This is a genomic window from Streptomyces sp. NPDC059787 (assembly GCF_042732315.1).
GTDB lineage: Bacteria > Actinomycetota > Actinomycetes > Streptomycetales > Streptomycetaceae > Streptomyces > Streptomyces atrovirens.
Genome location: NZ_JBHWHX010000003.1, coordinates 1 through 56,410, shown reverse-complemented (window position 1 = coordinate 56,410; position 56,410 = coordinate 1). Strand labels below are relative to the sequence as shown.

Annotated in this window: 47 protein-coding genes and 6 pseudogenes (1 of these 53 cut by a window edge); 23 read left to right on the top strand and 30 right to left on the bottom strand. The window is 73.3% G+C overall.

All coding sequences use genetic code 11. The features are described 5' to 3' along the window. From ACFV5H_RS03990 to ACFV5H_RS03970, 5 genes and pseudogenes are all read left to right on the top strand, one after another. Nucleotides 1–44 carry the 3' end of a glycosyl hydrolase gene (locus ACFV5H_RS03990; protein ID WP_385192655.1) on the top strand. Its footprint begins 2,932 nt before the window's first position, so the window shows 44 of its 2,976 coding nt (coding positions 2,933–2,976); its start codon lies beyond the left edge, outside the window; its stop codon occupies nt 42–44. 285 nt (nt 45–329) lie between these two features. Then, nucleotides 330–2,920 (top strand): annotated as a pseudogene (locus tag ACFV5H_RS03985) (beta-L-arabinofuranosidase domain-containing protein). A gap of 62 nt (nt 2,921–2,982) precedes the next feature. Continuing rightward, a complete protein-coding gene (locus ACFV5H_RS03980) occupies nt 2,983–6,420 on the top strand; it encodes a glycosylhydrolase-like jelly roll fold domain-containing protein (protein ID WP_385192653.1) in 3,438 nt (1,145 codons plus the stop codon). Nucleotides 6,421–6,657: 237 nt separating this feature from the next. Beyond that, on the top strand, nt 6,658–9,906 hold the full coding sequence (locus ACFV5H_RS03975) for a family 78 glycoside hydrolase catalytic domain (RefSeq protein WP_385192651.1): 3,249 nt from the start codon (nt 6,658–6,660) through the stop codon (nt 9,904–9,906). A 177-nt stretch (nt 9,907–10,083) separates the two neighbouring features. Then, nucleotides 10,084–10,524: a DoxX family protein gene (locus ACFV5H_RS03970; protein ID WP_385192648.1), complete on the top strand. Its 441-nt coding sequence runs from the start codon at nt 10,084–10,086 to the stop codon at nt 10,522–10,524. A gap of 30 nt (nt 10,525–10,554) precedes the next feature. Here the strand turns inward: ACFV5H_RS03970 and ACFV5H_RS03965 are convergent. Continuing rightward, nucleotides 10,555–11,883: pseudogene (locus ACFV5H_RS03965) on the bottom strand (erythromycin esterase family protein); the annotation flags it as partial. A 164-nt stretch (nt 11,884–12,047) separates the two neighbouring features. Here ACFV5H_RS03965 and ACFV5H_RS03960 point away from each other — a divergent pair. Continuing rightward, on the top strand, nt 12,048–12,425 hold the full coding sequence (locus tag ACFV5H_RS03960) for a transglycosylase family protein (RefSeq protein WP_385049828.1): 378 nt from the start codon (nt 12,048–12,050) through the stop codon (nt 12,423–12,425). Between the two features lie 63 nt (nt 12,426–12,488). Then, nucleotides 12,489–13,589, top strand: a complete 1,101-nt coding sequence (locus ACFV5H_RS03955) for a P1 family peptidase (protein ID WP_385049831.1) — start codon at nt 12,489–12,491, stop codon at nt 13,587–13,589. Here the strand turns inward: ACFV5H_RS03955 and ACFV5H_RS03950 are convergent. Then, nucleotides 13,578–14,453: an NmrA family NAD(P)-binding protein gene (locus ACFV5H_RS03950; RefSeq protein ID WP_385049834.1), complete on the bottom strand. Its 876-nt coding sequence runs from the start codon at nt 14,451–14,453 to the stop codon at nt 13,578–13,580. The two genes, ACFV5H_RS03955 and ACFV5H_RS03950, sit on opposite strands and share 12 nt — an antisense overlap. Nucleotides 14,454–14,647: 194 nt before the next feature. Between ACFV5H_RS03950 and ACFV5H_RS03945 the strand changes: the two genes are divergently transcribed. Next, the gene (locus ACFV5H_RS03945; protein WP_385049837.1) at nt 14,648–15,334 is read left to right on the top strand and encodes a TetR/AcrR family transcriptional regulator; all 687 of its coding nucleotides are present in this window, start codon (nt 14,648–14,650) and stop codon (nt 15,332–15,334) included. Between the two features lie 220 nt (nt 15,335–15,554). On the opposite strand, the gene ACFV5H_RS03940 is transcribed toward ACFV5H_RS03945, so the two are convergent. The 5 genes from ACFV5H_RS03940 to ACFV5H_RS03920 all read right to left on the bottom strand — a co-directional run bounded on the left by ACFV5H_RS03940 (nt 15,555) and on the right by ACFV5H_RS03920 (nt 20,749). After that, nucleotides 15,555–16,316: a ZIP family metal transporter gene (locus tag ACFV5H_RS03940; protein ID WP_385049839.1), complete on the bottom strand. Its 762-nt coding sequence runs from the start codon at nt 16,314–16,316 to the stop codon at nt 15,555–15,557. A gap of 42 nt (nt 16,317–16,358) precedes the next feature. Continuing rightward, nucleotides 16,359–18,422: a SpoIIE family protein phosphatase gene (locus ACFV5H_RS03935; RefSeq protein WP_385049842.1), complete on the bottom strand. Its 2,064-nt coding sequence runs from the start codon at nt 18,420–18,422 to the stop codon at nt 16,359–16,361. Between the two features lie 234 nt (nt 18,423–18,656). Next, complete coding sequence (locus tag ACFV5H_RS03930) at nt 18,657–19,418, bottom strand: polysaccharide deacetylase family protein (RefSeq protein WP_385049845.1); 762 nt, start codon at nt 19,416–19,418, stop codon at nt 18,657–18,659. Between the two features lie 49 nt (nt 19,419–19,467). After that, nucleotides 19,468–20,370, bottom strand: coding sequence for a DMT family transporter (locus ACFV5H_RS03925; RefSeq protein WP_385192646.1), 903 nt, complete (start codon nt 20,368–20,370; stop codon nt 19,468–19,470). 13 nt (nt 20,371–20,383) lie between these two features. After that, complete coding sequence (locus ACFV5H_RS03920) at nt 20,384–20,749, bottom strand: hypothetical protein (protein ID WP_385192643.1); 366 nt, start codon at nt 20,747–20,749, stop codon at nt 20,384–20,386. A gap of 236 nt (nt 20,750–20,985) precedes the next feature. Between ACFV5H_RS03920 and ACFV5H_RS03915 the strand changes: the two genes are divergently transcribed. Then, on the top strand, nt 20,986–22,050 hold the full coding sequence (locus tag ACFV5H_RS03915) for a galactosyldiacylglycerol synthase (protein ID WP_385049875.1): 1,065 nt from the start codon (nt 20,986–20,988) through the stop codon (nt 22,048–22,050). 8 nt (nt 22,051–22,058) lie between these two features. On the opposite strand, the gene ACFV5H_RS03910 is transcribed toward ACFV5H_RS03915, so the two are convergent. After that, on the bottom strand, nt 22,059–22,826 hold the full coding sequence (locus ACFV5H_RS03910; RefSeq protein WP_385049878.1) for a ribonuclease BN: 768 nt from the start codon (nt 22,824–22,826) through the stop codon (nt 22,059–22,061). Continuing rightward, complete coding sequence (locus ACFV5H_RS03905) at nt 22,810–24,099, bottom strand: sigma-70 family RNA polymerase sigma factor (protein ID WP_385049853.1); 1,290 nt, start codon at nt 24,097–24,099, stop codon at nt 22,810–22,812. The genes ACFV5H_RS03910 and ACFV5H_RS03905 overlap by 17 nt, the downstream gene beginning before the upstream one ends. A 445-nt stretch (nt 24,100–24,544) precedes the next feature. Here ACFV5H_RS03905 and ACFV5H_RS03900 point away from each other — a divergent pair. After that, a pseudogene (locus tag ACFV5H_RS03900) lies at nt 24,545–25,374 on the top strand (pyridine nucleotide-disulfide oxidoreductase); the annotation flags it as partial. A 54-nt stretch (nt 25,375–25,428) separates the two neighbouring features. Here ACFV5H_RS03900 and ACFV5H_RS03895 read toward each other — a convergent pair. Beyond that, entirely contained in the window at nt 25,429–26,016 is a 588-nt protein-coding gene (locus tag ACFV5H_RS03895; RefSeq protein WP_385049856.1) for a TetR/AcrR family transcriptional regulator, read from the bottom strand. A gap of 187 nt (nt 26,017–26,203) precedes the next feature. On the opposite strand from ACFV5H_RS03895, the gene ACFV5H_RS03890 reads away from it, so the two are divergent. Then, nucleotides 26,204–26,764 (top strand): hypothetical protein, encoded by a 561-nt coding sequence (locus ACFV5H_RS03890; protein WP_385049859.1) that lies wholly within the window; start codon nt 26,204–26,206, stop codon nt 26,762–26,764. A gap of 20 nt (nt 26,765–26,784) precedes the next feature. Here the strand turns inward: ACFV5H_RS03890 and ACFV5H_RS03885 are convergent, their stop codons facing one another. Next, nucleotides 26,785–29,610 carry a SpoIIE family protein phosphatase gene (locus ACFV5H_RS03885; protein WP_385192641.1) on the bottom strand — a complete coding sequence of 942 codons (2,826 nt, stop codon included), beginning with the start codon at nt 29,608–29,610 and terminating at the stop codon, nt 26,785–26,787. A 103-nt stretch (nt 29,611–29,713) separates the two neighbouring features. Then, on the bottom strand, nt 29,714–31,837 hold the full coding sequence (locus tag ACFV5H_RS03880; RefSeq protein ID WP_385192638.1) for a SpoIIE family protein phosphatase: 2,124 nt from the start codon (nt 31,835–31,837) through the stop codon (nt 29,714–29,716). A gap of 329 nt (nt 31,838–32,166) precedes the next feature. On the opposite strand from ACFV5H_RS03880, the gene ACFV5H_RS03875 reads away from it, so the two are divergent. Further along, nucleotides 32,167–32,424, top strand: coding sequence for a hypothetical protein (locus ACFV5H_RS03875; RefSeq protein ID WP_385049867.1), 258 nt, complete (start codon nt 32,167–32,169; stop codon nt 32,422–32,424). A 139-nt stretch (nt 32,425–32,563) separates the two neighbouring features. Here the strand turns inward: ACFV5H_RS03875 and ACFV5H_RS03870 are convergent. Further along, nucleotides 32,564–32,749, bottom strand: a pseudogene (locus ACFV5H_RS03870) (hypothetical protein); the annotation flags it as partial. On the opposite strand from ACFV5H_RS03870, the gene ACFV5H_RS03865 reads away from it, so the two are divergent. Continuing rightward, the gene (locus tag ACFV5H_RS03865) at nt 32,748–33,488 is read left to right on the top strand and encodes a Type 1 glutamine amidotransferase-like domain-containing protein (RefSeq protein ID WP_385049870.1); all 741 of its coding nucleotides are present in this window, start codon (nt 32,748–32,750) and stop codon (nt 33,486–33,488) included. The pseudogene ACFV5H_RS03870 and the gene ACFV5H_RS03865 overlap by 2 nt on opposite strands. A gap of 197 nt (nt 33,489–33,685) precedes the next feature. On the opposite strand, the gene ACFV5H_RS03860 is transcribed toward ACFV5H_RS03865, so the two are convergent. Next, the gene (locus ACFV5H_RS03860) at nt 33,686–33,910 is read right to left on the bottom strand and encodes a helix-turn-helix domain-containing protein (RefSeq protein WP_385059722.1); all 225 of its coding nucleotides are present in this window, start codon (nt 33,908–33,910) and stop codon (nt 33,686–33,688) included. Between the two features lie 248 nt (nt 33,911–34,158). On the opposite strand from ACFV5H_RS03860, the gene rpmG reads away from it, so the two are divergent. From rpmG to ykgO, 3 genes are read left to right on the top strand one after another with little or no spacing between them, the layout of a single operon-like run. Continuing rightward, nucleotides 34,159–34,323 carry a 50S ribosomal protein L33 gene (gene rpmG, locus ACFV5H_RS03855; protein WP_073935506.1) on the top strand — a complete coding sequence of 55 codons (165 nt, stop codon included), beginning with the start codon at nt 34,159–34,161 and terminating at the stop codon, nt 34,321–34,323. 50 nt (nt 34,324–34,373) lie between these two features. Next, nucleotides 34,374–34,631, top strand: coding sequence for a type B 50S ribosomal protein L31 (locus tag ACFV5H_RS03850; protein ID WP_385059719.1), 258 nt, complete (start codon nt 34,374–34,376; stop codon nt 34,629–34,631). A gap of 38 nt (nt 34,632–34,669) precedes the next feature. Continuing rightward, nucleotides 34,670–34,792 (top strand): type B 50S ribosomal protein L36, encoded by a 123-nt coding sequence (ykgO, locus tag ACFV5H_RS03845; protein WP_345583838.1) that lies wholly within the window; start codon nt 34,670–34,672, stop codon nt 34,790–34,792. A gap of 103 nt (nt 34,793–34,895) precedes the next feature. Here the strand turns inward: ykgO and ACFV5H_RS03840 are convergent, their stop codons facing one another. The 4 genes from ACFV5H_RS03840 to ACFV5H_RS03825 form a co-directional block, all read right to left on the bottom strand. Then, nucleotides 34,896–35,519 carry a hypothetical protein gene (locus ACFV5H_RS03840; protein WP_385192635.1) on the bottom strand — a complete coding sequence of 208 codons (624 nt, stop codon included), beginning with the start codon at nt 35,517–35,519 and terminating at the stop codon, nt 34,896–34,898. 196 nt (nt 35,520–35,715) lie between these two features. Next, nucleotides 35,716–36,495, bottom strand: coding sequence for a hypothetical protein (locus ACFV5H_RS03835; RefSeq protein WP_385057957.1), 780 nt, complete (start codon nt 36,493–36,495; stop codon nt 35,716–35,718). Then, nucleotides 36,492–37,106, bottom strand: a complete 615-nt coding sequence (locus ACFV5H_RS03830; RefSeq protein ID WP_385192892.1) for an ATP-binding cassette domain-containing protein — start codon at nt 37,104–37,106, stop codon at nt 36,492–36,494. Before ACFV5H_RS03830 ends, ACFV5H_RS03835 begins: the two co-directional genes overlap by 4 nt. 799 nt (nt 37,107–37,905) lie before the next feature. Next, the gene (locus tag ACFV5H_RS03825) at nt 37,906–38,811 is read right to left on the bottom strand and encodes an oxidoreductase (RefSeq protein WP_385057959.1); all 906 of its coding nucleotides are present in this window, start codon (nt 38,809–38,811) and stop codon (nt 37,906–37,908) included. 131 nt (nt 38,812–38,942) lie between these two features. Between ACFV5H_RS03825 and ACFV5H_RS03820 the strand changes: the two genes are divergently transcribed. Next, a complete protein-coding gene (locus ACFV5H_RS03820) occupies nt 38,943–39,815 on the top strand; it encodes a helix-turn-helix transcriptional regulator (protein ID WP_385057961.1) in 873 nt (290 codons plus the stop codon). Nucleotides 39,816–39,966: 151 nt separating this feature from the next. Here the strand turns inward: ACFV5H_RS03820 and ACFV5H_RS03815 are convergent, their stop codons facing one another. Beyond that, nucleotides 39,967–40,308, bottom strand: coding sequence for a hypothetical protein (locus ACFV5H_RS03815; protein ID WP_385057963.1), 342 nt, complete (start codon nt 40,306–40,308; stop codon nt 39,967–39,969). Nucleotides 40,309–40,502: 194 nt separating this feature from the next. On the opposite strand from ACFV5H_RS03815, the gene ACFV5H_RS03810 reads away from it, so the two are divergent. The 3 genes from ACFV5H_RS03810 to ACFV5H_RS03800 all read left to right on the top strand — a co-directional run bounded on the left by ACFV5H_RS03810 (nt 40,503) and on the right by ACFV5H_RS03800 (nt 42,605). Then, entirely contained in the window at nt 40,503–41,177 is a 675-nt protein-coding gene (locus tag ACFV5H_RS03810; RefSeq protein ID WP_385057964.1) for a HEAT repeat domain-containing protein, read from the top strand. Between the two features lie 3 nt (nt 41,178–41,180). Beyond that, nucleotides 41,181–42,185, top strand: a complete 1,005-nt coding sequence (locus tag ACFV5H_RS03805) for a HEAT repeat domain-containing protein (protein ID WP_385192632.1) — start codon at nt 41,181–41,183, stop codon at nt 42,183–42,185. Between the two features lie 174 nt (nt 42,186–42,359). Then, a complete protein-coding gene (locus ACFV5H_RS03800; RefSeq protein ID WP_385057968.1) occupies nt 42,360–42,605 on the top strand; it encodes a DUF5133 domain-containing protein in 246 nt (81 codons plus the stop codon). Nucleotides 42,606–42,633: 28 nt separating this feature from the next. On the opposite strand, the gene ACFV5H_RS03795 is transcribed toward ACFV5H_RS03800, so the two are convergent. The 7 genes from ACFV5H_RS03795 to ACFV5H_RS03765 form a co-directional block, all read right to left on the bottom strand. Further along, complete coding sequence (locus ACFV5H_RS03795) at nt 42,634–43,518, bottom strand: GNAT family N-acetyltransferase (protein ID WP_385192629.1); 885 nt, start codon at nt 43,516–43,518, stop codon at nt 42,634–42,636. A 372-nt stretch (nt 43,519–43,890) separates the two neighbouring features. Next, nucleotides 43,891–45,291, bottom strand: coding sequence for a phosphatase PAP2 family protein (locus ACFV5H_RS03790; RefSeq protein WP_385192890.1), 1,401 nt, complete (start codon nt 45,289–45,291; stop codon nt 43,891–43,893). A 1,093-nt stretch (nt 45,292–46,384) separates the two neighbouring features. Beyond that, the gene (locus ACFV5H_RS03785) at nt 46,385–46,972 is read right to left on the bottom strand and encodes a hypothetical protein (RefSeq protein WP_385192626.1); all 588 of its coding nucleotides are present in this window, start codon (nt 46,970–46,972) and stop codon (nt 46,385–46,387) included. A gap of 11 nt (nt 46,973–46,983) precedes the next feature. Then, on the bottom strand, nt 46,984–48,546 hold the full coding sequence (locus ACFV5H_RS03780) for an ATP-binding protein (RefSeq protein ID WP_385057974.1): 1,563 nt from the start codon (nt 48,544–48,546) through the stop codon (nt 46,984–46,986). Next, nucleotides 48,543–49,226, bottom strand: a complete 684-nt coding sequence (locus tag ACFV5H_RS03775) for a response regulator (RefSeq protein WP_385057976.1) — start codon at nt 49,224–49,226, stop codon at nt 48,543–48,545. The genes ACFV5H_RS03780 and ACFV5H_RS03775 overlap by 4 nt, the downstream gene beginning before the upstream one ends. 23 nt (nt 49,227–49,249) lie before the next feature. Beyond that, entirely contained in the window at nt 49,250–50,992 is a 1,743-nt protein-coding gene (murJ, locus tag ACFV5H_RS03770; RefSeq protein WP_385192624.1) for a murein biosynthesis integral membrane protein MurJ, read from the bottom strand. After that, on the bottom strand, nt 50,917–52,113 hold the full coding sequence (locus ACFV5H_RS03765) for a lipid II:glycine glycyltransferase FemX (protein ID WP_385057980.1): 1,197 nt from the start codon (nt 52,111–52,113) through the stop codon (nt 50,917–50,919). Before ACFV5H_RS03765 ends, murJ begins: the two co-directional genes overlap by 76 nt. 215 nt (nt 52,114–52,328) lie before the next feature. On the opposite strand from ACFV5H_RS03765, the gene ACFV5H_RS03760 reads away from it, so the two are divergent. Then, nucleotides 52,329–53,531: an Ig-like domain-containing protein gene (locus tag ACFV5H_RS03760; protein WP_385192622.1), complete on the top strand. Its 1,203-nt coding sequence runs from the start codon at nt 52,329–52,331 to the stop codon at nt 53,529–53,531. Nucleotides 53,532–53,595: 64 nt separating this feature from the next. On the opposite strand, the gene ACFV5H_RS03755 is transcribed toward ACFV5H_RS03760, so the two are convergent. Both ACFV5H_RS03755 and ACFV5H_RS03750 read right to left on the bottom strand, forming a co-directional pair. Beyond that, nucleotides 53,596–53,949: a hypothetical protein gene (locus tag ACFV5H_RS03755; RefSeq protein WP_385192619.1), complete on the bottom strand. Its 354-nt coding sequence runs from the start codon at nt 53,947–53,949 to the stop codon at nt 53,596–53,598. A 78-nt stretch (nt 53,950–54,027) separates the two neighbouring features. Beyond that, nucleotides 54,028–54,165 (bottom strand): hypothetical protein, encoded by a 138-nt coding sequence (locus ACFV5H_RS03750; protein ID WP_385192617.1) that lies wholly within the window; start codon nt 54,163–54,165, stop codon nt 54,028–54,030. A gap of 552 nt (nt 54,166–54,717) precedes the next feature. Between ACFV5H_RS03750 and ACFV5H_RS03745 the strand changes: the two genes are divergently transcribed. Beyond that, nucleotides 54,718–55,038, top strand: a complete 321-nt coding sequence (locus tag ACFV5H_RS03745) for a hypothetical protein (protein ID WP_385057986.1) — start codon at nt 54,718–54,720, stop codon at nt 55,036–55,038. 90 nt (nt 55,039–55,128) lie between these two features. On the opposite strand, the gene ACFV5H_RS03740 is transcribed toward ACFV5H_RS03745, so the two are convergent. Then, the gene (locus ACFV5H_RS03740) at nt 55,129–55,401 is read right to left on the bottom strand and encodes a DUF2892 domain-containing protein (RefSeq protein ID WP_385057988.1); all 273 of its coding nucleotides are present in this window, start codon (nt 55,399–55,401) and stop codon (nt 55,129–55,131) included. Then, nucleotides 55,352–55,738 (bottom strand): annotated as a pseudogene (locus tag ACFV5H_RS03735) (TSUP family transporter); the annotation flags it as partial. The gene ACFV5H_RS03740 and the pseudogene ACFV5H_RS03735, both read right to left, overlap by 50 nt. Between ACFV5H_RS03735 and ACFV5H_RS03730 the strand changes: the two are divergent. Further along, nucleotides 55,697–55,975 (top strand): annotated as a pseudogene (locus ACFV5H_RS03730) (ATP-binding cassette domain-containing protein); the annotation flags it as partial. The pseudogenes ACFV5H_RS03735 and ACFV5H_RS03730 sit on opposite strands and share 42 nt — an antisense overlap. Between the last annotated feature and the right edge of the window lie 435 nt (nt 55,976–56,410).

The window sequence follows — 56,410 nt, the reverse complement described above, 5'->3', positions numbered from 1 at the left end:
TGGGCCCGGTCCGCCTCGTGCCGTACGCCCAGACCACCCTCTGATTGAACGTTTCAACCCCTCTGATTCCCGCCGGGGTTTCCCGGCCGTGAGACAGCCGCTGTGCGGACGGTGCCCGTGCCCGTCCGCACAGCGGCATGCCCGCGTGTGCCCGACTCGCGCACGTCACAACGGTAGTTGCCGTCCCATGCGCATCCTGTGAGAACCCTTGACGCTCGCTGCGACGGCACTTAGCGTCTGCGCCGAGTCGAGTAAAACGATTCAATTCCCTTTGGTCTCCCCGTTCCTGACCCACCCGCAGCCATTGCCAGTGAAGGGAGCCCCGTGCCATGCACGTATCTTCCGGCAGGTCCGCCCCGTCCAGACGCCGGATCCTGTTCACCGCATCCGCCGCGGCCGCCGCGGCGGTGACGACACCCTCGTCCCCGGCCGCCGCGGCACCCGCACCCGCACCGGCATCCGCACCCGCCGGACAGGCCGGCGCGACCGGCCCGGAGCCGGCGCTGGACGAGTTCGCGCTCTCCGAAGTCCGGCTGCTCGACAGCCCGTTCCTCGCCAACATGCGCCGCACCTGCGCCTATCTGCTCTTCGTCGACACCGACCGGCTGCTGCACACCTTCCGCCTGAACGTCGGCCTGCCGTCGTCGGCGGAACCCTGCGGCGGCTGGGAGGCCCCACCGTCCAGCTGCGCGGCCACACCACCGGGCACCTGCTCAGCGCCCTGGCCCAGGCCCACGCCGGCACCGGCGACCGCGCCTACGCGGACAAGGCCCGCGCGCTCGTCTCGGCGCTGGCCGAGTGCCAGCGGGCGGCACCGTCGGCCGGCTTCCACCGGGGCTACCTCTCCGCTTTCCCGGAGACGGTCTTCGACCAACTGGAGGCCGGCGGGAAGCCGTGGGCGCCCTACTACACGCTGCACAAGATCATGGCCGGCCTGCTGGACCAGTACCGGCTGGCCGGTGACGCACAGGCCCTGGACGTCCTGCTGGAGATGGCCGCCTGGGCCGAGGCCCGCACCGCGCCGCTGTCCCGCGAACGGATGCAGAGCGTGCTGAAGGTCGAGTTCGGCGGCATGAACGACGTCCTCACCCGGCTGTACCTGGTGACCGGCGACCCGGTGCACCTGCGCACCGCCCGACGCTTCGACCACGACGAGCTGTACGCGCCGCTGGCCGCCGGCCGCGACGAACTCGCCGGCCGCCACGCCAACACGGAGATCGCCAAGGTGGTCGGCGCCGTGCCGGGCTACGAGGCCACCGGCGAGCGGCGGTACCTGGACATCGCCGACACCTTCTGGACCACCGTCGTACGCGACCACTCGTACGCCATCGGAGGCAACTCCGACAAGGAACTCTTCGGCCCTCCCGGCGAGATCGTCAGCCGGCTCTCGACGGTCACCTGCGAGAACTGCAACAGCTACAACATGCTCAAGCTCGGCCGCCACCTCTTCCGCCACCGCCCCGAGCGCGCCGACTACCTGGACCACTACGAGTGGACCCTCTACAACCAGATGCTCGCCGAGCAGGACCCCGACTCGGAGCACGGCTTCGTCACCTACTACACGGGACTGTGGGCGGGCTCGCGGCGGGAGCCCAAGGGCGGACTGGGCGCCGCCCCCGGCAGTTACAGCGGGGACTACGACAACTTCTCCTGCGACCACGGCACCGGCCTGGAGACGCACACCAAGTTCGCCGACACCATCTACTTCCGCTCCCGCGGCCCCCGCCGGCCCGAGCTGTACGTCAACCTGTTCATCCCCTCCGAAGTGCGCTGGGAACAGACGGGAGTGACGCTGTGTCAGGAGACGGAGTACCCCGCGGGCGACCGCACCCGCCTCACCGTCACCGCCGGACAGGCGCGTTTCACCCTGCGGATCCGCGTCCCCGCGTGGGTCGCCGACGGCGACGGGCGGCGGGCCGTGCTGAAGGTCAACGGCCGGACCGCCGGGGCGCCGCCCGCAGCGGGCGGCTACGCCGCCGTCACCCGTCACTGGCGCACCGGGGACACCGTGGAACTCGTCCTGCCGCGCGTCCCCGTCTGGCGCCCGGCGCCCGACAACCCGCAGGTGGCATCGTTGTCATACGGTCCGCTGGTGCTGGCCGGCGCATACGGCGGCACCGGCCTCGCGACCCTTCCCGTCATCCGCCCCGACACCCTGCGCCGCACCCCCGGCGGGCAGACCGCGTTCACCGCGGTCGCGGACGGCGGCCGCGTCGCCCTGCGCCCCTTCCACGAGGTCCACCACCAGCACTACAACGTGTACTGGGCCGTCACACCGCGCCGCACACCCGCACGGGACGTCGCCCACTACCCCCTCGACGAGGGCAGCGGCACCTCGGCCGCGGACCGCACCGGAACCTTCGCCGACGCCGTCCTCGCCGGCGGCGCCGCCTGGAGCACCGACGGCGGCGTGCCCGCGGTGACCCTCGACGGACGCGACGGCCACGTCGCGCTGCCCGTCGGACTGCCCAGCGGCCTCGACGAGCTGACCGTGGCGGTACGCGTCCGCGTGGACGCCCTCGCGCCCTCCGCACGCGTCTTCGACCTCGGCTACCACAAGGACACCTACCTCTTCCTCACCGCGACCACGGGCGCCGGCCGCGCCCGCGCGGCCCTGAAGATCTCCGGCATGGAGCGGGAGGACGTCGTCGACGCCACCGGCCCGCTGCCGACCGGCCGGTGGGTCCACGTGGCACTCACCCTCGGCGGCGGCACCGGAGTGCTCTACGTCGACGGAGCCGAAGCGGGCCGCAACACGGCCATGGTGGCCGGCCCCCTCCTCCTCGGCCGCACCGGCCGCAACTTCCTCGGCCGCTCGCAGAACAGCACCCACCCCTGTCTGCGCGGGGCCGTCCGCGACTTCCGGCTGCGCAACCGGGCCCTGACCGCCGACGAGGTGCGCCGGCTCGCCCAGGGCTGAGCGGCACACCCGCGCCCACCGGTCCCGCCCGCCTTACCACCACCCACCCCAGGAGCTCCGCCATGTCCGAAGACGCGACACCCGAACGCCCCGACGGCCCCGGAAGCGCCCTCTCCAGACGCCGGTTCGTGGCCGCCGCCGGTGCCACCGGCGCCCTGGTCGCCGTCGGCCTCCCCGAGGCCGCGTCCGCGGCCTCCGCCACCGAAGCGGCGGAGGGGGCCGCGGGACCCGGCCGGGACGCCTTCTCGCCCCGGCACTTCGCCGACCCGCGCCGCGACAGCCGTCCCACCGTCTACTGGTACTGGAACGGCCCCGTCACCCCCGAACTGGTGGACCGCCAGATGGCGGACCTCCGGGACAAGGGCATGTACGAGGTCGTCCTCTTCTCCTTCGACAACGCCGAGATGCGCCCGGTGTTCTTCACCGAGGAGTGGTTCGACATCGTGGGTCACGTCCTGCGCACCGCCGAACGCACCGGCATGCGCGTGTGGCTGTTCAACGACGACCACTTCCCCAGCGGACGCGCGGGGGAGCTCATCGTCAAGGGCGGACAGGTCGGCACCCGCACCTACGCCCCCCGGCCCGACCTGCGGCTGAAGGCACTGGCCCGCTCGACCACCGTGGTGCGCGGCCCGGCCGCCGTCGACCTGCGCCGCAGCACCGGAGTCGGGGTCGAGGCGGGACGCCTGGTGGCCGACGCCGCCGTGCTCCACGGCGCCACCGTCCTGCGCGACAGCGCCGGCTGGACCGACTACACGGTCAGCGGCAGCGCCAAGGCGGAGCACGGCGCGGCCGGCCTCGTCGTACGCGGCTCGGCCGACGGACGCTCCGGGTACGCCGTCACCTTCGACCAGACCGGCGTGACCACCGTCCACCGGCTGGCCCCCGGCACGGAACCCGCCGAGCTGCTGCGCAGCACCCGCACCGACGGCTTCAACAAGACCAGGTTCCACACCCTGCGGGTCACCGTCCGCGCCGACACGGTGTCCGTCACCCTCGACGGCCGGGACAAGGGCACCGTCCGGGACTCCGCCCACACCACGGGCGGCGCCGGCGTGCGCGCCGTCGACGACCAGCGTGCCCTCTGGGAGAACCTCGCCGTCGAAGGCGCCGACGGCGCCGTCCTGTACGACTCGGCCTTCGACGAGTCCTCCGCCGTCCGGTCCTTCCCCGAAAAGGAGCTGCCGGCCGGGGACTTCACGGTCGCCGCCGCTGCCGCACGCCCCGTCGGACCGGCCGGCGCGGCCGACGTCACCGACCTCACCGGCCGGCTGACCGGCGACCACACCTGGCAGGTGCCGGCGGGGGAGTGGCAGGTGGACCTCTTCGGCGGGGTCCTCCTCGTCGACGACTCCCAGGGATACAGCCGCAGTTACGTCGACCTGCTCGACGACGAACCGGTCGAGCTGTTCCTGGACATCGTCCCCGCCGAGTACCACCGCCGCTTCGGACGGTACTTCGGCACGGTCGTCCCCGGCTTCTGGGACGACGAGCCCTTCTTCGCCTCCGCCGAGGCCCACTTCAAGCGCCTGCCGTGGTCACCCTCCCTGGAAGGGGCCCTGCGCGCCGTCGGAGTCACCCCCGGCGCCGCCTACGCCGCCGCCTTCGACGACCTCGGCCGTGCGGGCCGCACCGTCCGCGGCCGCTACTGGCGGGCCGTCTCCGACCGCTTCGCCAAGGCCTTCGAGAAGCAGGCCCGGCTGTACGACGAGTGGGGCGTCGCCCTCATCACCAACCCGCTCTACGACGAGACCGCCCCCGCCAAGCGCATCGTCACCACCGGCGACCTGCACAAGGTCAACCAGTGGGCGCAGGTGCCCGGCGGCGACATCATCACCGCCGAGTACGTGGCCGGCGAGCCCACCATGATCCCCCGCAACCCGGTCTCCGTCGCCCACCAGATGGGCCGCGAACGGGCCCTGCTGGAGATGTTCGGCAACATGGGCTGGCAGGTCACCCCCGCCTTCGTGCACGCGACCGTGGGCGCGCAGGCGGCCCGCGGCGTCAACCTGACGGTGCTGCACGCGCTGTGGACCGACGAGACCCGCGTGTACTTCCCGCCGCCGTTCGGCCCGCGCGCGCCCTGGTGGTGGGCGATGCGCCCGCTCGCCGAGTGGATCGGACGGCTCATGGAGGCCGGCCGCGGCACCTCCGCCGCCCGCACCGCGCTGCTGCAACCGCAGCGGGCCGCCGAGCAGTCGACCGGCACCGACCGGCAGGGCGACGTCGACGGTCCGCTCGCCGACGCCGCCTACGCCCTGGAACGGTCCCAGGTCGACTTCGACCTGCTGCACGAGGGCGCCCTCACCGGCGACCCGGCCCTGCGGGCCCACGCCGGCGTCCGGGGAGGCCGGCTCGTGGTCGGCCACGCCGCCTACGACCTGGTGGTCGTTCCCGAGACGCCGACCCTGGACGCGGACGGCCTGCGGGTGCTGCGCGAGTTCGTCCGCGCGGGCGGCACCGTGATCGCGGTGGGCGCCCTGGACACCGACGAGGCCGACGGCGACGACCGCACCCTCGCCCACGGCCTGCGCGACCTCTTCGGCGACCGGGTTCCCGGCAGCCGGGCCCTCGGGCGCGGCCACGCCGTACGCGTCGCGGACACCGGCGCGCTGGGCGCCGCCGCGACCGGCGCCGGGGCGGCCGCCGCCGTCCTCGACCCGCCCCGGGACGCCGTCCGGGTGCTGCGCGTGCGACGCGGCGCGGACACCGTCTTCCTGTTCAACAACGAGAGCGGCGAGCGGGCCGGGACCGTCGCCGCCCTGCCCGCCACCGGCGTGCCCCAGATCTGGGACCCGGGGACCGGCACCGGCGGCCCGGCACCGCTGCACCGGAGCACCAAGGACGGCGTACGGCTCCCGCTGGACCTGGAGCCGTACCAGAGCCTGGTCGTCGTGGTGCGCCCCGGGGTCCGGCACGAGCCCCACCTCACGGACTCGCCCCTGCCGGTCCTGGCCGTGGAACGCCACGGAACGGTGCTCAGGGCCACCGTGGAGGCCGCCGAGCCCGGCACCCACACCCTCACCGGCACCGACGGCAACCACCTGCACCGCGGCACCGTACGCGTCGACGACCCGCTCGACCCCGTCCCGGTGACCGGCGACTGGACGTTCACCTTCGCACGCGACGGCGCCACCCCCGTCACCGCGCCGCTGGACAGCTGGACCGTGCACGACCCGCTGTTCTCCGGCAGCGGCACCTACACCACCGCCGTCGAGGTCGACGCCGCCCGGCTGCGCGACCGCCGCGTCCTGCTGGACCTCGGGGACGTGCGCGACGTCGCGGAGGTCACCGTCAACGGCGCCGTGCTGCCGCCGCTGCTGTGGGCACCGTTCGTCGCCGACGTCACCGAGCGGCTGCGCCCCGGCCGCAACACCCTGAGCGTGCGCGTCTCCAACACGCTGTCCAACGAACGCAGGAAGCCGCTGCCGTCCGGCCTGCTCGGCCCCGTGACCCTACGGTTCCGGCACCGCGCCACGGTCGAACTGCGCCGCGTCTGAACCCCGTTCCGGCACCTCGACGGTCCTCCGCGCCGACGCCGCGAAGACCCCGGCCCGCGCGACCGGGCAGGCCCTCCGGCCGCGGGCCGTGAGGAACCCCCGTCCCGGGGCCGCGAAGACGCCCGGTCCCGGGGCCGCGAAGACGCCCGGTCCCGGGGCCGCGAAGGACCGCGGTCCCGGAACCGGGCAGTGATCCCCGTCCCCGATCCGTCCCACCCACACCCGCCAGGAAGCCACATGCCCACACCGCACCCGCACCGCAGACCCGGGTGGTCCGCCGCCCTGGCCGCGGCCACCGCCCTCGCGACCGTGCTCGCCGGCGCGGTCACCGCCGACGCCGTCACCGGCGACGTCTCCCCGGCCCGGCTGCGCACCCAGCACCTCACCCAGGCCCTCGGCATCGACGACACCACCCCCGAACTCAGCTGGGAGATCGACGCCGGCCGCCCCGACGCCCGGCAGTCCGCCTACCGGGTGCAGGCCGCCACCTCGCCCCGGCTGCTCAACTCCTCCCGCCCCGACCTGTGGGACTCGGGCCGGGTCGACTCGGCCGTGCCCGCGACCACGTACGACGGGAAGGCACTGGGGTCCCGCACACGCGTCTACTGGCGCGTCATGCTCTGGTCCGGGCCCGGACACAGGAACGGCGGCTGGAGCCGCACCGCCGTCTTCGAGACCGGCCTGACGAAGCGGTCCGACTGGGGAGCCGACTGGATCACCCACCCCGACTGGCAGTTGAGCAGGCGCACGGCCGAACCCGTCGTCGTACGGCTCCCCAGGACCACCGCCCGCTACGTGCGCCTGGACGTCACCCGGCTCGGCCTGCCGCTCGCCGAGTCCTTCCCCGACCGCACCTGGCGGCTCCAGCTCGGTGAGATCGACCTCCGCGACTCCACCACCTCCACCACCGGCCTCGCCCGCGGCGCCGCGGTCACCGCGTCCGAGAGCAACACGCTGCGCAAGACCTGGGAGCCCGCCCTGGCGGTGGACGGCCTGCCCAACAGCGCCCTGCAGACCGCGGCCGGCTACGCGAGCGCCCCGCACACCGGCCCGGACGTCTCCGCCGCCCCGGTCACCCTCACGCTCGACCTGAAGTCGGTGAAGACCTTCGACGAACTGGCGCTGTACCCGCGTGCCGACGTCCTCACCGACGACGGCAAGGTCCCCAACTTCCCCGTCGACTACGCCGTTTCCGGGGCCGGCAGCGCCGACGGCCCCTTCACCACGCTCACCCGCGTCACCGGCCAGCAGCCGCCCACCCCGTACCTGCCGGCCGGACTTCCCCTGCTCACCGACGACTTCACCCTCCCGAAACACGTACGCAGCGCCCGCCTCTACATCGCCGGGCTCGGCATCCACGACGCGAGCATCAACGGCGAACCCGTCGGCGACGCCGTCCTCGAACCGGCCAACACCGACTACGCCGAGCGCGTCCAGTACACCACCTACGACGTCACCGAGCGCCTGCGGACCGGCGCCAACACCATCGGCGTGGCCCTGGGCAACGGCATGTCCAACGTCGTCAGCACCGCCGACCGCTACCGCAAGCTCTACGGCAACCTGTCCGACCCCAAGCTGATCGCCCGGCTGGAAGTCACCCTGGCCGACGGCCGGGTCCGCACCCTCACCAGCGGGGACGACTGGCGCACCACCCTCGGGCCCACCACCTCCTCGAACTGGTACGGCGGCGAGGACTACGACGCCCGCCGGGAGATCCCCCGCTGGGACGAGCCCGCCGGCGACCACTCCGACTGGCGGCGGGCGACCGTGGTGGCGGGCCCCGGCACCACCGAACGGCCCGCCGCGCTCAGCGCCCGGGAGACCGAACCCATCCGGATCGTCGAGACGCTCCGGGGCCGGGAGGTGGACGGCGCCGAGGGCAGCCGGGTCTTCGACCTCGGACGCAACATCGCCGGCTGGCCGGAGATCACCGTGAACGCCCCCGAGGGCACCGCGATCCGGGTCTACCCCGCGGAGAGCCTGAAGGACGGCCGCGCCTTCCAGTCCGTCAGCAACGTCGGCGCACCCCTGTGGGACTCCTACACCGCCCGGGGCCGCGGCGACGAGACCTGGCACCCGCGCTTCAGCTACCACGGGTTCCGCTACCTCGACCTGAGGGGTGTGCCCGAGGGAGCGACGGTGAGCGTGCGCGGACACGTCCTGCACACCGACAACACCTCCGCCGGTGACTTCACCAGCTCCGACCCGCTGATCAACGACATCCACGCGCTGATCCGCCGCTCCGTCGAGGGCAACATGATGAGCGTCCTCACCGACTGCCCGAGCCGCGAGAAGCTGGGCTGGCTGGAACAGAACCAGCTCGTCTTCCCGGCCCTCGCCGGCAACTACGACATGCAGGCCTACCTGCGCAAGATCGTCCGGGACATGGCGGACGCGCAGACCACCGAGGGTCTGATCCCGAGCACGGTCCCGGAGTACACCAGCCTGCCCGGCGGCTACCGCAACGACTCCAACTGGGGCGGCGCCTTCGTCCTCGTCCCCTGGCAGCTCTACACCACCTACGGCGACAAGCGGACCCTGCGGACGTACTACCCGCGCATGCGGCAGTACGCGGCCTTCCTGGAGACCCAGGTCAAGGACGGCATCCTCGACTACGGCCTCGGCGACTGGTTCACGCCCGACCGGACCTTCCCGCGCGCCGTGGCCGGCACCTACGGCTACTGGCGGGTCGCCGACGCCCTCAGCCGCATCGCCACCGTCCTCGGCGACCAGGGGGCCGCGGACGAGTACCGCGCCAAGGCCGACGCGAGCGCGAAGGCCCTGTCCGCGAAGTACTACGACACCACCACCGGCACCTTCGGCGGCGGTGGCCACGGGGCCGAGGCGCTCGCCCTCGACATGGGCGCCCACCCGGCGGGGGAGCGGGACCGCCTGCTCACCCACTTCACCACCGCGGTCGAGGACGCGGGCGACCACCTGATCCTGGGCGAGATCTCCCTGCCCGCCGCCTTCCGGGTCCTCAGCGGGGCGGGGCGCGACGACGTCGTGCACGCCATCGCCACGCAGACCACCAGCCCCAGTTACGGCTACCAGGTACGCGCCGGCAACACCACCCTCGGCGAGTCCTGGGACGGCGGCCCCGGCCAGTCGCAGAACCACTTCATGCTCGGCGCCATCGACTCCTGGTTCACCACCCGGGTCGCCGGCATCGCGCAGACCGCCGACTCCGTCGGCTACGCCGAGCTGCTGATCGACCCGGCCGTCGAGGGCGACATGACCTCGGCCTCGGGTTCCTACCGGACGCCGTACGGCATCGCCCGCACCGACTGGGAGCGGACGGACGGCCGCTTCCGGCTGACCGTGGACGTCCCCGCCGGCAGCACCGCCGAGGTGCACGTCCCCGCAGCCGGAGGACGGGCCGGGGCACCGAAGGGAGCGCGCCTGCTGCGCACGTCCGGGGAGGAGGCCGTGTACCGGGTGGGTTCGGGACACTGGACCTTCCGCTCGGCCCCGCCGCGGTCCTGAGCGACGACGGCTCCCACCGGGCGGCGACGCGCTGTCACCGCCCGGTGGGAGCCGGTGACGAGTTCGGCTGAACGGTCGGGCCGGCGCGCACGTAGGAGAAGGGCGGACGGCCTCCCACGCGCGACCCCCGGCGCCGGCCCCCTACGTTGCACCGACCGACGCGAGGAGTACGCGACGATGAGCACCGCACGCCTGAGCGACCGGCTGGCCGGCCACCAACCGCTCGTTCTGGGCCTGTTCCGCATCGTCCTCGGCCTGCTGTTCACCAGCGAGGGCGCCGCCACGGTCTTCGGCGTACTGGACAGGGAGGCCGGCCCCACAGGTGACTGGCCGTTCTGGTACGCGGGCGTGATCGAGCTCGTCTGCGGCGTCCTCGTCCTCCTCGGGGCCGCGACCCGCGGCGCGGCGTTCCTCAGCTCGGGGGCCATGGCCTTCGCCTACTTCACCGAACACCAGAAGGACGGCCTGTTCCCGCTGCAGAACGGCGGTCTGTCACCGGTGTTGTTCTGCTGGGGCTTCCTGCTCCTGGTCTTCTTCGGGCCGGGCGCCCTGTCCCTGACGGGCCTGCTCCGCCCCGGCACACCCGGGGACACCGGGGCGGCCCCCGCATCGAGGTAGTGCGTGGCTCGGCCGGATCTCGTGCAGGTGCACCACCAGGTCCGCCGACCTCAGCAGGTTGACCTGGTCACCGGGCGGCGGGTAGTCCGTGCCGATCTCCCGTTTGGGCCGGGCGACGTCCAGCAGGGCGCGGGCGGCGGGCGGCGCGGTGCGCAGGTCGGCGTACCAGTCGCGGTGGCTCACCCGGCCCAGGACGTGCTCGGCCGAGCCGGGCGCGGCGGGCGGCACCTCGACCCGTCCGACGTCCTGGTCGGCCGGGTTCTGCAGGCCCTGTTCGGTGGCGTGCACGGCACCCCGGTCGAAGGAGAGCCCTACCGCCAGGTATCCGCCGTCCAGCCGCCGCCGCAGCACCGTGCCCTGGGTGAGGGGGAGATCCGGGGTGGAACTCCTGGTGTACAGGTGGCTGTTGTGTCCGCCGAGCACGATTCGGTGGCCGGTGCGGCGGTGCCACCACAGGGTGTTCTCCGCCATGGCGGTGTCGCGGTGGGCCATGGCCTGCGGCGCGGTCCGGGGATCGGAGAGGTCGAAGGCGTACAGGCGCGCCACCTGGTCGATGACGGTGGCGTGCTGGACGGCCCAGGTGTGCTCGTCGTCCGTCCCGGCGGGTTCGCGGGCGCGGAGCAGTGCGAGGACGCGGCCGGTGCGTTCGGCCCGTGCGCGGCGTTCGTCCAGGGGAGCGGTCGTGGCGGCGCGCATCCACGCGTCGACGGGCAGGGTGGGGCGCAGCCCCCGGTACAGGCCGGTGACGTCGGGCAGCAGGTCGGGGTGGGTGCGCCGGACGTGGCCGACGACCCGGTCGTACAGCTCCGGGCCGGCGTAGCCGTTGTCGTTGCCGGCGAACCTGACCGGGTCGTCGGGGTGGGCGACGTTGTACGCGCGCATCCAGCGGATCATGTCCAGGTACTCCTGGCTGTGCAGCAGCAGGAAGGCGTTCCGGAACTCCTCGGACATGATCCGGACGGGATCGCCGCGCCCGGTGAGCAGGTAGTCGTCCAGACGCAGCCCCGCGCTCCAGTCGGCCTCCAGGACGAAGGAGCGGAAGCCCTTCTCCTCGACCAGGTACCGCAGGACCCGGTGCCGGAAGGTGACGAAGTCGTGGGAGCCGTGGGCGGCCTCGCCGACGCCGACCACCACGGCGTCACCGACCGCCTTCCCGAAGGGGCGCAGGTCCTCGAAGGGGCCCGAGGGCTCGGTGGTGCGCAGCGGACGGGCGGCCTCCTCGAGGGGCGACAGCACATCGCCGACGGCCGCGGGAGATCCGTCCGAGGCCCCGGTGTCCCCGCCGGCCGGGGCCGCCGCGACCGTCCCGGCGACGACGGCGAGCCAGACGAGCAGCGCGGCGGCCGGCCGCCGCGTCATGAAGGGTGTCATGGCGTCAGCGTCGCCGCCGCGGCGCAGGACCGCGCTCCGAGGGTCACCCGACCGGACCAACGTCGCCCAGACGGACCACCACGTACCCCGTCCGGGGCAAGGAGACGGCCGTCGACGAGCCGTCGCTCGACGGCACGGTGTAACAGTTCTCCATGAGTCATGGACGAAATACCCCTGTAGGCGACGTGCGGAGTTCGCGGGGGAGCCGGATCCGGGCCGCCGTGATCGTCCTGGTCGCCGCGGCAGCCCTGGGCACGACCGCCGAAGCGAAGGCGTCGCCCCCGTCGGCTCCCCGGGGCACCGACTGGGACGCCATCGCCGCGTGCGAGTCCGGCGGCGACTGGCAGGCGAACACCGGCAACGGTCACTACGGCGGCCTGCAGTTCACGCAGTCGAGCTGGGTCGCTGCCGGGGGACTCGAGTACGCCCCGCGTGCGGACCTGGCGACCCGCGAGGAACAGATCGCCGTGGCCAGGCGCCTGGCCCGGCTCCAGGGGATGTCGGCCTGGTCCTGCGCCCCGCGGCGGTGAGCGACGACCCGGCCGGGGAGGTCCCCCGGGCGGGGCGAAGTGAGCCGCGTAACGTCCACCCCCATGGAACACCTGGCTCACCCCCAGTCCGCGCCGGGCGTCCGGCGCCGGGCCCGTGACCTCGGCATCGTCATCGGACGCGTCGCCCCCGGGCCCTTGAACGCGATCACCGACGTGCCGGGCGTCCGCGTCGGCCACACCACCGTCCGCCGGCCCCCCGGCGTGCACAGCGGAGTCACCGCCGTCGTGCCCGGTGCCGTCGGCCCCCGCACACCGCTGCCCGCGGGGGTGTTCACCGGCAACGGTTACGGCAAACTCGTCGGCACGACCCAGCTCGCCGAACTCGGCACGCTGGAGACGCCGGTGCTGCTCACCTCCACGCTGTCGGCCTTCCGCGTCGCCGACGCCCTCGTCGGCTGGGTGCTCGAACGGCCCGGATGCGAGGAGGTGCGCAGCCTCAACCCCGTCGTGGGCGAGTGCAACGACGGCCTCCTGTCCGACATCCGCGCCCGGCCCGTCCACGAGGAGCATGTGCGGGCCGCCCTCGACACGGCGTCCGGCGGGCCGGTCGCCGAGGGCTGTGTCGGCGCGGGAACCGGCACGGTCGCCCTGGGGTTCAAGGCCGGGATCGGAACCGCCTCACGCACACCGGACCTGGCAGGCCGACGGTGCACCGTGGGTGTCCTGGTGCAGGCGAACTTCGGCGGCACGCTGCGCGTCCTGGGCCGCACCGTCACGCCCGGGGCGATGGGCCTCGAAGCAGCCGATCCGGCGTCGGACGAAGAGACCGGCTCCTGCATGGTCGTGGTGGCCACGGACGCCCCTCTCGACGCCCGGCAGCTCACCCGAGCGGCGCGCCGCGCGGTGTTCGCCCTGGCCCGCTCGGGCGCGGCCTACAGCCACGGCAGCGGTGACTACGCCGTGGCCTTCAGTACACGACCGGGTGCCGGTGCGCCCGTGGCCGACGCCGAACTGGGGCCGTTGTTCGAAGCGGTCCTCGACGGGGTCGAGGAGGCGGTGCTCAACTCCCTGCTCGCCGCGGAGACGACCACCGGCTTCGGCGGCCGGACCGTACCGGCCCTCCCGGCGGACCGCCTCCTCCTCGCCCTCACGTCCGGCCCGTTCGGGCCCGACGAGTGCGCCGGACCGCGGTCACCGGGATGACCGCAGCGAGCGTACGACTGCCTCCAGGACCTCGTGCACGGTCTTCGCGGGGCGGCCGATGACGGTCTCCAGCGTCGGGTCGACGACGTCGAACTCGCCCTCGCGCGACGCGGTGAACATCGTCAGGGCGAACTCCGCGGCCGGCCGCGGCATCCCGTCGGCGACCGCCGCGGACGTCCACTCGTGGTCGTCCATGACGACCCGGGTGACGGTCCGGCCGGTGATACGGCCGAGGATCTCGGCGACGTCGGCGAAGTCCAGCGTGCGCGGGGCCGTCAGCGGCGGTGTGATCCCCTCGAGCGCCCCGTCCTCGGTCAGGGCGACGGCCGCGGCTTCCGCCAGGTCCTCGTGGGCCGTCCAGGACACCGGGCCGTCCTGCGGCACGGCGAGTGTGCCGGTCTCCAGCGCGGCGCCGATGTAGTGGCTCAAGGTGGCGGCGTAGAAGCCGTTGCGCAGGGCGGTGCAGGGGACTCCCTGCCGCTCGAGGTGCTCCTCGGTGGCCGCGTGGACCCGCTGCGGCGGGAAGAGCGACGTGGGTGAGGCGGCCTGGTGGCTGGTGTAGAGGATGCGCCGGGCGCCCGCTTCCCGCGCCGCGTCGATGGCGGCGCCGTTGGCGGCCGCCGCGCCGTCACCCCGGATGGCCGCGGAGACGACCAGGACGCGCTCGGCACCTTCGAAGGCGTGCTTCAGGCCGCCGGGTTCGGTGAAGTCTCCCGCCCGGACCCGGACGCCGCGCTCGGCGAGGCCGGCGGCCTTGCGCACGTCGCGCACACTGACACCGATCCGGTCGGCCGGTGTCCGCTCCAGCAGGCGGTCGACGATCAGTGCCCCGAGGCGGCCGGTGGCTCCCGTGACGATCAGCATGGCTGACTCCTGTCCGATGGTGATTCCAATGGAACGAGAATAACGGTAACACTGATACTTCCGGTGGAAGCAAAAACGTGCGCACACCGGGGGAATGGCCGATTCACCACAGTCGGAAGGGGGCCGTACGAGGATGAGGGCGGCGGTATCGTTGATAACATCGCCTGTCACGCACGGGCGATACCATCGTTTCCATGGCACCGAACACGCAGCGGCGAGACATCACACGGGACCGCATCGTGAAGGCCGCGGCCGGCCTGCTGCGCGACCAGGGGCCCGCCGCGGTGACCACGCGCCGCGTGGCCCAGGAGGCCGGGCTGCAGCCTCCCGCGCTCTACCGCTTCTTCCAGGGCAAGGACGACCTGCTGGTCGCCGCCGTGGAACAGGTCTTCGCCGACCACGTGGCGAGCAAACAGGCCACCGCGCCCTCGGACGACCCGGTGGAGGACCTCCGCACCGGATGGAACACGCAGATCGGCTTCGGCCTCGCCCACCCCTACGTCTACGCCCTGCTGCTCGACCCGGCCCGCGCGCGCGACACCCCGGCACAGGTCAAGGGCGTGCTGGTCCTCGCCGAACGGGTACGCAGGATCGCCGCCGCCGGACGGCTGCGGGTGAGCGAGGAACGCGCCGTCAACCTCATCCGCGCGGCGGGGGTCGGAACCGTCCACACCCTGCTGACCCTGCCGCCGGAGCAACGCGACCCGCACCTGGCCGACGCCGCCTTCGACGCGGTCACCCGCGCCGTCCTCGTGGACGAACCCGCTGTCCCCGCCCGGGACCCGGCGGCCGTCGTCGCGGCCTTCCGCACCCTCCTGCCCGAACTCCCCGGCCTCAGCAAGGCCGAAGCCGCACTCCTCGACGAATGGCTGCGCCGCTGATCCGGCACCGGGCCGGCTCCGACGGGCACCTGCTCCCCGCGAAGGCGGACGAGGCGCCCGGCAGGCGGCGCCGGCAGCGTCCCGGTCCCGAAGCGACGCCGGAGGTCCGTCCGTGACACCTGACCCGGCGGTACCGGACTCCGGGAAACTCGCGGGGAAGGTCGTCTCCGTCACCGGCGGTCCGACCGGCAGCCGGTGAACAGGGGCGGAACGGCGGGCCTCAGCTGTGGGAGAGGGCGAAGGAGACCAGGAAGCCGCTCACGGTGACCAGCCCGATGGCCAGGTGGGCGTCCTCGAACGCCTCGGGGATCATCGTGTCGGCGATCATCGCGAGGATGGCCCCGGCGGCCACCGCGGTCACGGCGGCGATCACAGCCGGGGAGAAATCCCCGATCACCGTGTAGCCGAGGACCGCCGCGAGGGTGCTCGCGGCGGCGATGGCGGCCCACACCCCGAAGACGTAGGCCCTGCCGCGTCCGGCCTTCTTCATGCCCGCCGAACTGGACATCCCCTCAGGAATGTTGCTGATGAACACCGCCGCCACGGTCACCGGACTCACCGCTCCGCCGTCGAGCAGGCTCACGCCGATGACCGCGGACTCCGGGACGCCGTCGAGCAGCGCCCCGAAGGCGAGCGCGAGGCCGGAGCCGGCCTGCTGCCCCTCCGACGGCTGCGCCTGTTCCCGCCGGTGCCCCGAGCGCTTGCGGTGCCGGGCGCCGCGGCGGGCCAGCCACATGTTGCCCGCGGTGTAGGCCACCGCGCCGGCCAGTGCGCCGACCGCCGCGGGAGCCAGCCCGGCCTGGTCGTAGGCCTCCCCGACCAGTTCGAAGCTGACCGCCGACAGCAGCACCCCGGCACCGAAGGCCATGACCGTCGCGATCACCTTCTGCGGGACCCGCAGCCCGTATCCCAGCGCCGCCCCGAGCAGCAGCGCCGAGCCCGCCACCAGTCCCCACCAACCCGCCTGAAGCACCTGTGTCATGCACTTCCGGTACCCGCCACGGGCCACCTCTTCCTCGCCGCGTCAGCCACAGGGGCTGATGAGGAGCAGGGCGATGTCGTCGCCGGGAGTGGGGGCGTGGCGGATGAGGGTGTCGGCCATGGCGTCCAGATCGGTCGGGTCCGCGTGTTCGAGGAGCCCCGCGAGGGCCGCGGTGGCGTCGTCGAGGTCCACTCCGGGAGCTTCGACGAGCCCGTCGGTGTAGAGGGCGAGCACACAGCCGGCCGGCAGGGGGAATTCCAGGGCCGGGTAGCGGGAGTCCGGCTCGATGCCGAGGAGGAGACCGGGGGGAACCGGGAGGACCTCGGTGCGTCCGTCGGCATGGCGGAGCAGGGGCGGCGGGTGTCCGGCGGTGGCCGCGCACGCGCGGTGGGCGGCGAGGTCGAGGCGGACGTAGAGGCAGCTGGTGAACAGGCCCGGCTCGAGGTCGGTGAGGAGACGGTTGGTGCCGGCCAGGACCTGATCGGGGGCCGAGCCCACGGTGGCGTGGGCGTGGACGGCGGTGCGGACCTGCCCCATGAGCGCCGCGGCGTCCACATTGTGGCCCTGCACATCGCCGATGGCGGCGCCGGCGGTGTGCTCGTCGTGACGGATGAGGTCGTAGAAGTCGCCGCCGACCCCCAGGCCCTGGGCCGCCGGAAGGTAGCGTGCGGCGACCTTCAGGCCGGGGACGTCGGGAAGCGTGTGCGGCAGCAGGGCGGACTGCAGCCGGTGGGCGAGGTTGTCCTTGGTGTCGTAGAGGCGGGCGCGGTCCAGGGCCTGCCCCACCAGACCCGCCATCGAGGTGAGGACGGCGCGTTCACCGGGCGGGAAGGCGCGGGGCCGGCGGTAGGAGAGGAGGAGGGACCCCCGGGGGCGGCCGGAGGCGATCAGCGGCAGGACGGCCCAGGCGGCCATCCCGTCCTCGTGCGCCGTCGCCGGGTAGTCGCGCTGAAGCTCGGCGAAACTCTCGAAGAAGCCGGGGACACCGGTGGCCAGGACCCTGGCGGCGGGGACGTCCGAGTTCAGGGGGATGGTGTCGAAGCGGTTGATGATGTCGGCGCTGTAGCCGCGGTGGCCGAGGATCCTCAGCCGGCCGTTCTCGGGGGCCATCAGCACCATGCCCTGAGCGCCGAGAGCGGGCAGGAGCTGGTCGGCGGTCTGGTCGGCCACGTCCTGTACGCCGATGGCCTCGGTCAGGGTGGCGGCCAGCTGCATCAGCTGGTACAGCAGGACGGCGCGGCTGGGACCGGCGGCCGACGCGGACGACGAGGCGGGAGCGCTCTCGGACGGGTCGGTGCCGGTGATGCGGACGCTGACGCCGGAGGGGTCCGGGTACAGCTCGAAGGCCAGCCAGGTGTCCGGGGGACGCAGGACGGTGAACGCCTGCGGCTGATGACTGACCAGCGCGGCCCGGTAGCGGTCCTCGACCTGGGGGACGTCCATCCACGGCAGCGCCTCCCAGGGCAGGGCGCCCATCAGCTCGTCCGGACCGGCGCCGAGGAGGCCGGCGGCGGCGGGGGTGACGAAGGTGAAGCGGCCGTTCATGTCCAGCGCGCAGGACCCTCCGGGCAGGCGGTCGACGAAGGCCGTGACCGCGGCCGCCTCACCGGGTGGGGCGGTGCTCCCCGACGGCAGGGACAGGGTCCGCGGCCGGCCGGCGGGCAGCAGCGGATCGCCGCGGTCCGCCAGCTCCTGGAGGAGGCTGCCCAGGCGGCGGCAGCCCGACTCGATGGCATCACGCTCGCCGGGACTGAGCCGCGACGGGTGGGTTCCGGGCCACAGCAGCACCAGCCCGCCCCGGACCGTGGCGCCCGAGGTGACCGGGGCGGCCGAGAGCGCGAAGTCGTACGGCAGCACGAGGGCCGGCCGCGGGTACCGGCGGGCCAGCTCCTCCTGCCCGCCGATCCACACCAGGCGCCGCTCGCGCACGGCGTCCGCCACCGGCATCGGATCGGTCAGCGCGATCCGCCGCCACGGAGTCGCGAGCTCGTGCGGGGCCCCCGCCACGATGACCAGCCACAGAGCGTCCTCGCCCGGCGGCAGCACATACAGCAGCCCGCCGTACGCGCCGCTCTCCCGCACCACGGCAGCCATCGCGGTTTCCATCAGCCGCCCACCTGAACCCCACCAACTTCCCAGCCGGCCGCCGGTGCGCCGACCCCGACGAGGCCGCATCACATTGGCCGCACCGAACATCACCTATATGCGGACAATATGCCCAATTCACCGCAAGGGCATCCAAACACCGGAGCGCCGCAGGACTCGACAAGGGCTTCCTGCGGCTCCCACCACGTACGACGGGCACCGGTCCGTCACCGCGGTCCGTCCGCCCCGGGTGAGTCACCAGTCACCGCTCACCGCCGAGGGCACCCGGTGTTCGGCGAGCGGCCCGACCGACAGGCCCGCCTCCAGGCAGCCGTCCACGATGCCGGGGAGGGCGCCCAGCGCGGCCCGCCAGCAGTCCGGCGCCGACATCCTGTCCGTGTCGTGCAGGAGGACGGTGCCGCCGCCGCGCAGACCGGCCGCGACGGCCGAGCGCACCGACGCCGGGGTGGCCTCGGCCGTCCAGTCCCTGCCCCAGGCGGTCCACAGCACCGGCCGCAGACCCGCCGTACGGGCGGCGGCCCAGCGTCCGGAGGTGAGGACGCCGTAGGGCGGGCGGTACCAGCGGGGGCGCCGGCCCGTCAGCTCCCGCACCGCGCCGGCCGCCCGCACCAGGTCGCGCACGTCGTCCGCCGGGGCCGGCAGCCAGGGGCGGTCGTGGCTCCAGCCGTGCACGGCCAGTTCGTGTCCGCGGCGGACGGTCTCACGGACCACGGAGGGATGTCGTACGACGTGCTCGCCCAGGACGAAGAAGGTCGCCCGGACCCCGAGTTCCTCCAGCGCGTCGAGGAAGCGCGGGGTGGACCCGGGATCGGGTCCGTCGTCGAAGGTCAGCGCGACATGGGCGGGGTGCCCGACGCCGGCGAGGCGGGGGAAACGGCGGCGCACCAAGGGCAGCCAGGTCGCGGCGGGGGCGATGTGCGCCGCGGCGACGCCGGCGACAGGAGCCAGCACGGCTGCCGCCCGCCGGGCGGGGGAGGGGCCTGGGGACACGGGCATCGGCTTCCGGCTCCTTTCCGCGAGAGGCGGCCGCGCCGTTTCGGGGCGCCTACGGCACCGGCCGGGGCGAGTCGGTACCCGGACTCCGCGACGCCGCGTCCCAGCTTCCGGAGACCGACGGGGCGCGGGCCAGACCCACGGTGCCCGCCCCCATGAGCGCCACGCCGAGCACCGCCGGCACCACCCGCACACCGAGCGTGATCTGTTCCCCGAACAGCGCCCACCCCAGCGCCACGCTCGTCAGCGCGTCACCGAGGGTCAGGGCGGGCTGGGACGCCGCCAGTGTCCCGGCCCGGAACGCACTCTGGAGCAACAGGAAGGCGACGGCCCCGGCGACGGCGGTGGCGTACACGGGCCACGTCCCCAGCACGGCGCCCACCCCGTCCGGAATCCTGCCGGTCACCTCCTTGAGCAGCGCCGCCGTCAGGGAGAACGACACGGCCGACGCCAGCCCCAGCAACCCCGCGCGGGGCGCGCCCCGCACCGTGCGGGCCGTCACCACCAGCACCACGACGGCCCCGAGCACCGCCCCCGCGGTCACGAGCCACCGTCCCGCGGAGGCCGTGGACCGGCCGGCGGTCGGAGCGACCGAGATCAGGAACACCGCCAGCCCGGCGGCCAGGGCGGCGAACGCCAGCCAGGTCCGGGAGTCCGGACGACGGTGGAAGACCACGCTGCCGACGACGAGGGTGAACAGCAGCTCGGCGGCCATCAGCGGCTGGACCAGCGCGAGACTGCCCACGCCCAGAGCCGCCGCCTGCAGGACCGTCGACAGCGCCAGCATCCCGGCCCCCGCGACCCAGTAGGGCCGCCGCAGCACCTTCCCGAGCCAGCGGACGGCCTGGCGCACGCCCGCGCCGCCCTCCGGTTCGTCCGCCGCGGCCCGCCGCTGCAGCACCGAGGCCGCGGCGTTGGACAGCGCCGCCAGCAGGGCCAGGACGACGACCAGCACGCCGGGACGCCGTTCAGCCGGACACGGCGGGCGGACGCGGCCGGCCGGGGACGCAGACCCCGTCCCGCCCCCGGACGACGGCACGCCACACGGCATCGGCGACCCGCTCCGGCGGCACAGGACCGGGCCACGACCGCCGGCAGGGGACGCCGCGCCGCCCGAGGAACGGCGTGTCCGCCACGCCCGGCACCACGAGGCCGACCGCGACACCGCCGCCGCGCGGCCCGTACCGCAGGGCGTCGGCGAAGACGCCCGGGAAGGCACCGGTCACCAGCGCGGCGCGCGGGCGCCCGGCGCCGCCGGCCGGGGCTCCCGGCACCGCCACGGACGTCCGGGGGAACGACACGTCGGCCGTGCCGGCAGGGGAAGCGTGAGACATGGGCTGCACCTCGGATGCGAGGGTGAACGCCCGGAGGACCGCTGTCCGCGGCTGCTCCCGGCGTTCGTCGGGGAGGGCACCCTGGAGTATCCCCGGTCCGGCCGCCGAAACGCGCGGGAGCGTGTTTCACCGGCGCAGCGCGGGAGACACACCACCCCGTGCACTCACCGTCCTCGGTACCCCGCCGGTACGCGCCGGCGGACGTCGGGCTGCGACTGCTGATCGTCAGCGCGAGCATGGGAGCCGGCCACGACACGGTGGCCCGCGAGCTCGCCCGCCGAGCCCGGGAACAAGGCCACGACGCGCAGGTCGTGGACCTCCTGCGGCTGCTCCCGCACGGCCTGGGAACAGGGCTGCGCCGCTTCTACCGGTCGTCGGTGCGCCACTACCCCTGGATGTACGCGGGCCTCTACCGGGCGCTGCTGCGCCCCGGCCCGCGGCACCGTCCCAGCGGCATCCCCCTCGCCCGGCTGGCGGGCCGCCGTCTGACGGACCTCACGGAGCGCACGGGCGCCGACGTGGTGGTCCCCGTCTTCCATCTGGCCGCTCAGCTGACCGGCCACCTGAGGGCCCGCGGGCGGCTGCGGCCCCCGAGCGCCGTCCTCGTGATCGACTTCGCCGTCCACCGGCAGTGGCTCCACCCCGGCAACGACCTGTACCTCTGCCTCACCGACGATGCCGCGCGGGAGGTGGACCGGCATATCGCGGTGCCCGTCGAGACGGCCGGACCGGTCGTGGCGCCCGGCTTCTTCGCGCCGGCCGCCGGAGCGGCGGAGTGGCGGCGGCGCTTCGAGCGGTACGCCCCCGGACGCCCGCCCGTCGTCCTGTCCGCCGGCGCCTGGGGCGCGGCCTCGGAGCTGGACGGGACCGCCCGGCTGCTCGCCGCCGCAGGTTTCCTCCCGATCGTGCTGTGCGGCCGCAACGAACGCCTGCGTGCCCGCCTGGCCGGGCTGCCGGGCACGCTCGTACCGGACTGGGTCACCGACATGCCCGGCCTGCTGCGTGCGGCCCGCGTCCTGGTCGACAACGCCGCCGGCCAGACCGCCGTACAGGCACTGGCCTGCGGGCTGCCCGTGGTGGGCTACCGCCCGCTGCCCGGCCACGGCGCGGAGGGCGTACGCCGGATGGCGGCGCTCGGCGTCTCGGAGACCGCCGCGGACGCCGCCACCCTGCTGCGCGCGCTGCGGCGGCTGTCGGCGGACGGCCCGTACCGGGAGCACCGGATCGACCGCGGGCGGCAGCTCTTCCGGGGAGACGTACTGGCCCGGGTGGCCGCGCTCGCCGGCCTGCCCTCCGAGTGACCGGGCGCTCATGGCCCACCTCGGTCGTCGCCGGGCGGCGGGGGCAGGTCCTCGGTGAACCGGTGCCCGTGGTGGTGGAGGAGCCAGCGGCCGAACAGGGCGCCGCCGAAGATGACGAACCCCACGCCGATGAGCCAGGACTCGACGATGAGGACGACACCGACGGTGCCGTAGCTGATCGCGTTGTCGATGATCAGTGGGCTGAAGACGAAGTAGGAGAAGCCCCGCAGGCCGATCAGGCCCGCCATGGTGGCGATCGCGCCCGGCAGCAGGTGCCACCGGCCGATCTGGCCGCCCAGCAGGAAGTACTGCCCCCACCAGAAGAACAGGACGCCGGTCGCCAGCGAGAGGGTGATCCGTTCCGGCCCGTGCAGGGCGTCGCGGGTCAGCACCTCCTGGTAGAGGTACGCGGTCAGGACGCACAGCCAGGTCGCCTGGCGCCAGATGCGGTGCCACGGGCCCGGCGGCAGGTCCCACATCCGCTCGTAGCCGTTCTGGACGCTCCCGCCGAACGGGATGCCGAACGCGGCGAGTGCCAGCACACCCCACAGGCTGGTGGTGCCGATCACCTCGCGCGGCGGGCTGATGATCTCCGTGAGGACACGCGCGGACCGGCCGGACAGCCCCATGCCGTCCGCCAGCCAGGCCGCGAAGCCGCCCCGCCCGAGCGGGTCGGCGGCGGCGATCACGATGAGCAGGGGCGCCAGCGTGACCAGCGCCAGCGTGGCGAAACCCATGGCCCTGTGCATCAGTTCGATGTCACGGCCGCGCCGCATCAGGGTGTGGGCGCCCAGCCACCTCCACCCGTGCCGGAGCGTGCGCGGGCCACGCCTCACGGTGCGCTCCTTCGTCGGCTTGCGTACACGCACCTGTGTCACCCCTCGGCAGACGGGACAAACCCGGTCGGGGAAGGTGCTCTCTCTCCTCGTGCGCGCGGCGGGCAGGAGGGGGCCGCGCCCTCGCGGGCCGCGGCACGGCCCCGGCGTACGTCCGCCACCGCGAGCCCGCGCGCCGCCGCCGGACCGGGGGCTCGTGACCGCGCCGGGGCCCTGTACGGTCCGCGGCACGCGGGGCCGGGCCGGCCGGTCGTGCCCGAGCCGTGGGACCGGCCGCCGGGCGTGCCGGGCCGGCGGCTCCCACGGGACGTACCGGCTCCTCCGTGCCACGGCGGCCGCACGAGGTGCGCTCCGGCCGGGCCGCCCGCCCGGTGGCCGGACCCCGCGCCGCCTCGCCGGCTCCCGCGCACGGCTCGCACGCCAGGAGCGCCTCGCGGAGCCGGTCGAAGCAGCGCCGCAGAATGCGCGAGACCTGCATCTGGGAGACGCCGACGGCGTCCGCGATCTGCTGCTGGGTGTACTCCCGGTAGAAACGCAGGTAGAGCACGCGGCGGTCACGCTCCGGCAGCCGCTTCACCAGGGCGGTCAGGGACACGGTGTCGACCACCCGGCCGAGCGCCGGGTCCTCCGCGCCGACCAGACGGGCGAGCGGGATCTCCCGGTCGTGCCCGGCGGGCTCGTCGAGGGAACGCGCACGGCACGCGTGCACCGCCCGCAGCGCGGACAGCACGCGGTCCTGTCCGAGCCCGGTGTGCCCGGCGATCTGCTCCGGGGTGGGCGAGCGGCCGCCGAGCCGCTGTTCGAGCTCCTCGACGGCCTGGAGGATCCGGCCGCTCGCCTCCTGCAGGGGACGGGGCAGCCGTACGGTGGCCGTACGGTCGCGCAGATGCCGCCGGAGCTCACCGGTGACCTTGGGGACCGCGTACGACAGGAAGGCGTGGCCCAGGGCGGGGTCGTAGCCGTCGACGGCCTTGATCAGTCCCAGGGAGGCGACCTGTACGAGATCGTCGAACTCCTCCCCGTGGCACCGGAAGCGGCGCGTGACGCGCCGCGCCATCGGCAGCAGCAGACGGATGACGTGCTCCCGGAGGGCGGCCCGCCGCAGTCCCGGCGGGTGCTCGGAGAGCTCGCGCAGCAGCGAGTCGAGCTGCTCCGAGGACGGCTCCGGTACGGCGTCGCGTGTCCGGATCACGTCGGCGGCTGAGGGGGACATGGGCCTCTCGGGGGTGTGACTCCGCTGTGGTCGGCGTTCGGGCGCGACGGCCGTTCCGCGCGGGAGAGGTGTGCACGCCAGTCTCGAAGTCACCCTTCGTCCGGGCCCCGAAACACGGCCTGAGCCGCGTGCGGGATCCCTGTCCGTCCCGCGAGTGACGTCAGGCACCGGCGGGTTGCGCTCCGGGCCGGCAGGTGCCGTCCGGCCGGGTGCGCCACCACCGGCCGGTGGTCCGCCCCGTCCGGGACGACGGCCCCGTACACCTCGCGGAAGAACGCGGGACCGGGACCGTACGGCGTCATCGCGTCGCGCATCGCCGGCCCCTGCCGGTCGCGGCCGGGGAGGGTGGAACCGCTGCCGCGCCCAGAGCCGAGAAATCCTCGAACAGGGCAGCGGCCGGTGGGTTCCGGGCGAGTACCCGGCAGGTGTCGTCCAGTACCAGGGCGGGGTGCCGGCCGTCGCGGAGCGAGTGGTGGACGCCGGCGTCGCCTACGCCACCCGCGTCTACGACGCCCCCCGAGGCGACCCGGGGGATCGGCTTCCCCCTGATCAACGTGCAGGCCAACCCGGCGAAGGCGCCGGGGCGGGGCGGCATCGTCCTGCCTGTCGAGGGGAACCGCTGGATCGTCACCCTGTCCGGCACCCGAGGCGGCGAACCCGCCGACGATCCCGGCGCCTTCGTCGATTTCGCCCTCGGCCTGGGCGATCCCGTCATCGGCGAACTCATCAAGGACGCCCGGCCGCTCGGGGACATCGTCACCACCCGCGCCACGGCCAACCGCCGTCGCTACTGCGAGCGGGCCAAGCGCTGGCCGGACGGCTTCGTCGTCCTCGGTGACGCCGTCGCCGGCTACAACCCCGGCCACGGCCACGGCCTCACCGTCGCCGCCCAAGGCGCTCTCGCCGTGCGCGACGTGCTGGGCGCGGCCGGGCCGGGACGCCCTGGCCTCTCGCGCCGTCTCCAGCGCGCTGCCGCACGACCGGTGGCCGCCGCCTGGGATCTGGCCGTCGGTCAGGACGCCCTGTATCCGGGAGCCGCCGGGACCCGGCCCAACAGCGTCGAACGTGTCCTCGCACGCTTCGTCGACAAAGCGGTGGAGACCGGCGCACGCAATCCGCGCCATGGCGGCGCTGCCGGACGTCATGGACCGGGAGAAACCGGCGACCCGCCTGTTCTCGCCGGACATGCTCGTCCCCGTGCTCATCGGTCCCGGAAAGCCCCACCCGCAGGGCCCGCCCCTCACCGGGACGGAGCGGAAGGCCGCTCTGCCGTAGCCGGGAGCCGGGCCGGCGCTGTGCTTGCCGCGGCGGACGCCGGCCGCACCGCCCTTACGAGTCGGTACGAGCGCGCAGGATTCCCTCGACGCCCTGCAGGAAGGTCTCCGAGACCAGTTCGGGGTCGAAGAGGCAACCGGCTGCCATGGCGCCGTCCCGGAGCATGACGAGGTGCCGGCCGGCTGCCCCGGCGGGTGCGTCGCCGGTCTCCGCCAGCAGCTCCGTGACGGTGTCCAGGAACCATTGCCGGTGGGCCAGGACGGCTCGGTGGATCGGATGGGCGGGGTCGGGATACTCGGCCACCGCGTTGAGGAAGGCGCAGCCGCGGAAACCGGGGGACCGGATGCCTTCGGTGATGGACCTGGCGACGGCCCGGACCCTGTCGGCCGCCGGCCGGCCGCTCACCAGGGCGGTGGCGACCTGCTCCCGGATTCCCCGGTCGGCCTGTTCGAGGTACGCGAGAACGAGTTCCTCCTTGCCCGAGAAATGCCGGTACAGCGTGGCCCGGGTCACCTGTGCCTCCGCGATGACCCGGTCGATGCCGACGGAGTGGATCCCCTCGGCGTAGAAGATCCGGCTCGCTGTGTGGAGCAGCCGCGCTCGCGCTTCGGACGTGCTGCCGCTTTTCGGGCTCCGACTCATGCCGTCAGGCTACCAAACAGGTAGAACGTTCGGTCTTGACAGTGACCGCACCGGTCCTCTTTGATCTGAGTGCAAGACAGAACGTTCTCCCTCCTGTCGGCGGTGTCTTCACGGCTCTCCGTGCACCCGGTCGCCAGGCAGGACCGCGCTGCTCCGCACCGATCCACCGTCACGGGAAGGCATTTCCATGGACACCCTCGTCGGCACCACCCCCACCGGCGTTCCTTCCGCCTTGCGCAGGCTGTACTTCCTGCGGTTCGCGTTCGCCGCCGTATGGGCCGCCCTGCTGTTCGCGACCGCCGGCACACTGGGGGCGCTCAGTACGTTGCTGCTGCTGGTCTACCCCCTGTTCGACGTGGCGGCCGCGGTCGTCGACGTCCGGTCCGCGAAGGCGAACGGCGGTACGGTCCGGCTCCTGTACGCGAACATCGCGATCAGCTCACTGACGGTCATCGGCCTGGCCGTCGCCGTCACGTCGGGCATCCCGGCCGTCCTGCGGGTCTGGGGGATCTGGGCCGTCACCTCGGGACTCGTCCAGCTCGTCGTGGGCGCGGGCCGCAGGAAACTGGGCGGCCAGTGGCCGATGATCATCAGTGGCGCCGTCTCCACGGCCGCCGGCGCGTCCTTCTGCGCACAGGCCGGCAGCGACGATCCCACCTTGGCGAACCTCGCCGGCTACGCCTTCGCCGGAGGTGTCTTCTTCCTCGTCTCGGCCCTCCGGCTGAACCGCACCCGCGACGGGGAATGACCTCCCCGGGCCCGGACGGGTCAGCCGGAGTCGTCGAACATGGCCAGCAGCGCCTGCTCGTCCGTCTCCGGTACGGGCTGTTCCGGCTGCGGCACCTGCTCGGCCCATACCGTCTTGCCCTGCGGCATGTAGCGGGCGCCCCAGCTGCTGGTGAACTGCGCCACCAGGAACAGGCCGCGCCCGCCCTCCTCGGTCATGGCCGCCCGCCGGATGCGCGGAGAGGTGTTGCTGCGGTCGGAGACCTCGCAGATCAGTGAGTTGTCGCGCAGCAACCGCAGGCACACGGGCCCCCGGCCGCCGTACCGCACGGCGTTGGTGACCAGCTCGCTGACCACCAGCCCGGTGTTGAAATCCAGCTCCGACAGGCCCCAGGCGGCGAGCTGATCACGGGTCAGCGCCCTGGCCCGCGCCACGACCGAGGGATCGGACGGGAACTCCCAGGACGCCACCCGGTCCCCGGACAGCGCGTGCACACGGGCCAGCAGAAGGGCCACGTCGTCGTACGGGCTGCCGGGCAGGAGGGTGCCCATGATCCGGTCGCAGATGTCCTCCAGCGCCGGGCCGCCGTGGCTCAGCGAGTCCAGCAGCCGCCCGGTGCGCACGTCGGTGTCCCCGTAACCGCGGTCTTCCTTGAGCAGGCCGTCGGTGTACATCGCCAGCAGGCTGCCCGCGGGCAGGTCGACGGTGGCGGACTCGTACGGCTGGATCCCGCCGAGCCCGAGCGGCGGACCGCTCGGCAGGTCCATCAGCCGCGCCCGCCCGCCCGGCGTCAGCACGGCGGGCGGCGGATGACCGGCCCGGGCGGCCGTGCAGCGGCACGACACCGGGTCGTACACCGCGTACAGGCAGGTCGTTCCCGTCGCGGGGTCCTGCTCGTCGGCCGATTCGTCAGGAGTCCGGCTGACCAGGTCGTCCAGGTGGGCCAGCACCTCCTCGGGCAGCAGGTCAAGACCGGCCAGCGTCCGCACCGCCGTACGCAGCCGGCCCATGGTCGCCGCCGCCTGCAGGCCGTTTCCGGGCACGTCCCCGACGACCAGCGCCACGCGCATCCCGGACAACGGGATCGCGTCGAACCAGTCCCCGCCCACACCGGCCCTGGCGTCCGCGGGCAGATAACGGGAGGCGAGCTCGGCGGCGCTCACCCGGGGCAGCACGTGCGGAAGCAGGCTGCGCTGCAGCGTCAGGGAGGCGCGGTGCTCCCGGCGGTAGCGGCGGGCGTTGTCCACGCTGATCGCGGCACGGGCCGCCAGTTCACCCGCCAGCGTCAGGTCGTCCTGCTCGTACGGCTTCGTCCTGCCGCGGCGGTAGAAGCCCGCCAGGCCCAGAACGGAGCCCCGCGCGGACAGCGGCGCGCCCAGATAGGAGTGCACGCCCTCGCCGAGCAGGCCGACGGGGTGCGCCCGGCCGGCCGGCGACCCGGACAGCGCGGCGGTCGGCACCGAGTCCGTCACCGGCCGCCCGGTCTCCAGACACCGGGCCTGGGGCGTACCGGCGGGGTAGCCGGCCGGTTCGTCCACGCCGCCGGCCGGGACGCCGCGGGAGTCCTCGCCCGCCCAGGCGGCCACCCGGCGCAGTGCCGTACCGGGACGCAGATGCCCCGGCGGCGGCTCTTCGCCGGCCAGGACACCTTCCACCAGGTCGACGACGACCAGGTCGGCGAAGCGCGGCACGGCGATCTTCGCCAGCTCCTCGGCGGTACGCCACATGTCCAGGGTGGTGCCGAGCCGTATGCCCGCCTCGTTCAGCAGGGACAGCCGCCCGCGGGCCTCGGCGGCGAGCCTGCCGACGCCCGGCTCGCCGACCAGCAGCAGCCACGCGTCGGTCGGCCCGGCGGCGTGCGGTTCTGTCCTCGCACCGGGCGCGTCCGCGCCCGCCGTCACGGAGGAACGGTCCAGGAGCGGCACATGACGGCCGTCGGGGGCGGTCACGGTGCCCCGGTCCGACGCCCCCGTGCCGCGGGCGTCCTCGAAGCTGACCTCGACCGCCGCGCCCTCCGCGTCGCCGTGGTGCAGCTCCCGGCGGCGCAGCACGGCCACGCGGCTGCCCGCGAGGGGCACCTCGGCGAATGCCTCGCCGGCCGAGGAGATCAGCTCGACGGCACGCTCCAGCAGCATCAGCTGCTCCTGCGAGGCCAGGCGGGGAGCCGGCCCGCCGGACCGGTAAAGCTCACCCGAGCCGAGGTCCAGCTCGGCGTGCCCGCCGCGCTCCCTGGCCCGCTGGAAGGAGCGCATCAGCTCGAGCTCGCGGGCCGCGCTCAGCTCCAGCAGGCGCTCCCCGATGCGCTCGGTGGCCTTCTGCAGGACCAGCGCCATGCCGGGGTCGGCCAGCACCCGGGGCACGGAGAGGTTGACCGCGCCCCGCACGGTGCCGCCCACCGGGTCGCGCACCGGCGCGGCCATGCAGGTCAGCTCCTTGAGGTCGTGCAGGAAGTGTTCGTGGCCGACGACCACGAACGGCGCCCGGGTGCTCAGCACCATGCTGACGCTGCTGGTCCCCATGAACCGCTCGTCGACATTGGCGCCCGGCACCAGGGAGGCGGCGTCCATCAGCTCCAGCCCCGCCGGGGCGCCCCACCGCTCCACGAGGTTCGCCCGTGAGTCGGCCAGCGCCACGGTCACCGGCACGCCCGAGAACCGTTCGTACAGGCGGTTCAGCACCGGCGCGGCGGCCCTGATCAGCCGGGAGTCGGGATCCAGGTCCCTCTCGACCGGCAGGGCCGCCCCTTCCTGGTCGATGCCGAGCGACTGCGAGCGCTGCCAGGAGGCGAGGATCTCCGGGCGTACCCCGGCGACCGGCTGCGTCCGGCCGCCGGGACCACTGCCCGAAGGAGTCGGATACGGGTCCACAGGATTCAGAGTAATCGGGCAAATGGGACGTGCGCTCGGTCGCGGGTGTCCCGGAGGCGAAGGGCCCGGGTTCCGCGGGCCCGGGACGGTCCTTCCCGGGCCGTCACGGGCTGCGCAACAGCAGCAGGGCGATGTCATCGGTGTACGCGTGCCGGGGAACGGCGTGGCGCACCAGGTCGTCGGCCAGATCGTCGATCGGCTGGTCACCCGTCCCGGTGAGGTGGCGGGCCAGGTCGTCGATGGACCGGGTGATGTCGGAGCCGGGAGTCTCCACGAGACCGTCGGTGTAGAGGGCGAGGAGCGATCCGGCCGGCAGGGGTGCGGAGGTGACCGGGTAGTCGGCCGCGGGACCCGCGCCGATGCCGAGCAGGGGTCCGGGATCCACCTCGAGCACGCGGGTCGCCGGTGTGGGCGCCGGGGTGCGCAGGAGCGGGGGGAGGTGTCCCGCGCTGGCCAGGTGGAGGCGTCGGCGGGCGAGGTCGATGTGGATGTAGAGGCAGGAGACGAAAAGGTCGGTCTCGAGGTCCGCCAGCACACGCTCGGTGCGGGTCAGCACGTCGCCGGGGCACTCGCCGGCGGTGGCGTGGACGGCGGTGCGGACCTGCCCCATGAGGGCGGCGGCGTTGATGTTGTGCCCTTGTACGTCTCCGATGACGGCGGCGGCGGTGGTGTCGCTGAGGCGGATCAGGTCGTAGAAGTCACCGCCGATGTCCACACCGTGGGCGGTCGGCAGGTACCGGGCGGCGACCGTGAGACCGGGGATGTGCGGCAGGGTCGTCGGCAGAAGGGCCTCCTGCAGGCCGTGGGCCAGGTCGTGCTTGGCGTCGTAGAGCAGCGCGCGGTCCATGGCCTGGGCGATGAGACCGCCCAGTGAGACGAGGACGGCGCGGTCGCCGGCGCCGAAGGGGTGCGGGTGGTCGTAGGACAGGATGCAGCAGCCGACGCGACGGTCGGACACCACCAGGGGGAGGAAGGCCCATGCCTGCTTGTCACTGAGCGCGGAGGCCTTCGGATGGGCGCGGGCCATCTCGTCAGGGTCGGTGAAGAAGGCCGGGGCGCCGTTGCGCAGCACGTGGCCGACGGGAGTGACCTCGGTGTCCAGCGGCAGGCCGTCGAGGCGGGCGATGGTGCGCGGGTCGTAGCCGCGGTACCCGGTGATCTTCAGACGTCCGGAGTCGGCGGTCGAGACGACCAGGCCCTGGGCGCCGAAGGCGGGCAGGATCTGGTCGGCCACCACGTTGATCACGTCGGCCACGGTGACGGTCTGGCTCAGCGCGGCCGACAGGTGGATCAGCTGGTGGATCCGCCCCGTGCCGGCGCCCTCCGGGGCCGCGAGGGGGGTGGTGACACGGGGCGGCGGTGCGTCGGCCGGGTGCCGGTCGTGGTTGGGGGAGACGAGGACGCTGATGCCGCTCTCGTCCGGGTAGAGCCGGAAGTCGAGCCACCGGCCGGGAGGGCGCAGCGCGGTGAAGGCGACGGGCTCACGGCTGAAGACCGCGGCGCGGTAGTGCTCCTCGTGGACCGGGTCGTCGAGCCAGGGCACGGCCTGCCACGGCAGATTCCCCAGGAGACGGTCGCGTCCGCGGCCGAGCAGCCGGGCCGCGGCGTCGTTGAGGTAGGTGATGCGCCCCTCCAGGTCGAGGCCGAGGGCACCGACGGGCAGCCGCTGGACCAGGTCGACGGCGGCGATCCGGTCCTGCGCCGGATCGACGTCGGGCGGGCGCAGGGGCACGGTGCGCGGCTCGTCGGGAACGGTCCACGAGGCGGGCGCCCGGTCCAGCAGCCGGGTGAGGCGCCGTGCGCTGGACTGGATGTGCCCGCGCTCGCGCGGCGTCAGGGACGGCGGATGGCTCTTGGACCACACCAGCGCCATGGCCCCGTAGCGGCGCGCACCGTGCAGGGGAGCGAAGGCCACCGCGAACTGGTAGGGCATCCCGGCCGCGGCGTTCGGATACAGACGGGCCATGTCCTCCTGACGGCCCACCCAGACCAGCCGGTCCTCCCGCACCGCCTCCGACAGGGGGCCGGCGGCCGAGACCGCCACCCGCCGCCACGGAGCCACGGTCGCCCTCGGCATGCCGCAGACCGCGGCCAGGCCCAGCATCGGTTCCTGTGCCGACAGCAGGTACACGCCGCCTGCCAGAGCCCCCGTCCGGCGCACCGTGGCACTGAGCGCCTCGTCCAAGGAGGCCACGCCACCGTCACCGCCGGGACTTGCATTACTCACATGTCCGACAGTATGCGGTCGGTCGCCGACGGGCGAAGGGTGTGCCGTGGTGTCCGTGCGGATGCGCCTGCTCCATGTGGCCGTGACCACTGGCAGTCGTTCGGGAAGGCGACTGTGATGGACGTACGAGCCCGGCGTCCGGACCGAGCACACCCGCGCCGCGGGCCTCGTCTCCACCGGTCTGCCGGGGTCCTGTCCCGGTGTGCCTCACGCGGCGTGGAAAGGAAGGACGGGGAACACGCCGACCGGCCGGTCACGGAGACCGTTCCCACCCCCAGGTCCGGGCCCGCCGTCCCGGCGCGGTCGGACAGGAGAAGCAGAGGTGCGACATGGACAAGTCCCAACTGGCTCGGGCCAGCGTGCGCAAGGCCGCGCAGAGAGGCCACGACATCCGTGAGGAAGACGCGGAGCAGGTGATCGACGCCCTGTTCGGCACGGTCGACATGGCGGGCGTGATCGCCGAGACGCTCAAGCACGACGAAGCGGTGGTGGCCGGCAGTTTCGGCCGCTTCCACACCGACGGAGGCTCCGCCGCTTTCCAGCCGGGCAAGGCCCTGACCGAGTACCTCCACGACACCGCCCCGTGACGGGGACGTACGAACTCCCCGCCCCGGCCCGCGGAATGACGGCTGCCGGGCGGGCGCACGGCAGGGATCCACCTGGTGTCCCCGTGCTCCGCCTCCGGCCTTCCGGGCCCGGCAGCCCGGTGCCTCCGCCCGGACCGGGCACCCGCTCGGCCGTGACCCGGTCCGAGTCCTGCGTCTCGGCGGTCTTCGCGAGCACCTCCCGCTCCGCCTGCGCCACCCTGTCCGCCTGCGAACCGCGCCGCGTCGCGGCCTTCCGCTCCCGGGCGTGCTCCTTCATCGCCGCGCGACATCCTCGGTACCGCGCCGGCGATACGATCATGGCCATGACGGCACCTGAACCGACCATCCTCGCGACCTCCGGCGGGCATCGGGTCGGAGGACGAACCAGGGTGGTGTTCGACGCTCTGGTGCATCACGCGGTCGACCTCTCCGGGGTGCACGGCCGACGTCCGCGCATCATGTACGTCGGGACCGCCATCGGGGACGCCGAGCACTTCACGACCCGTATGACCGAGGCCGCGCGGGTGGCGGGATTCGATCTGACGCCGCTGCACCTGTTCCCCATGCCCAATGTCGAAGACGTCGAGGGCTCGGTCCTCGACCACGACGTGGTCTGGGTCATGGGGGGCTCGGTGGTCAATCTGCTGGCGGTGTGGAGGGCACATGGCCTGGACCGCGTCATGCACCGTGCCTGGCAGGCGGGTGTCGTGCTCAGCGGGGTCAGCGCGGGCTCCCTCTGCTGGTTCCGGGGAGGTGCGACCGACTCGTTCGGCCCGGAGCTGCGCCCGGTCACGAACGCGCTCGGTTTCCTGCCGTACGGCAATGGCGTGCACTACGACTCGGACGAGGGCCGGCGTCCGTTGACGCACCGGCTCGTGGCGGACGGCACCGTGCCCACCGCTCACTGCACGGACGACGGAGTCGGCCTGGTGTACCGCGGAACGGAACTGGTGGAGGCGGTGACGGAAACCCCCGGCAAGGGCGCCTACATAGTCAGAAGCGACGGGTCCGGGGCGGTGGAGGAACGCATCGAACCCCGCAGGCTGACCTCTTCCGGACGATGACCGGGTCTCGTGACCGGTCGTCGTACCGCTCGGGGTGCAGCGGCTTGCCGTATTCCTGCCCCGGCCACGGGCGTCGGTCCTCCCGCTCGCACGGTTGTGGCGTGCAGCGGGGCGGGACAGCCCTTGGCGGCTGTCCCGCCCCACTGCGGTCCACGAGTTCCCCGACCCGTGGTGAGCCCTTGCCGAAAGGCCCGCCGTCACCTCTGCGGACGCCCGGCCTCCTCGAGCCGTCGGTGTGAACGGTTCCCGCCCCGGCTGCGCAGAGGGGCGTCCGCCTCGGTGAGGACACGGTGGACGAACCCGTACGACCGCCCGTGCGCTTCGGCGATGGCCCGTATGGACAGGCCGTTCTCGTACTGCTCCTTCATCTCCCGCGCGAGTTCCGCACGGGCCGTGCCGGTGATCTGTTTGCCCTTGTCCACGAATCGTCTCCTTCGGTGACCGACGTCTGTCCGTGATCGTCGTCTACCCCCGACGAGGGACGAACCACTTGATGCGTGACGGTGGAGGGGAACAATCCGCGGGCGGGTGCGGTTGGGAAGGGCGTGGCCGCGGAGGGGACGGTGTCCCCGGGCCTCACCCAGTGGCTTCGGCTCGTGCCGACGTCGCTGCGCACCACGTATGACATGTCCGAGTCAATAAGCTCGGGCGGTGACGGAAGGAGCACGTCATGGCACGCAGCACCGCGCGGCCGGTCGTCAGGCTCAGGTCGACAGCAGGTACGGGAGTCACCTACGTGACCCGCAAGAACCGTCTGAACGACCCCGACCGGCTGGTCCTGCGGAAGTACGACGCGGTCGCCGGCGAACACGTCCTCTTCCGCGAGGAACGATGAAACCCGCCTCCGCCGCCCCGGCGGCGGAGGCACCCCAGGAAGGACATCCCGTGAGGCACGGCATCCACCCCGTCTCCCGCCCGGTCGTCTTCCGCGACCGCGCGTCCGGCTTCCAGTTGCTGACCCGTTCCACCATCGAGTCACCGCACACGGTCGAGTGGGAGGACGGCGCCACCTACCCGGTCGTCGACGTCGAGATCTCGTCGGCCGGCCACCCGTTCCACACCGGCGCCTCGCGCGTCGTGGACACCGCGGGCCGCGTGGAGCGCTTCGAGCGGCGCTACGGCCCCGCCCCCACCCGCCGCTGACAGCGGCACCCCGTCCGGTCCGGCGGAAGGAGACCATGATGAAGGTACGCAGGTCCTTGCGCTCGTTGAAGGCCAGGCCCGGCGCCCAGGTGGTGCGCCGGCGGGGCGTGACGTTCGTGATCAACAAGAAGGATCCGCGTTTCAAGGCCCGCCAGGGCTGACGAGCCGCTTCACCGACCGGACGGCCCGGCACCGCACTCGCGGTGCCGGGCCGTCCGGCGCCTCCCGTTCCGGCCGCCGACGTCGTTCTCGCTCGCCGGCCGGTCAGCGCTCCAGGTCCCCCCGCATCCCGACGAAGAGCTTCCCCGCGTCGGCGAGCGTGCTGTCCTCGAAGAGCGCGACGGCCGCCGTGCCCTCGTCGGCCCAGCCGCAGACGACGTTGCCGTCCTCGCTCAGCGAGGCGAGCAGGCACTCCACCGAGCCGCCGAGCGGTCCCGGCTCCACCGGCCGGGCTTCGGGGTGCCCCAGCTCCGGGTCCCACTGGATGTACTCGAGCATGCCGCGGAACAGGTGCTCACGACGCTCGTTGGTGTCCTCGGGCACCCGATCGACGCCTTCGAACAGCACCGGCGCTCCCTGCCCGCCCGGCTGCCCGTAGTTACCGGTGATCAGCGTCATGCCGTCCCGCATCTCGCCGGGATCGACAGGGATGTCCGTCAGGGCCCCGTCCCCCGTCAGCTTGTCCAGGCCACCCGCCCTGGGAGCGTCCACCAAGGTGCGCGGACCGCTCCGCTCCGCCGCAGGCGCCGGCGACGCGGGCCCGGAGACCTGCCCGCTCGGGGAGGCGGAGGGAAGCCCCGCGTCGTCCTCCCGACAGCCACTGACCGTCAGCATCGCCAGCACCGCCACGGCCGTCAGGCCCACTCTCGCCGCAGACGCACACTTCATGGAGTCCCCCCGCTGTTGCTTCGCTCATGGTGTTCCCCGCCGCTCCGGGCGGCGGCAATGATCAGTGACGAGTCGTCCCGGCCGGATGGTTCCCGCCCCGGGCACAAGGAGCTGCCGCACGGCGCGACGCTCGGCGATCCGGTTCGGGTCCCTGCGACGGCATGGCGGATCTCCTTCCTCCTCCTCGCTCCCCGCCTCAGGATCCCGGTCCGTCATGGCGGGGCGCGGACGGCTGGTAGGTGCGGGTGCGGAGGGCGAAGGCGGCGATCGCGGTGGCGGTCATGGCGGTCAGCCAGGCCGCGCTGTGGAGCAGAGGGCTCAAGGTGGCGTCCCGGGTGAAGCCCGCGGCGAGGCTGGTCTGGAGGGAGCCGTAGCTCGGAAGCAGCTCGACCAGGGCTTTGTCGGCGGTGGTGCTGGCGACGGGATTCTGCGGCGCGAGATCGATGATGCTGGTCATGATGATCGTGACCAGTCCTTCGACCTCGCCGCGCAGGAAGAGGGCCAGGCACATGCCCATGGCCCCGTAGACCAGGCAGACCGCCAGGACCGCGATGCCGAGGAGGAAGGGCTGGAGGGGAGACCAGAACAGCAGCATCCAGGCGGTGGCGTAGGCGCTGACCAGCACTGATGCGACCAGGAGCGTGGTGAGTTCGGCGCCGATGAGGGCGGCGCGGGGATAGCCGGCCGCGGTGAGGCGACGGTCGAAGGCCCTGGTGCGGCGTGCGGCGCTGAACATCAGGAATCCCACGAGGAGGGACACGGCGTTCAGGGAGCCGCTGATCATCGTGATCTCGTCTCCGCCGGCCCGCAGCCAGGTTCCGGTGGCCCGCAGCCGGAAGGGAAACGTCTTCGGCGTGGTGAGGGTCTTCGCCACGGTGATCCACATCGGGATGAAGGCGATCAGGAGCACGCCGGCCAGCCGGTTCTTCGCCATGGCCAGCAGGGCGTAGCGGCAGGCGACCAGGTAGGCGCTCATGTGGTGTCCGCCGTGGGCGAGGGCCCGAGGAGGCCGTCGTGCAGACGGTGCAGGACGTCCAGGCGTTCGGTGTCGTGGGCGAGGTGGGAGACGATGATCACGGTACGGCCGCGGCCTTTCAGCTCCTGTGCGAGGTCCCAGAACCGCAGGTAGGTTTCCCAGTCGAAGCCCTGGTACGGCTCGTCGAGCAGCACGACGTCCGGGTCGTGCATCAAGGCCAGGACCAGGTTCAGTTTCTGCAGGGTGCCACCGCTGAGGACTTTCACCGGCGCGTCCAGATAACCCGCCGCGGAGAGCGAGTCGATCAGCCGGAGCGCGCGGTCGGGGCTCGGAAGACGGTAGGCGATCTGGAAGAGACGCAGGTGCTGACGCACGGTCAGCTCCTCGTCCAGGACCGGGTGCTGCGGGCAGTAGCCCCGTGTTCCCACCAGGTCGACGCGTCCGTCGTCGGGGCGCAGGTCACCGCTGAGGATGCGCAGCAGGGTGGTCTTCTCGGCGCCGTTCTCCCCGACGATGCCCACCAGCTGCCCCGCCCGCGCCTCGAAGCCGACCCCGCGCAGGACCTGCCGGGACCCGAAGTTCTTGCGGACCGCCACGACGCGCAGCACCACCGCCGGTTGCCGCCTCACGTCCGCGCCCGGACGTGTGTACGGTCGGCGAACGGCCACCGCGGGGGCGGCGGGCCCTCGTCCCGGTCGACGTACAGCGGGCTCGGACTGGCCACGGGGGCTCCTCGAGGGCGATGGAGTGCACGGGTTCCGACCGGCCAACGATCCACGAGCCGGTCGGGACACGTCACGTACGCTTCCGGCGCGTGAGCCGGTCCGGAGGCAGGACCCGGATCGCGGCAGCCCCGTCCGCCTCGGGGACCGCGTCCGGTCGCCGGGAGAGCCTGCTGCCCGTCGACGACCGAGAGCACCTGATCGACGCCGCGGCCGTCTGGGCGCGGCACTGTCGTCCCGCCGCCCCGGACCACGCGCGCTCACCACCGGCAGCCGCACCACGCTGCCCCGCCACCGCACGCCGCGCGCGGTCATCGCGTGGCGCCGGGACCTGCCGGGCGAGTACGGGCGTACGGCCGCCGAACGTGTCTCGGCCCTGCCCGGCGGCGGCGTCACACCGGCCCCGGCACCGCGATCCGTGCCGGCACCGGAGCCCCCGGAACCGCTCGTGAGCCTCGTAGGCCGGTCGCTGCTGCGGCTCACCCCCTCCTATGGGCCCACCCCGGGCCCTCGAGCGCAGGACCACGGCCCGTACACCCCGCTCACACGCGGCCCACGGCGTCGCCGCCGAGCGTGCTCGTACTGCTTGAGCGGTCACGTCGGCCGTGGCCCCGAGCGGCCCTCGGCGGGCCACCGGTCGGACGCCGAGCCGGGCCGCCGGCTTACGACGACGCCTCCGGCGGGCAGTTCAGAGGTAGCTGACGCCGGTCAGTTCCTCGGCCGTCGTCCAGAGCCGTTCGCCGACGGCCGGATCGGACGCTTCCCGGCTGAGCCGGGCCTCGGTGACCCGGCCGCGCGTCTCGAAGAACCCGGACGGCCCGAAGAACTGGCCGCCCCGCACACCGGGGTCGGTCGCGGCGCGCAACTGCGGCAGCGCGCCCCGCTCCACCGGCTGGGTGACCAGCAGGCCGAGCCGCGCGATCAGCTGCCCGAGCCGGCCCCGGTGCTCCCAGGCACGCGGGGTGAGGTTGGTGCGGGTGAGACCGGGGTGGGCCAGCACGCTGACGACCGGTGATCCGGCGGCGCGCAGCCGGCGGTCCAGCTCGATGCCGAAGACCGTGGTGGCGAGCTTGGACCGGCCGTAGGCGGAAGCGGCCCGGTAGTCCCGCTCGGACATCAGGTCGTCGAAGTCGAGGTGCGCGTTCTTGTGGGTGATCGAGCTGAGACCGACCACGCGGGGCTCCCTCGCCGCGGCCAGCCTGTCGAGCAGCAGGCCGGTCAGCGCGAAGTGCCCCAGCATGTTGGTGCCGAGGTGCAGCTCGAAGCCGTCGACGGTGCTGCGGCGCGGGCCGAGCAGCACCAGGCCGGCGTTGTTGACCAGCAGGTCGATCACCGGGTGGTCGGCGGCCAGCTTCGCGGCGAACGCGCGGACGGAATCGAGGGAGGCCAGGTCCAGTTCACGCACTTCGACGTCTCCGCCGATGCGGCGGGCGGCCTCCTCACCCGCCGCGGTGTCGCGGACGGCGAGCACGACGCGGGCGCCGTGACGGGCCAGTTCGTCGGCGGTGACCAGGCCGAGGCCCGAGTTCGCGCCGGTCACGACGGCGGTCCGGCCGCGCTGGTCGGGGATGCGGTCGGCGGTCCATCCGGCCATCTGCTGCTCCTGGGGGTGTCGGTGCGGTGGACCGACGACGCTAGGACCGGCGCGGGCCGGTTCGGTCGTTCCCCGTTGCCTAGGTCTGCGGGACCTACCCTGGGCGCCCGGCGAGCGGACACACTGACGGTATGACCCATCCCTACGCTCGCGAGCTCGGTGATTTCCTGCGCGCCCGGCGCGACAGGCTGCGCCCGCACGACGTCGGCCTGGAGCCGGGCGGCCGGCGCAAGGTCACCGGGCTGCGGCGCGAGGAGCTGGCCCTGCTGGCCGGGCTGAGCACCGACTACTACCAGCGCATGGAGCAGGGCCGGGAGGTACGCCCGTCCGACGACGTCCTGGACGCGCTCGCCGGCGCGCTCGGCCTCGACGACGCGGAACGCCGGCATCTGTTCACCCTGGCCCGTGCCGCTCGCCGGCCCGTGCCCGCACGGGTGGAGCGCGGTCCGGAAAGGGTGCCGGACAGCACCCGGCGGCTGCTGCGGGTCATGGACACCCCGGCGGTCGTGCTCGGCCGCCACCTCGACCTGCTCGACTGGAACCCGATGGCGGAGGCGCTGCTCGGCAGCCCGGGCACGTATGCGCCCGACCGGCTCAACATGCTCCTGCTGCTGTTCGACGACACGCCGACCGGCGAGCGGAGCTGCCCGGACTGGGAGCGGCAGGCCCTGGAGTACATCGGCATGATGCGCGCCGCCGTCGCCACCGACCCCACCCATCCGCGCGCCACCGCGATCGTCGGCGAGCTGAGCATCCGCAGCGCCGAGTTCCGGCGGCTGTGGGCCCGGCACGACGTACGCGTGTCGGTCAGCGGCACCAAGACCTTCCGGGTCCCCGAGGCCGGCGACATCGTCCTGGACTGGGACACCTATCCGCTGCCCGGCGAACCCGGCCCGGTCATGCTGGTCTTCACCGCCGAGCCGGGCAGCGCCGACGCGGACCGGCTGCGGCTCCTGGCGTCGCTGCACGCGACCCGTTCGACGCTCACCGAGAAGCACCACTAGACGATGCCCACCGACAAGCACCACCAGACGATCAAGTCCCATGCCCGCGGCCGGAGGCGTCCCGGAACGGCGCTGCCCGTTCCGCATCCGACGGGGGCGACTCGGCCTTCGGCCGCCCCGCCCGCCTGAACAGGAATCCTGACCGGGAAGGCTAGTGAAAGGTGCGGTGGGCCTGCCGGGGCGGCTCCCCGTGCTCCTGGAACTTCTTCCAGACGCCGTAGGCCGCCGTCACCATCACCCGCCACTCCTGGCAGCCCTCCCACCGCGCGTGCCTGCGCACCGACTCGTCCTCGGTGAGTCCGAAGCAGACCTCCATGCCGTCCTCCAGGACGGCTCCCGTTCCGTCGCATTCCCGGAAGAGCCGCTCCGCCGGGACGAACAGCATCCAGCCGCGCCGGCCGTCGTCGGGAACCAGCCAGGAGTACACGAACCCCTCATCCGCTCCCTCGGACGCCTCGGCGACGAGCCGTACGCCGATCGACGCCACCCCCATGCTCCGCCCTTCCACGTTCCTCCGGCCACGGACGACGGCCAGCCTACGCGGACCGGTGCCCGGCCGTCGCTGCCCTGAGCACGGCCTGTCCGGCAGCGGTGGCATGCGGGCCGCGGACGGCCCCGGCGCACGGGGCCCCGTTTGACCTTGACACGGTGACAAGGCCTTCACTGCTTGCCGAGGAGGTGGTCCCGATGGCCATGACGAGACAGGACACGGACGCGACGCGAGCGCTCCAGGGGCTGGAGGACGGGAGTTCGTCCGTGCGGTTGCGGGCTGCTCTGGCGGTCGGCACGGCGCCGGACCCGTGCTTCGTCGACAAGCTCGTCGAACGATGCGCGCTCGAACCCGAGTTCTTCGTCCGGGACATGCTGACCTGGGCACTCACCCGCCATCCGGTGTCCATGACGCTTCCCGCGCTGCTCCGCGAAGTCCGCTCGGAGCGCGCGCAGGCACGGAGCCAGGCGCTGCACACGCTGTCCAAGATCGGGGACCGGCGGGCGTGGCCGGCGATCACACCGGAGGTCCTGTCCGACGCCGACGACGAGGTGGCGCGGAGCGCCTGGCGGACCGCGGTCGTGCTCGTGCCGGAAGGCGAGGAGTCCGGGCTGGCCGCGATGCTGGCGGGGCAACTCGGGCGCGGTGAGCGGGAGACGCAGCTGAGCCTCAGCCGGGCGCTGGTCGCACTGGACGGCGATGCCGTTCTGCCGGCTCTGCGTGCCGCGGCCCTGGCCCCCGACCCGCGCGTGCGCGCGCACGCGCTCGCCACGGAACGGCTGCTGCGCGACCCGGACACCGGATTCGAGTTCGCGATCGAGGAGGCGAAGCGCGTCGTGGCCCTCGGCGGGTCCGGCCAGGAGGGACGATAGAACGTGTTGATCGGTGAGGTGGCGCGGCGGTCCGGGGTCAGCGCCCGCATGCTCAGACATTACGAGTCACTCGGCCTGGTGCGGCCTTCGGGCCGTACGGGCTCCGGCTACCGGGAGTACTCCGGCGAGGACATCCGGCGGATCTTCCATGTCGAGAGCCTGCGATCGCTGGGGCTGTCGCTGCGTGAGATCGGGCGCGCGCTCGACGACCCCGGCTTCACGCCCTCGGCGCTCGTCGACGACCTCATCCGTCAGACCCGCGAACGCATCGCGGCCGAGACCGAGCTGCTCACGCGGCTCCGCCGGATCGATGCCGCGGAACCCGCCGGCTGGGAGGATGTCCTCCGGAGCGTCGCGCTCCTCCAGGCACTCGGGTCGAAGAGCGCCGACGCGCGCCAGCGCGCGGCCCTCTCCTCGGCCGGCGAAGTCCCGGTGCCGGTGGAGGCCCTGGTCGAGGCGGTGCTGCGCGAGACGGAGCCGAACGTCGCCGGGGCCCTGCGCTGGGCGCTGGCGCGATCCGGCGACGACGGCACGGCACTGCTGGCGGAAGGCCTGGACTCACCGGTGGCCGCGGTGCGCGAACGTGCCGTTCGGTCCCTCGCCGAGATGCCCGGTGATGAGGCTGTCGCCCGGCTGCGGGACGCCCTCGCGAACCCCGATGCCGTGGTCCGCGGGTGTGCGGCTCTGGCGCTGGGGACACGCGGAGTGGCCGATACGGTCCCGACGCTCATCGACATGATCGTGGAGGGAAGGAACGACACCGACGCGGCCGATGCGCTGAGCACGCTGGCGAGCGACCCCGGGACGGCGGACCGGATCGCCACCGGGCTCGTCGACCGCCTCGCCCACGACAACACCGAAGCGCGTGTACGCCTGTGGCTGACCCAGGCGCTGGCTGACATCCCGGGAACCACGGCGTCACATGCCCTCGTACAGCTGTCGCACGACGAGGATCGTGCCGTCGCGCTGACCGCGGCGTACCTCCTTCAGCTGCGCGACGCACGATGACGGACCCCGGGGGCCGACGGGCCGGGTGCGGACGCGGAGCGGGCCGAAAGGCAGGGATCACGGTGGCATGGGCGTCTCGATGCGGGGCAGACGAAGGTCTGCTCGGCGCTGCCCGGTGGGGAGCCGCGGTGCCGGTCGCCTTGCGAGACGGATTTCGAGGGGAGAGGTATCACCATGATCCTTCCGGCGGAGAAGGAACTGCGCGCTGTACTGGCCCGGTTCGCTCAGGCGCGCATCGAACACGACGTGCGCCCCACCGGCCGTACCAGCCGGGATCTCGAGGACTCCACATACACGCTGTGCGTGATGACCGGAGCCCGCACCGCCGAGCAGGCTCTGCGCGAGGCCGACGCATTGCTCGAGCGGTACGGCGCGGAACGTGTGAGCTCCTCCCAGGAGGACGAGACACTGGCCGCGTAGGGCCGGATTTCCTCTCCCCGCGGCCGCGTCAGGCGACTGGCGCGCCGTAGGAGAATCCGTACCCGGCGAAGTCGGCGACGTGGACGTACCCGATGCGCCGGTAGAGGGCGTTGCTGGTGGGGTTGGCGGGGTCCGTGAAGAGCACGACGTCCGTCGCGCCCGAGGCCAGCGCGACCCTGCTCACCTCTACCGTCACGGCCCCCGCGTAGCCGCGGCCCCGGAGACGGGCAGGGGTGTGGACAGGGTCGACCCGGACCATGCCGCCGACGACCGAGGTCGTGGCCGCCATGGAGACGGGGGTGCCGTCCGGGGTCTCCCAGAACGTGAAGTGCCTGTCGCCGAAACGCGAGTCGCCCCAGGAACCGGCGTCGATCAGGTCGATGGAGGACTGCTCCCCGACGTCGACACAGAACTCACGGCACCAGCGCACGACTTGCTCACGGTCCTTCCCGCCCGCGATGCGACCCCGGCCCTCCGGGACCGGCTGCGGTGGGGTGAGCGTGCCGAGACGGTAGAGATGCGTCCGCCAGAAAGGTACCGGCGCCGCGCCCGTGTGCCGCTGCCATGCCTCGGCGAAGGCGGTGGCGGTGTCGTGGTCCGCGATGACGTCGGAGGGGGAGTGACCGAGGCCGGCCAGGTGAGCGGCGAGGGTGTCGGTCTGCTCGGCGGAGAGGGGGGTGAGGCCCAGGCGACCGCGCGGAGTGCGATAGAAGATCGCGCGGACCTCGCCTCCTGACTCCAGCCGGCCGAAGACGGCGGCTTCGGGGCCGGGTGCGTCCGCCCCGCGTGTCCGCAGCCTCTCGATGTCCGTCAGCGGCGTGTTGTGCAGGGCAGGGCGCGAGCGCAGGAAGCCCCCCGCCCGGGCGAGGAAGTCGTCGATGTCTTCGGTGAGGTGCCAGTCGTCCGGACGCATGCCTCATGATCCCTGATGTGCACGACCCGGTGGAAGTACTCGCCCGACGGGTTCGCGCACGGCCGGTGGTGACACGACGCGCCTGCCGGTCCGGACACCCCGGCCCCGGAAGCCGGCATCCGCGAGGACCTCGACCGCAACGCCCTCGGAAGCCGCCTCGGTTCCCGGACACCGGCCGCCCCGGAAGGCCGGTCGTCGCTCTCCGGGGATGAGACAGAGCATGATCGCCGACGTTGGCTTGTCCACGAAGCGGTCACCCTTCACCGACGGGCCGGGAACCGCTTCGGACAGGCCTTCGCGCTCAACGCGCTCGGCGGCATCGCGTGCGAGCAGGGCCGGACCGGGCGCGGCCGACAGCCGGTGCGGCACGCCTCAGATCAGTTCGGGTTGAGGTTCCGGTCGCCGCGCCGGTGCGGTCCTCGGCTCCCACCGTGCGGTGGTCCGTACATAGCCGTGGATCACCGAGACCATGGCCAGCACGAGCAGCGGTCCGGACACCCAGGGATGCTCGGCCATCGCCAGCGGCAGGAACCGGTAGGACAGCAGAAGCGCGGCGAAGACCGTTGTGCCGTAGGCGACCAGCCGGATCCCCGATCGGTCCCAGCCCTGGTCGAACGTGCGCAGGGCCGCCTCGATCGTGAGCGTGAACACCACGCCGGCGATGAGGTCCGCGCCGTAGTGATAGCCGAATCCCAGCGTCGCGGCGAGCGTGGCGACCAGCCAGAACGTTCCTGCGAACCGCAGGACGCGGGGGCCCTTCCGGGAGTGGATGAAGATCGCGGTGGCCCACGCCGTATGCAGACTGGGCATGCAGTTCCGCGGGGTGATCCCGTCGAACGGCATGGGGCGCGGGGTGTCGACCGGCGGCAGCGTCCGCGGCCACAGATCGGCCACGGCCCAGGGCTCGCTGGGCGGCATGTCCGGCGCCCACAGGCTGACCGCCGACCAGTGCTCGGTGCCCGTGCCGTAGGCGAAGAGCGGTCCGACCACCGGGAAGATCATGTAGAAGGCCGGCCCGACGAGGCCGATCACCAGGAACGTGCGCACCAGGTGGTGGCGCGGGAAGCGGCGCTCGACCGCCACGTGGCGCAGTTGGTACAGCGCGGCGATGACCGCGGCCACCGCGAGATTGCCGTAGACGAAGTCGAGGAAGTTGAAGCCGACGGGGCCGGTGGCCGTCACGATACGGCCCGCCAGCCACGACGGGTCGCCCAGCGCGTGATCGGCGGTGGCCACGTACTGGTCGAGCACCGTCAGGCGGGTCTTCGAGGTGATGAGCAGCCAGGTGTCACCGGTCTTGCGGCCGGCCACCAGCAGCAGGGCCAGCCCGACGCCTTTCAGGAGCAGGACCCGCTCCCGGCCGGTGCGTCGGGTGACGGCGACGACCGCACAGCCCAGGACCACCCAGAGGGCGCCGTTGCCGAAGGGGTGGCCGCCGGCCGTCTCCGCGTCGACCGCCCACCGGACCACCAGGAAGACGAGGTCGATACCGATCGCCGTCCCCACCGCGACGAACCGTTCCCGCCAGGTGAGCACCACCATCATCAACGCCATGGCGGCGTACAGCATGCCGCCCGACTTGGGGGCGTACACGACCTCCCGCACCTGGTTGGTGATCGGCCCCGGCAGGCCGTAGTGACGCGCGGCGAACTCCAGCGCGACGAGGAACCCGAGGGTCACGGCACCCGCCGCGGTCCAGAGGGCCGTCCGCGGCCGACGCCATGGGGAGAGCGCGGTTCCCCGGTTCGTTCGCGAAAAGTTCTGCGGTGGTATGTGTCTCACTTTTGACTGCTTTGTTAGAGATCGGTCATGTCAGGGCGGGTTCCGCTCGTTACCTTCCGGCCGGAGTCGCTTTCCCCCTCACAAAGGGCGGTCCGTCGGAGCAAGACGGAAAGAACGCGGCGCGGGTTCCGGCGAGTTCGCCGTCGAGCCGCGCGTCGTCCGCCGGCTCCGGCGCGGGGCGTCGTCCCGGCGGTCCGGCCACCGCCGTTCTCCGTGCCATCGGCTGATCGCGCCGAGGCGGGACGGACGTCAGGGGGTCCGCCCGGCGGACGTAGGGGGACCGCCGGAGACCGGCCGGAGCACGGCCACGAGGCCGTCGTACAGGGAGCACCGGCCACACGGCACCCGCTGTCGAGGCGCACGCAAGCGCGATGCGGTCACTCCGTCGGAGTTCCCGCCGCGTCCCCCCGAGCCCCGAGACACCTCACGCCCCCTCGATCCGCCCCTGCACGCCACCCGTGCCCTCGATGTGCCTCCCCAGGCCCTCACTCCGAGCGAAGCACAGCGAATTCAAGCAGGTCAATAGCCGTGCGGAAGCCATGCGGCGATCCAGGTGCGGATGCCCTTCCCGGCGCCCGGACGCTTCTGCGGACGCCTCGTCGTGTCCGCTGTCGGTCAGCCCGGCGATCCGCTGCCCGACAAACCCACCCACCGCAGGGCAACCCCCACATTCGCCGTTCGCGCCCGTCCGGATCGCCGAGACGGTGCGCAGGCGGCAGGACGGTACGGTGGCCTGGGACAGGGCGACTCCTGCGTACGGCGCGTGATCGACGGCTGAGGGGACACCGACCGTACGCGCCGGGCACCGGTCCACGACGCGGTCGTCATGGCGCCGGGCGGTGACGTACGGGCCTCCGGGGCGGCACGGCGAAGAGGCGCGGCCGCGAGTAGCTTCCCGCCGTCGGAGCCGCGGCCGGGAACGAGGTCCGCAGCCGTACCGAGGCGACTCGCTCCCGGTCCGGCCTCGACGGCCCGGACGGCACGACCACGCCCGGTGTCTCGCCGGGACCTCGTCCTCCCGGCAGCGGTGAGCGGCCGCGGTCCGCGCGTACGGCGGACTCCTCCGTTGCCGGGGCGTGGCCCGTCAGGACCGCCGTCCCGCCGCCGGGTCGAGGCCGCAGGTCCCCGAGGCCGACACGCCGTCCTCTCCCGTGAGCCGCACGGTGGCCCGGCCGTCGGCGTCGTGGCTGTAGGCGATCGTGCAGACCAGCTGGCGCAGCGCGGTCCGGCCCAGCCCGTCCAGCGCGATGGGCAGGTCGGCCGTGACCTGTTCGCCGCCGGGCGAGACCTCCACCCGGAGCGTCGCGAACCGTGGGGCGGGGGGAAGGGACGTGCTGAGCCCCGCTGCGCGGTCCTGTTCGTCGGGACCGCTGAGCAGCGCGAGGATCACCTTCTCCGGCGGTACGGGCACGGCGTCCGCGACGGTGGGGTCCTGACCGGAGACCAGGCCGCCTTCGGGACCGTACTCGAGCGTGGACCCGGTGGACCGGACCACCGGACTGATCACACCTTCGCGGGAGTGGAAGAAGAGCAGCATGTCGTAGTCGTGGTCGACGAACGCCTGGACGGAGGCGGGCCCGCCCGCCTCGATCACGTCGGTCTCCCGGATGCCGCAGCCGCCGAGCAGCAGCACCCCCGACGCGACGGCGACCGCGCCGGTACGCCGGCACATCCGCGCACGCCTCATCCGCCGGCCTCTTCCAGGTGGAGCGGTATCTCGACGGTGAAGACGGCACCACCTCCGGGAAGGTTCCCCGCGCGGACGGTCCCGCCGTGCAGCCGCACGTTCTCCTGGGTGATCGCCAGCCCCAGGCCGCTGCCCGCCGACCGGGTACGTGCCGCGTCGGCCTTGTAGAACCGGTCGAAGATGTGCGGCAGCACGTCGGGCCGGATGCCGGGCCCGCTGTCGGCGACCTGGGTGATCAGTACGGGCGGGCCGGAGGAGCGTGCTTCGCCGCGCAGGCTCACCGTGACGGGCGCGCCGCCGTGCCGCAGGGCGTTGCCGACGAGGTTGGCGATCACGATGTCGAAGCGGCGCGGGTCGAGCCGGGCGCGGATGCCGGGGGGCAGCTCGGTGCGGACACGGCCGTCGGTCCAGTGCCGGTTCTGCAGTGTCTTGCGGATGGTCTCCGCGACGTCGACCTCGTCGGTGTTGAGCTCGGCGGCGCGGGCGTCGAAGCGGGAGATCTCCATCAGGTCCTCGACGAGCACGGCGAGCTTTCCGGTCTCGGTGCTGACCAGCCGGACCGCGCGGGCGGTGTCGGGGTCCAGCCGGCCGGCGTCCTCGTCGAGGACCTCGGTGACGGCGAGCATCCCGGTGAGCGGTGTGCGCAGCTCGTGGGAGACGTCGGAGGCGAAGCGGCGGGCGCGTGCCTCGGCCTCGCGCAGCTCGCGTACGGAGCGTTCGAGTTTGCCGGCGGAATCGTTGAAGGTGCGGGCGAGGTCGGCCAGTTCGTCGCTGCCGCGCACCGTGATCCGTGTGTCGAGTCGGCCGCTGCCCATGCTCTGGGCGGCCTGACGCAGTTCCCGCACCGGCCGCAGCACGCTGCGCGCGGCGATCAGGCCGGGGATCAGCGCGATGGCGAGGCCGGGCAGGGCTCCGTCCCGGGCGGCCACGAGGAGCGCGTCGACGTTGACCTGCTCGTCGGTCATCCGCATGACGGCGTAGAGGACGAGCCCGCTGGGCAGCGTGCTCTCGGGGCCGGTCCTGAGGACGGTGGGCATGGCGATGGTCAGGTAGGGCACACCGTCCTTCACGACCCGCTCGAAGCTGCCGCTGGGGTGGGCGCGTGCGGCGCGGCGCAGTTCGGGGGTGATGACGGTGGAGACGGGGTTCACGCCGGAGGAGGCGCGGACCGAACCGTACTCCGCGAACACCACCCAGGGGTGCGGCTTCCCCTTGCGGGCGATGTCACGCAGGACCAGCTCCAGTCCCTCCCTGTCTACGGGCAGGGTCCAGCCGGTCTGCTGGACCTGGTCACGGAACGAGGAGACCGCGGTGTCCTGGGCGGTCTTCAGCAGGGCGTTGCGGGCCTCACGGTAGGTCAGCGCGGACGTGGTGCCCGCGCTGACGGCGGCGACCAGCAGGAAGGCGAACACCAGCCGGGTGCGCAGTCCGAACGCCCTGGCCCGAGCCCGCCCCGCGGGAGCGTCACCGGGCGTGCCGCCGTCGGCTCCGCGGCGCCGGCCGACGGCGCCGGAGAAGCCGTGGAGAAGCCGCCGCGCCGGGCCGGGGCCGGAGGTCACAGCGGTCCGAAGCGGTAGCCGAAGCCCCGCAGCGTCTGGATGTAGCGGGGGCTGCCCGCCTCGTCCTCGATCTTGCCGCGCAGCCGTGCGACGCAGGCGTCGACCAGTCGTGCGTCGGCGTGGAAACTGTGCTCCCACACGTGTTCCAGCAGTTGCTGCCTGCTGAACACCTGCTCGGGCGCGGCGGACAGATGGAGCAGCAGCTTGAGTTCGGAGGGGGCCAGCGCGAGGTGTCTGCCGGACTTGGTGACGCTCAGCGCGGCCCGGTCGACGGTCAGTTCGCCGTAGACCTCGATGGCCGTCCGATCCGGGCCGGTGTGGTCGATGCGGCGCAGCACGGCGCAGATCCGGGCCTCGATCACCTCGGTGCGGGCGGGCTTGACGATGTAGTCGTCGGCACCGGCCTCCAGGCCGATCACCACGTCGAAGTCGTCGCCCCGCGCGGTGAGCATGATGATCGGCAGCTGGCTCCGCTCGCGGACCCGCCGGCAGACCTGCACCCCGTTCATGCCGGGCAGCATCAGGTCCAGCAGCATCAGATCGGGCCGGAACTCGGCCAGCGCGGCGAGGCCGGCCTCGCCGGTCGCGGCCACCCGTACCTCGTGTCCACGGCGGCGCAGACCGAGTTCGACTCCTTCGCGTACGGAAGGGTCGTCCTCGACGAGGAGCACGCGGGGCATGAGCAGTTCTCCTTCGGTGGTGGTCAGGCCCGGGTGACTCTCCGGCGTGCGCCGGAGAGCAGGGCGTCGAGTTCGGTGAGCCGCAGCGGACGGGCGAGCAGGGCGAAGGAGAGCACGACGACGGCGGCCCCGGCGGTTGCGGCGGCGAGGGCTCCCGCCCGTGCGGCGCCCAGTGCGGCCAGATGGCCCAGTACGGTGGCGGGCACGGCGGCGAGGACGAGCCGCGCGTGCGTTCCCGCGGCGGTCGAGCGCAGCGGACGGGCGACGCCGAGACGGCGGCTCAGCACCCGGACGGTCACCGCCCAGCCCACGCACAGCGCCACCGAGTACGCCGCCGCCATGCCGGTCACGGCCCAGCGGGCGGGCAGCAGTTGGGCGGCCGCCACGGACAGTCCCGCGTTGAGGGCGACGATCACCAGGTTGAGCAGGAACGGCGTACGGGTGTCGGAGAGGGAGTAGAAGGTGCGGGAGAGCACGTACTGGCCCGACATGGCGACGAGTCCGGGTGCGAAGGCCATCAGGATCGTGGCCATGGCCGCGGTGTCGCCGGCGCCGGTCCTGCCGTGTCCGAAGACGAGATCCATCACCGGCCGGGCGAGGGCGAGCAGCATGCACGCGGCGGGTACGACGGCGGACGCGGAGGCGCGCAACGCCTGGGAGACGTCGCGCCGCAGGGCGGCGGTGTCCCCGTCGGCGGCGGCCGCGCTCATCCGGGGCATCAGCGCGGTGACCAGGGAGACGGTGATGATGCCGTGCGGTACGACCCACAGGACGTAGGCGTTGTTGTACGCGCTGTACCCGGGGCCGCCGTCGAGGCCCGCGGTCGTGGCCAGCCGGGTGGTGACCCAGTAGGCGGCCTGGTTGGCCAGCACCAGCAGCACCAGCCAGAAGGCCGACCGCAACGGGCGGGTCAGTCCGCTGCCGCGCCAGTCGAAGCGGGGCCGCCAGCGGAACCCCGCCGCGCGCAGCGCGGGGAGGAGGGCGAGGGCCTGGACGGCGATGCCGGCGGTGGTGCCCCAGCCGAGCAGGGCGGTCTCGGCCGGGGTGAGGGTGTCCCCGCCGCCCGTGGCGAAGGCCAGGTACAGGCCGAACACGGTCATGACGACCAGGTTGTTGAGAACCGGCGCCCACATCATCGCGCCGAACCGGCCGCGTGCGTTGAGAACTTGTCCGAGCAGGGTGAACAGCCCGAGGAAGAGGATCTGCGGCAGGCAGTAACGGGCGAACGCGGTCGTCATGGCGGCCTGCCGGCCGCTGTAGTCGGTGTACGCGTCGACGATCGCGGGAGCCGCCCACACCGCGGTCGCGGTGATCGCCAGCAGGCCGGCCACGCAGACGGTGACGAGCCGGTCGGTGTACGCGACGCCGCCGTCCTCGTGCTCCTTGGCCGCCTTGACCAGCTCGGGGACGAAGACGGCGTTGAGCGCGCCGCCGAGGAGGAGCATGTAGACGATGGTGGGCAGGGAGTTGCCGACCGCGTAGCCGTCGGCGGTCGGCCCGATGGTGCCGAGCGCCGCCGCGACCACGGCGGAGCGGGCGAAACCGGTGCCCCGGGAGACGATCGACCCGACGGCCATGACGGCACTGCTGCGCGCCGTGGAGGCCGTCTTCGCACCGGTGCCGCCGTCGCCGGACCGCCCGCTGTCCGGCCGGGAGGCCGCGCCGTCCGTGCCGGTCGGAGTCGTGGCGCTCACCGGCGGTTCAGGTACGCCTGGAAGGCGCGGTACAGCGTCTGGTTGGCGGTGCCGCCCAACGGTCTCTCCCATTCCCCCAACGTCTCGACGACCTGCCCGCCGGTGCCGAGCTTCCACCGCAGCAGTCCGTACGCACGTTCGGCAGGGTCGAGAGTGGAGGGTACCCCGCGCATGTCGTAGACATCGGCGCCGAGGGCGTGGGCGTCCTGCAGCATCCGCCACTGCAGGGCGTTGGAGGGCCGTACCTCACGGCGGTGGCCGGCCGACGCCCCGGTCTGGTACCAGACCCGGCGGCCCACCGCGATCATCGTGTGGGCGGCGAGGATCTCACCGCGGTGACGGGCGAGATACAGCTTCATCCGGCCAGGTTCCTCGGCGTTGAGCGCCGCGTACTGACGCTCGTAGTAGGCGAGGGAGCGGCCGAGCCGGAAGCCGTCGCGCTGCTCGGTGATGCCCAGCAGCCGGTAGAACTCGGGGAGTTCGGCGGCGCTGCCCACGACCACCTCCACGCCCTCCTTCCGGGCACGCCGGACGTTGCGCCGCCACTCCTGGTTGAGCCCGGACCACAGGTCCTCGGCGGTGCGTCCGGCGAGCCGTATCCGGAAGACGTGGCGGGGCTGGGCGTCCCCGTCGTCCGCGGTCCCCTCACCGCCGCAGCGGCGCCACCCCCGGGCGCGCAGCCGCTCGGCGACGGCCGTGCCGAGCGGGTCGACCTCGCTGGCGAGCACGTCGCCCAGCCGGCGGCCCGGCCCGGCGAGCGGCTTCAGCGCGGAGGCGTCCCACCGCCGGTACGCGGGCGAGGGGCCCATGCGTACGGCGAACGCGCCCGCGCCGCGCAGATGGTCGAGCAGCGGCGTGAGCCAGACGTCGACGTCGGGATCCGCCCAGTCGGCCACGGGCCCCTCGGGAAGGTAGGCGAAGTACCTGCGGGTGCCGGGGAACTGACGCAGCAGCACCAGTGCCACACCGCTCAGCGCCCCCGATCCGGGGTCCGTGCCCCAGCCGAGCAGCAGGGCCCGCCAGCCCTCCTTGACGTCGGCCCAGGAGGGGCACTGCAGGAAGCCGGGGCCGAGGGCCCGGCCGGCGGGCGACGCCAGGAAGCCGCGGTAGGCCTCGGGCGTGACGGGCCCGAGGAACACGGGTCCCTTCCCCGCCCGGGGGACTCGGCCGGGCGGTACGAGCAGTGCTGACACGGTCCGATCCTCGCTTTCTCCCCGGCCTGTCGCAGGGACGCCGACGATGCTCACAGCGGTCCGTGACCGCTCCGCACGACGAATGTGACGGGACCATGACCGTTCCTCACCAACCGCCGTCACATTGCCCCGTAGTGGCTGACCTGGCCTTTTCCTGGTTCTGAAGTCACGATCGTCCGCTCGTCACCGCGGAGTCGTCCGTCACGGAGGTCCCCATGCACCGCACACGCGTGTTCGCCCACGCCCCGATACGGGCCGCCGTCGCGGCGGCCCTGCTGGCGCTGCTCGCCGCCTGCTCGACGGGTTCGCCGCCGGCCGCCTCGGACGCGCCGCGGACCGGGAAGCCCGACGACCGGCCCGTCACGGTCACCGTCACCCCCGAGGGGCGGCAGGCCGCGCCGGGCCGGCCGGTGACGGTCACCGCCTCTCACGGCCGTCTCACCTCGGTGACCGTCACCGACGCCGACGGCCGCCGGCTGCCCGGCGAGGTCACGGCCGACGGCGCACAGTGGATCTCGGACCGCAAGGCCGCGCCCGGCACGGCGTACACCGTCGCCGCCGCGACCCGGACCGAGGGCGGCACCGCCGCGACCACGAAGGCCTCCTTCACCACGGCCGAGGCGGACAAGGTCAACAAGGTCGACTGGCGTCCGGGCACCGGCACCACCGTCGGCGTGGCCCAGCCGATCTCCCTGGTCTTCGACAACCCGGTCGAGAACCGGGCCGAGGTCGAGAAGCAGCTCGAGGTCACCACCTCGGACGGCACCGAGGGCTCTTGGGGCTGGATACGCGACTGGTCGGGCAGGGACAGGGTCGACTGGCGTCCGAAGTCGTACTGGAAGCCCGGGACGAAGGTGACGCTGGACGCCGAGCTGAACGGCACCGACTCGGGCCCCGACGGCGGCTGGTTCGTACGCGACTACACGACGACCTTCACCGTCGGCGCCCGGCAGATCGTCGAGGTCGACCTCGACCGCCACCGGCTCACACTGGTACGCGACGGCGAGACCGTCCGGAGCATCCCGGTCTCCGGCGGCACGCCCGGCGGCGACAAGCGCTCCTGGCGCGGAACGGCCGTGCTCATGGCCAAGGAGGGCACGATCAACATGAACTCCGAGACGGTCGGCCTCGGCGACGCCTACGACAAGATGGTCGACTACTCGATGCGGCTGACCTGGTCGGGCATGTACGCGCACGCCGCCCCGTGGAACGCCCCCCACTTCGGCAACGCCAACCGCAGTTCGGGCTGCATCGGCATGAGCGACGCGGACGCGGCCTGGTTCTACGGACAGGTACGGCCGGGCGACCCGTTCGAGATCACGGGCGAGGAGACCAAGGGCGTGGTCGACCCGGGCAACGGCTTCGGTGCGTGGAACGTGCCGTGGACCGCCTGGCGGCAGAAGAGCGCGCTGCGGTGAGGACGGCGCCGACGCCGGGGCCACCGCACCGGGCCGACGTGCCTTGTCCGCGAGCCTTTCCGCCTCAGCGGAACTCGTGGACCACCTGGATCCTGCCGACGATGTGGGCGTTGAAGTCGTCCAGTTCCCCGGCCGGAACCCAGAGTTCGAGAATCGTCCGCCCACCCGCCTGCTGGACGGGATACCGGCTCAAGAACTCCGACTCGACCTCGAAACGAGTGACGAAGCCGGCACCGTCGTGCTTCACGTTCCAGTCCCGCGCGATCCTGATCGCGTAGTCCTCGTCGAGGACCGGGTAGAAGATCGGCTGCTCGGGCAACCGGGGCGGCCATGCGCGCCAGTTCAGCTCCCGAACCAGATCCAGCTCCTTGGGACCGGTGGGACGCCACAGGGTCGTCGTCGCTTGCCGACTGGTCATGCCCATCACTCTCTGAACACAGGCCGCTGGTACGGCGATCCGGAGACCCGGACGATACCGGCACCACGAATCCGGCGGCTACGCGGTTTCCGCTTCCGCCCCGACGACATGGAGACGGGGGCGGTCCGGCAGCGTGCCGAGGGCGGTGGCACGCACACCGGGGTCGGGGTCCTCGGCGAACGGCGGCAGCGCGTCGTCGGCGAGAGCGCCGAGCATCCGCAGCGCGGACAGCGCACGGGCCCGGACCGCGGCCCGTGGGTGACGGGTGAGGGGGGCGCAGCAGGGCGGCGTTCTCGGGGCACCGCTGCTCGGCCAGCCCGGCGAGTGCCGCCGGTGCGACGGCAGCCGGGTCGGCGCACAGTGCCCGGTAGTGCGCGTGGGGGGCGTCGTCCGCCGCCCGGAGTTCCCGGCACACCGCCGCGCGGACGGTGGCCGACGGGTCCGCCGGGTGCCGTGTCAGCTCGTCGCCGCGGCCGGCGCCCCGCAGCCGCCCGACGGCGGCGGAGCGCACGGCCGTGTCCCGGGCACGGAGCAGGCGGTCGAGGACGGCGTTCCCGTCCGGGCCGACGAGGACGGCCGCGCAGCTGTACCGCCGGATGTGCCGGTCCCGGTGCCGCCGTCGTGGACAGCCGGGGTGTCCGGGCCACGGAGCGCGGCGGGCTGCGCGGCAGTCACCTGGGATCCATAAGTTCCTCGCTCACGCAACCCACTTCGATGCCACAACGTCCAACTTCCTGACAGGCGGCTGCCGATCACCCAGGAGAGCACGTGGCGAAGAAGGACCGGACGACGGACGCGGCGGGGGAGAAGGACCGCGAGAAGTGGATGGCGCGTTTCCAGGTACGGCTGGCCATGCAGCCGGGCGTGGACCGGGCGGTCGTGCTCCGGGCGGTCAAGGATGTCACGGTGCACTGTGCGGAGACGGGAGAGCACCCGCGGACCGCCTTCGGCGACCCGGACGCCTACGCCGTACAGGCCGCCGCGCGGCTGGTGCCGGCGGACCGGGCGGCGCGCGCGGGGCGGCGCAACGCCGTGGCGGACGCGCTCGACTCCGTGTCCAGGAGGGCCGGGGACATCGCCGGTCTGTGACCGGTCGAAGCGACTTCCCTCATGCCCGGCGCACGGGTTTCGGACACAGGCTTGTGTCCGCGACAACCGTCGTGGCCGGGCCTGCTGGCGTCAGCGGCCGGTCAGGGCGGCGAGGGTGGCGTCCAGGTCGGCTGCCCCGGGCCGATTGTGGGGGAGCTTGGCGAGGATCCTGGCCATGCCGCAGGTGTCGGTCAGGGCGGAGATGACCAGACCGCCGGCGACGCCCGCGGACAGCAGGCGTGCCGCGCTCCAGCGCTGTCCGGCGATCAGGCCGGTCAGGACGAGGGATCCGGCGACGAGGCGGACCTGACGGTTCGAACGCCAGCACCGTGACCAGGGCCGGGACGGCGAGGAAGCCTCCACCGACCCCGAGCAGCCCGGTCGGCGCGCCCAGTCCGGCGCCGGTGCTGGCCGCCTTGGCGGCCCTTGCTCCGCCGGCGGCCGAGCCGGTGGCGGTACGGCCGGGGCGCAGCATTCCGACAGCGGCGAGTGCGGCGATGGCGGCGAACGCGGCGGTCAGTACGGACTGGGGCAGGCGGGACGCGGCGGCTCCGGCGGTGGCGACGGCGGCGGTGCGCGAGTCGAAGCCGAGCTTGGCGTAGATGCGGGCCGGATGGGACTTGACGGTGCCTTCGGTCAGGTGGAGGCGGTCGCCGACGGCCTGGCCGACCGGCGACCCCACCAGCTCTCCGGCGGACAGCGCCAGCGCGTCGACATCGCCCGCGCCCTGATGAACGACCCCACGGTCCTCCCGGTCGACGACCCCACCAGCGCCCTCGACCACGGACGAGGCGCCGCCGTCATCGAGCTGATCACCCGCCTCATCCACCAGCAGGCCACCGCCACCGTCCTGGCCACCCACGACCGCACCCACCTCACCGCCGTCGACCGGATCGCCGAAGTGCACGACGGACGCCTGCGCCTCCCGGCCGCAACCCGCTGGTCCGCACGACCAGCGCGTTGCCGCGCGGGCAGCGCCGGGGACGGGTCCTCAGGGTGCCGAACCGGCCGTGCCGTCCGCCGTCGGCGAGAACTCCACCGTTCGCCGATGCGCGGCCGGGGTCTTGGCGGACCCGGGGACCCAGGGTGCCGTGCCGGGACTTCCGCGAGTCTGTGAAGTCTTTCGGCGGGGAGGCGGAGTCCTCGACGGCAGCGGGGGATGAGGCTCCCGGCGGTTTCGAAGCACTGCCGTTGAGCACTGTCCTCCTTCGGACGGACCGGTGTCCGTCGCCCCCATCCGCGCGGGTGAGCCGGAGCCGCTGCCCGCCCCTCGTTGCACGCAAGCGTGTTCGACATTACGGTCCATGTCTTTACAGTGCGGTCGTCCAGGGTTCGAGAGGCACACGAGGCGCATGTGGCAACCAGCTGCCCA

Excerpts from the sequence above, each read along its gene's own strand:
- ACFV5H_RS03750 (WP_385192617.1), bottom strand. The coding sequence starts at position 54,165 with ATGCTCGGCGCTCTCGCCGACGACGCGCTGCCGCCGTTCGCCGAGGAC.
- ACFV5H_RS03835 (WP_385057957.1), bottom strand. The coding sequence starts at position 36,495 with ATGAGCGCCTACCTGGTCGCCTGCCGCTACGCCCTGCTGGCCATGGCG.
- ACFV5H_RS03890 (WP_385049859.1), top strand. The coding sequence starts at position 26,204 with ATGGACACCCTCGTCGGCACCACCCCCACCGGCGTTCCTTCCGCCTTG.
- murJ (WP_385192624.1), bottom strand. The coding sequence starts at position 50,992 with ATGGGAGAGACCGTTGGGCGGCACCGCCAACCAGACGCTGTACCGCGC.
- ykgO (WP_345583838.1), top strand. The coding sequence starts at position 34,670 with ATGAAGGTACGCAGGTCCTTGCGCTCGTTGAAGGCCAGGCCCGGCGCC.
- ACFV5H_RS03760 (WP_385192622.1), top strand. The coding sequence starts at position 52,329 with ATGCACCGCACACGCGTGTTCGCCCACGCCCCGATACGGGCCGCCGTC.
- ACFV5H_RS03775 (WP_385057976.1), bottom strand. The coding sequence starts at position 49,226 with ATGCCCCGCGTGCTCCTCGTCGAGGACGACCCTTCCGTACGCGAAGGA.
- ACFV5H_RS03940 (WP_385049839.1), bottom strand. The coding sequence starts at position 16,316 with ATGACACAGGTGCTTCAGGCGGGTTGGTGGGGACTGGTGGCGGGCTCG.
- ACFV5H_RS03820 (WP_385057961.1), top strand. The coding sequence starts at position 38,943 with ATGACCCATCCCTACGCTCGCGAGCTCGGTGATTTCCTGCGCGCCCGG.
- ACFV5H_RS03915 (WP_385049875.1), top strand. The coding sequence starts at position 20,986 with ATGGGAGCCGGCCACGACACGGTGGCCCGCGAGCTCGCCCGCCGAGCC.
- ACFV5H_RS03840 (WP_385192635.1), bottom strand. The coding sequence starts at position 35,519 with ATGAAGTGTGCGTCTGCGGCGAGAGTGGGCCTGACGGCCGTGGCGGTG.
- rpmG (WP_073935506.1), top strand. The coding sequence starts at position 34,159 with ATGGCACGCAGCACCGCGCGGCCGGTCGTCAGGCTCAGGTCGACAGCA.
- ACFV5H_RS03950 (WP_385049834.1), bottom strand. The coding sequence starts at position 14,453 with ATGCTGATCGTCACGGGAGCCACCGGCCGCCTCGGGGCACTGATCGTC.
- ACFV5H_RS03970 (WP_385192648.1), top strand. The coding sequence starts at position 10,084 with ATGAGCACCGCACGCCTGAGCGACCGGCTGGCCGGCCACCAACCGCTC.
- ACFV5H_RS03825 (WP_385057959.1), bottom strand. The coding sequence starts at position 38,811 with ATGGCCGGATGGACCGCCGACCGCATCCCCGACCAGCGCGGCCGGACC.
- ACFV5H_RS03795 (WP_385192629.1), bottom strand. The coding sequence starts at position 43,518 with ATGCGTCCGGACGACTGGCACCTCACCGAAGACATCGACGACTTCCTC.
- ACFV5H_RS03865 (WP_385049870.1), top strand. The coding sequence starts at position 32,748 with ATGACGGCACCTGAACCGACCATCCTCGCGACCTCCGGCGGGCATCGG.
- ACFV5H_RS03755 (WP_385192619.1), bottom strand. The coding sequence starts at position 53,949 with ATGACCAGTCGGCAAGCGACGACGACCCTGTGGCGTCCCACCGGTCCC.
- ACFV5H_RS03975 (WP_385192651.1), top strand. The coding sequence starts at position 6,658 with ATGCCCACACCGCACCCGCACCGCAGACCCGGGTGGTCCGCCGCCCTG.
- ACFV5H_RS03895 (WP_385049856.1), bottom strand. The coding sequence starts at position 26,016 with ATGAGTCGGAGCCCGAAAAGCGGCAGCACGTCCGAAGCGCGAGCGCGG.
- ACFV5H_RS03960 (WP_385049828.1), top strand. The coding sequence starts at position 12,048 with ATGAGTCATGGACGAAATACCCCTGTAGGCGACGTGCGGAGTTCGCGG.
- ACFV5H_RS03955 (WP_385049831.1), top strand. The coding sequence starts at position 12,489 with ATGGAACACCTGGCTCACCCCCAGTCCGCGCCGGGCGTCCGGCGCCGG.
- ACFV5H_RS03810 (WP_385057964.1), top strand. The coding sequence starts at position 40,503 with ATGGCCATGACGAGACAGGACACGGACGCGACGCGAGCGCTCCAGGGG.
- ACFV5H_RS03945 (WP_385049837.1), top strand. The coding sequence starts at position 14,648 with ATGGCACCGAACACGCAGCGGCGAGACATCACACGGGACCGCATCGTG.
- ACFV5H_RS03980 (WP_385192653.1), top strand. The coding sequence starts at position 2,983 with ATGTCCGAAGACGCGACACCCGAACGCCCCGACGGCCCCGGAAGCGCC.
- ACFV5H_RS03785 (WP_385192626.1), bottom strand. The coding sequence starts at position 46,972 with ATGTGCCGGCGTACCGGCGCGGTCGCCGTCGCGTCGGGGGTGCTGCTG.
- ACFV5H_RS03910 (WP_385049878.1), bottom strand. The coding sequence starts at position 22,826 with ATGCGGCGCGGCCGTGACATCGAACTGATGCACAGGGCCATGGGTTTC.
- ACFV5H_RS03930 (WP_385049845.1), bottom strand. The coding sequence starts at position 19,418 with ATGCCCGTGTCCCCAGGCCCCTCCCCCGCCCGGCGGGCGGCAGCCGTG.
- ACFV5H_RS03815 (WP_385057963.1), bottom strand. The coding sequence starts at position 40,308 with ATGGGGGTGGCGTCGATCGGCGTACGGCTCGTCGCCGAGGCGTCCGAG.
- ACFV5H_RS03920 (WP_385192643.1), bottom strand. The coding sequence starts at position 20,749 with ATGTCTCACGCTTCCCCTGCCGGCACGGCCGACGTGTCGTTCCCCCGG.
- ACFV5H_RS03800 (WP_385057968.1), top strand. The coding sequence starts at position 42,360 with ATGATCCTTCCGGCGGAGAAGGAACTGCGCGCTGTACTGGCCCGGTTC.
- ACFV5H_RS03875 (WP_385049867.1), top strand. The coding sequence starts at position 32,167 with ATGGACAAGTCCCAACTGGCTCGGGCCAGCGTGCGCAAGGCCGCGCAG.
- ACFV5H_RS03905 (WP_385049853.1), bottom strand. The coding sequence starts at position 24,099 with ATGTCCCCCTCAGCCGCCGACGTGATCCGGACACGCGACGCCGTACCG.
- ACFV5H_RS03935 (WP_385049842.1), bottom strand. The coding sequence starts at position 18,422 with ATGGAAACCGCGATGGCTGCCGTGGTGCGGGAGAGCGGCGCGTACGGC.